The 57671-nt window shown below is 71.3% G+C and carries 51 protein-coding genes, 2 tRNA genes and 2 pseudogenes (1 of these 55 running past the window's edge); 34 read left to right on the plus strand and 21 right to left on the minus strand.

What is annotated here, in order from left to right; all coding sequences use genetic code 11:
• Both FNH09_RS04520 and FNH09_RS04525 read right to left on the minus strand, forming a co-directional pair.
• Positions 1–1059 (minus strand): serine/threonine-protein kinase (locus FNH09_RS04520; protein ID WP_238426454.1); only part of this gene is annotated, 1059 nt, incomplete at its 3' end.
• Positions 1060–1237: 178 nt separating this feature from the next.
• Positions 1238–1789 carry a helix-turn-helix domain-containing protein gene (locus FNH09_RS04525; protein WP_152885425.1) on the minus strand — a complete coding sequence of 184 codons (552 nt, stop codon included), beginning with the start codon at positions 1787–1789 and terminating at the stop codon, positions 1238–1240.
• 183 nt (positions 1790–1972) lie between these two features.
• On the opposite strand from FNH09_RS04525, the gene FNH09_RS04530 reads away from it, so the two are divergent.
• A tRNA-Ala gene (locus FNH09_RS04530) sits at positions 1973–2045 on the plus strand.
• Positions 2046–2440: 395 nt separating this feature from the next.
• Here FNH09_RS04530 and FNH09_RS04535 read toward each other — a convergent pair.
• Positions 2441–3139, minus strand: coding sequence for a DUF5324 family protein (locus FNH09_RS04535; RefSeq protein ID WP_162468103.1), 699 nt, complete (start codon positions 3137–3139; stop codon positions 2441–2443).
• 362 nt (positions 3140–3501) lie between these two features.
• Here FNH09_RS04535 and FNH09_RS04540 point away from each other — a divergent pair, with 362 nt between their 5' ends.
• Positions 3502–4035, plus strand: coding sequence for a peptidylprolyl isomerase (locus FNH09_RS04540; RefSeq protein ID WP_162468104.1), 534 nt, complete (start codon positions 3502–3504; stop codon positions 4033–4035).
• 83 nt (positions 4036–4118) lie between these two features.
• A complete protein-coding gene (locus FNH09_RS04545; protein ID WP_152885426.1) occupies positions 4119–5000 on the plus strand; it encodes a rhomboid family intramembrane serine protease in 882 nt (293 codons plus the stop codon).
• Between the two features lie 245 nt (positions 5001–5245).
• Here the strand turns inward: FNH09_RS04545 and crgA are convergent, their stop codons facing one another.
• On the minus strand, positions 5246–5500 hold the full coding sequence (crgA, locus tag FNH09_RS04550; RefSeq protein ID WP_162468105.1) for a cell division protein CrgA: 255 nt from the start codon (positions 5498–5500) through the stop codon (positions 5246–5248).
• Between the two features lie 141 nt (positions 5501–5641).
• On the opposite strand from crgA, the gene FNH09_RS04555 reads away from it, so the two are divergent.
• The 6 genes and pseudogenes from FNH09_RS04555 to FNH09_RS04580 all read left to right on the plus strand — a co-directional run bounded on the left by FNH09_RS04555 (position 5642) and on the right by FNH09_RS04580 (position 9752).
• A complete protein-coding gene (locus FNH09_RS04555) occupies positions 5642–6424 on the plus strand; it encodes a DUF881 domain-containing protein (RefSeq protein ID WP_152885427.1) in 783 nt (260 codons plus the stop codon).
• Between the two features lie 41 nt (positions 6425–6465).
• Positions 6466–7155 (plus strand): class E sortase, encoded by a 690-nt coding sequence (locus FNH09_RS04560; protein ID WP_162468106.1) that lies wholly within the window; start codon positions 6466–6468, stop codon positions 7153–7155.
• Positions 7156–7159: 4 nt separating this feature from the next.
• A pseudogene (locus FNH09_RS47530) lies at positions 7160–7370 on the plus strand (hypothetical protein).
• On the plus strand, positions 7367–8005 hold the full coding sequence (locus FNH09_RS04570; RefSeq protein WP_162468107.1) for an aminodeoxychorismate/anthranilate synthase component II: 639 nt from the start codon (positions 7367–7369) through the stop codon (positions 8003–8005). Before FNH09_RS47530 ends, FNH09_RS04570 begins: the two are co-directional and overlap by 4 nt.
• A complete protein-coding gene (locus FNH09_RS04575) occupies positions 7936–8985 on the plus strand; it encodes a class E sortase (RefSeq protein ID WP_420802736.1) in 1050 nt (349 codons plus the stop codon). Before FNH09_RS04570 ends, FNH09_RS04575 begins: the two co-directional genes overlap by 70 nt.
• Positions 8986–8999: 14 nt before the next feature.
• A complete protein-coding gene (locus FNH09_RS04580) occupies positions 9000–9752 on the plus strand; it encodes a class E sortase (RefSeq protein ID WP_162468108.1) in 753 nt (250 codons plus the stop codon).
• A 138-nt stretch (positions 9753–9890) separates the two neighbouring features.
• On the opposite strand, the gene pknB is transcribed toward FNH09_RS04580, so the two are convergent.
• The 6 genes from pknB to FNH09_RS04610 form a co-directional block, all read right to left on the minus strand.
• On the minus strand, positions 9891–11855 hold the full coding sequence (pknB, locus tag FNH09_RS04585) for a Stk1 family PASTA domain-containing Ser/Thr kinase (RefSeq protein WP_152885431.1): 1965 nt from the start codon (positions 11853–11855) through the stop codon (positions 9891–9893).
• 169 nt (positions 11856–12024) lie between these two features.
• Positions 12025–13491, minus strand: coding sequence for a penicillin-binding transpeptidase domain-containing protein (locus tag FNH09_RS04590; RefSeq protein ID WP_162468109.1), 1467 nt, complete (start codon positions 13489–13491; stop codon positions 12025–12027).
• Positions 13488–14924: an FtsW/RodA/SpoVE family cell cycle protein gene (locus FNH09_RS04595; RefSeq protein ID WP_152885432.1), complete on the minus strand. Its 1437-nt coding sequence runs from the start codon at positions 14922–14924 to the stop codon at positions 13488–13490. The genes FNH09_RS04590 and FNH09_RS04595 overlap by 4 nt, the downstream gene beginning before the upstream one ends.
• Before the next feature lie 27 nt (positions 14925–14951).
• A complete protein-coding gene (locus FNH09_RS04600) occupies positions 14952–16487 on the minus strand; it encodes a Stp1/IreP family PP2C-type Ser/Thr phosphatase (RefSeq protein WP_238426455.1) in 1536 nt (511 codons plus the stop codon).
• Positions 16488–16615: 128 nt separating this feature from the next.
• A complete protein-coding gene (locus FNH09_RS04605; protein WP_152885433.1) occupies positions 16616–17134 on the minus strand; it encodes an FHA domain-containing protein FhaB/FipA in 519 nt (172 codons plus the stop codon).
• A gap of 10 nt (positions 17135–17144) precedes the next feature.
• Positions 17145–17993, minus strand: coding sequence for an FhaA domain-containing protein (locus FNH09_RS04610; RefSeq protein ID WP_152885434.1), 849 nt, complete (start codon positions 17991–17993; stop codon positions 17145–17147).
• Positions 17994–18452: 459 nt separating this feature from the next.
• Here FNH09_RS04610 and FNH09_RS04615 point away from each other — a divergent pair.
• The 5 genes from FNH09_RS04615 to FNH09_RS04635 all read left to right on the plus strand — a co-directional run bounded on the left by FNH09_RS04615 (position 18453) and on the right by FNH09_RS04635 (position 23219).
• Positions 18453–18539, plus strand: a tRNA-Leu gene (locus FNH09_RS04615).
• A 534-nt stretch (positions 18540–19073) separates the two neighbouring features.
• Complete coding sequence (locus FNH09_RS04620) at positions 19074–20042, plus strand: NAD-dependent epimerase/dehydratase family protein (protein ID WP_162468111.1); 969 nt, start codon at positions 19074–19076, stop codon at positions 20040–20042.
• Between the two features lie 194 nt (positions 20043–20236).
• A complete protein-coding gene (locus FNH09_RS04625; RefSeq protein ID WP_238426456.1) occupies positions 20237–21799 on the plus strand; it encodes a DUF2252 domain-containing protein in 1563 nt (520 codons plus the stop codon).
• Positions 21800–22032: 233 nt separating this feature from the next.
• Positions 22033–22830 carry a hypothetical protein gene (locus FNH09_RS04630; protein WP_162468112.1) on the plus strand — a complete coding sequence of 266 codons (798 nt, stop codon included), beginning with the start codon at positions 22033–22035 and terminating at the stop codon, positions 22828–22830.
• 59 nt (positions 22831–22889) lie between these two features.
• Positions 22890–23219 (plus strand): rhodanese-like domain-containing protein, encoded by a 330-nt coding sequence (locus tag FNH09_RS04635; protein WP_162468123.1) that lies wholly within the window; start codon positions 22890–22892, stop codon positions 23217–23219.
• 44 nt (positions 23220–23263) lie between these two features.
• Here FNH09_RS04635 and FNH09_RS04640 read toward each other — a convergent pair whose 3' ends face one another.
• The gene (locus FNH09_RS04640) at positions 23264–24472 is read right to left on the minus strand and encodes an acyl-CoA dehydrogenase family protein (protein WP_162468113.1); all 1209 of its coding nucleotides are present in this window, start codon (positions 24470–24472) and stop codon (positions 23264–23266) included.
• A 408-nt stretch (positions 24473–24880) separates the two neighbouring features.
• Between FNH09_RS04640 and FNH09_RS04645 the strand changes: the two genes are divergently transcribed.
• Genes FNH09_RS04645 through FNH09_RS04655 form a run of 3 tightly spaced genes read left to right on the plus strand, consistent with a single transcriptional unit; the run spans position 24881 to position 27895 of the window.
• The gene (locus tag FNH09_RS04645; RefSeq protein WP_238426457.1) at positions 24881–25798 is read left to right on the plus strand and encodes a DUF5819 family protein; all 918 of its coding nucleotides are present in this window, start codon (positions 24881–24883) and stop codon (positions 25796–25798) included.
• Entirely contained in the window at positions 25795–27087 is a 1293-nt protein-coding gene (locus FNH09_RS04650; protein WP_162468114.1) for an HTTM domain-containing protein, read from the plus strand. Before FNH09_RS04645 ends, FNH09_RS04650 begins: the two co-directional genes overlap by 4 nt.
• 10 nt (positions 27088–27097) lie before the next feature.
• Positions 27098–27895, plus strand: coding sequence for a TrmH family RNA methyltransferase (locus tag FNH09_RS04655; protein WP_152885438.1), 798 nt, complete (start codon positions 27098–27100; stop codon positions 27893–27895).
• Between the two features lie 51 nt (positions 27896–27946).
• Here FNH09_RS04655 and paaN read toward each other — a convergent pair whose 3' ends face one another.
• Positions 27947–29638 carry a phenylacetic acid degradation protein PaaN gene (gene paaN, locus FNH09_RS04660; RefSeq protein WP_152885439.1) on the minus strand — a complete coding sequence of 564 codons (1692 nt, stop codon included), beginning with the start codon at positions 29636–29638 and terminating at the stop codon, positions 27947–27949.
• A 160-nt stretch (positions 29639–29798) separates the two neighbouring features.
• Between paaN and FNH09_RS04665 the strand changes: the two genes are divergently transcribed.
• Both FNH09_RS04665 and FNH09_RS04670 read left to right on the plus strand, forming a co-directional pair.
• Positions 29799–31313: a 3-hydroxyacyl-CoA dehydrogenase gene (locus tag FNH09_RS04665; RefSeq protein ID WP_152885440.1), complete on the plus strand. Its 1515-nt coding sequence runs from the start codon at positions 29799–29801 to the stop codon at positions 31311–31313.
• Complete coding sequence (locus tag FNH09_RS04670) at positions 31310–31900, plus strand: TetR-type transcription factor C-terminal domain-containing protein (protein ID WP_162468115.1); 591 nt, start codon at positions 31310–31312, stop codon at positions 31898–31900. The genes FNH09_RS04665 and FNH09_RS04670 overlap by 4 nt, the downstream gene beginning before the upstream one ends.
• A gap of 106 nt (positions 31901–32006) precedes the next feature.
• On the opposite strand, the gene FNH09_RS04675 is transcribed toward FNH09_RS04670, so the two are convergent.
• Entirely contained in the window at positions 32007–32507 is a 501-nt protein-coding gene (locus FNH09_RS04675; RefSeq protein WP_420802737.1) for an Lrp/AsnC family transcriptional regulator, read from the minus strand.
• A gap of 175 nt (positions 32508–32682) precedes the next feature.
• On the opposite strand from FNH09_RS04675, the gene pdhA (FNH09_RS04680) reads away from it, so the two are divergent.
• From pdhA (FNH09_RS04680) to FNH09_RS04700, 5 genes are read left to right on the plus strand one after another with little or no spacing between them, the layout of a single operon-like run.
• Complete coding sequence (pdhA, locus tag FNH09_RS04680) at positions 32683–33828, plus strand: pyruvate dehydrogenase (acetyl-transferring) E1 component subunit alpha (RefSeq protein WP_152885441.1); 1146 nt, start codon at positions 32683–32685, stop codon at positions 33826–33828.
• Positions 33825–34829, plus strand: coding sequence for an alpha-ketoacid dehydrogenase subunit beta (locus tag FNH09_RS04685; RefSeq protein ID WP_152885442.1), 1005 nt, complete (start codon positions 33825–33827; stop codon positions 34827–34829). Before pdhA (FNH09_RS04680) ends, FNH09_RS04685 begins: the two co-directional genes overlap by 4 nt.
• On the plus strand, positions 34829–36271 hold the full coding sequence (locus FNH09_RS04690) for a dihydrolipoamide acetyltransferase family protein (protein ID WP_152885443.1): 1443 nt from the start codon (positions 34829–34831) through the stop codon (positions 36269–36271). Before FNH09_RS04685 ends, FNH09_RS04690 begins: the two co-directional genes overlap by 1 nt.
• Before the next feature lie 25 nt (positions 36272–36296).
• Positions 36297–37286, plus strand: coding sequence for an NTP transferase domain-containing protein (locus tag FNH09_RS49725; protein ID WP_338017467.1), 990 nt, complete (start codon positions 36297–36299; stop codon positions 37284–37286).
• Complete coding sequence (locus FNH09_RS04700) at positions 37283–38680, plus strand: molybdopterin molybdotransferase MoeA (protein ID WP_338017468.1); 1398 nt, start codon at positions 37283–37285, stop codon at positions 38678–38680. Before FNH09_RS49725 ends, FNH09_RS04700 begins: the two co-directional genes overlap by 4 nt.
• Before the next feature lie 22 nt (positions 38681–38702).
• Here FNH09_RS04700 and FNH09_RS04705 read toward each other — a convergent pair whose 3' ends face one another.
• A complete protein-coding gene (locus FNH09_RS04705; protein WP_202919591.1) occupies positions 38703–39818 on the minus strand; it encodes a potassium channel family protein in 1116 nt (371 codons plus the stop codon).
• Between the two features lie 56 nt (positions 39819–39874).
• Between FNH09_RS04705 and FNH09_RS04710 the strand changes: the two are divergent.
• Positions 39875–40633: pseudogene (locus tag FNH09_RS04710) on the plus strand (potassium channel family protein); the annotation flags it as partial.
• Positions 40634–40699: 66 nt separating this feature from the next.
• Positions 40700–41692 carry an NAD(P)H-quinone oxidoreductase gene (locus tag FNH09_RS04715; protein WP_152885446.1) on the plus strand — a complete coding sequence of 331 codons (993 nt, stop codon included), beginning with the start codon at positions 40700–40702 and terminating at the stop codon, positions 41690–41692.
• A gap of 29 nt (positions 41693–41721) precedes the next feature.
• On the opposite strand, the gene FNH09_RS04720 is transcribed toward FNH09_RS04715, so the two are convergent.
• On the minus strand, positions 41722–42018 hold the full coding sequence (locus tag FNH09_RS04720; protein ID WP_152885447.1) for a hypothetical protein: 297 nt from the start codon (positions 42016–42018) through the stop codon (positions 41722–41724).
• Between the two features lie 4 nt (positions 42019–42022).
• Between FNH09_RS04720 and FNH09_RS46600 the strand changes: the two genes are divergently transcribed.
• Together FNH09_RS46600 and FNH09_RS04725 are read left to right on the plus strand one after the other, a co-directional pair.
• Positions 42023–42172, plus strand: a complete 150-nt coding sequence (locus FNH09_RS46600; protein WP_156110799.1) for a hypothetical protein — start codon at positions 42023–42025, stop codon at positions 42170–42172.
• A gap of 416 nt (positions 42173–42588) precedes the next feature.
• A complete protein-coding gene (locus tag FNH09_RS04725) occupies positions 42589–43134 on the plus strand; it encodes a bacterial proteasome activator family protein (RefSeq protein ID WP_152885448.1) in 546 nt (181 codons plus the stop codon).
• A gap of 90 nt (positions 43135–43224) precedes the next feature.
• Here FNH09_RS04725 and FNH09_RS04730 read toward each other — a convergent pair whose 3' ends face one another.
• Positions 43225–44922: a protein kinase domain-containing protein gene (locus FNH09_RS04730; RefSeq protein ID WP_152885483.1), complete on the minus strand. Its 1698-nt coding sequence runs from the start codon at positions 44920–44922 to the stop codon at positions 43225–43227.
• 332 nt (positions 44923–45254) lie between these two features.
• Here FNH09_RS04730 and FNH09_RS04735 point away from each other — a divergent pair, with 332 nt between their 5' ends.
• Positions 45255–46826, plus strand: a complete 1572-nt coding sequence (locus tag FNH09_RS04735) for a protein kinase domain-containing protein (protein WP_152885449.1) — start codon at positions 45255–45257, stop codon at positions 46824–46826.
• Positions 46827–46961: 135 nt separating this feature from the next.
• Here the strand turns inward: FNH09_RS04735 and FNH09_RS04740 are convergent, their stop codons facing one another.
• Together FNH09_RS04740 and FNH09_RS04745 are read right to left on the minus strand one after the other, a co-directional pair.
• Positions 46962–47960 (minus strand): phosphotransferase, encoded by a 999-nt coding sequence (locus FNH09_RS04740; protein ID WP_152885450.1) that lies wholly within the window; start codon positions 47958–47960, stop codon positions 46962–46964.
• A 210-nt stretch (positions 47961–48170) separates the two neighbouring features.
• Positions 48171–48830 carry a response regulator gene (locus FNH09_RS04745; RefSeq protein WP_162468116.1) on the minus strand — a complete coding sequence of 220 codons (660 nt, stop codon included), beginning with the start codon at positions 48828–48830 and terminating at the stop codon, positions 48171–48173.
• Between the two features lie 355 nt (positions 48831–49185).
• Here FNH09_RS04745 and pdhA (FNH09_RS04750) point away from each other — a divergent pair, with 355 nt between their 5' ends.
• From pdhA (FNH09_RS04750) to FNH09_RS04760, 3 genes are read left to right on the plus strand one after another with little or no spacing between them, the layout of a single operon-like run.
• Positions 49186–50358 carry a pyruvate dehydrogenase (acetyl-transferring) E1 component subunit alpha gene (gene pdhA / locus FNH09_RS04750; protein WP_162468117.1) on the plus strand — a complete coding sequence of 391 codons (1173 nt, stop codon included), beginning with the start codon at positions 49186–49188 and terminating at the stop codon, positions 50356–50358.
• Between the two features lie 2 nt (positions 50359–50360).
• Positions 50361–51341, plus strand: coding sequence for an alpha-ketoacid dehydrogenase subunit beta (locus FNH09_RS04755; protein WP_152885452.1), 981 nt, complete (start codon positions 50361–50363; stop codon positions 51339–51341).
• Between the two features lie 10 nt (positions 51342–51351).
• Positions 51352–52806, plus strand: coding sequence for a 2-oxo acid dehydrogenase subunit E2 (locus FNH09_RS04760; RefSeq protein ID WP_162468118.1), 1455 nt, complete (start codon positions 51352–51354; stop codon positions 52804–52806).
• 91 nt (positions 52807–52897) lie between these two features.
• Here FNH09_RS04760 and FNH09_RS04765 read toward each other — a convergent pair whose 3' ends face one another.
• Positions 52898–53917, minus strand: coding sequence for a BRO-N domain-containing protein (locus FNH09_RS04765; RefSeq protein ID WP_152885453.1), 1020 nt, complete (start codon positions 53915–53917; stop codon positions 52898–52900).
• Positions 53918–54065: 148 nt separating this feature from the next.
• Positions 54066–54968, minus strand: a complete 903-nt coding sequence (locus tag FNH09_RS04770) for a D-alanyl-D-alanine carboxypeptidase family protein (RefSeq protein ID WP_152885454.1) — start codon at positions 54966–54968, stop codon at positions 54066–54068.
• A gap of 221 nt (positions 54969–55189) precedes the next feature.
• On the opposite strand from FNH09_RS04770, the gene FNH09_RS04775 reads away from it, so the two are divergent.
• Positions 55190–55840 carry a GntR family transcriptional regulator gene (locus FNH09_RS04775; RefSeq protein WP_152885455.1) on the plus strand — a complete coding sequence of 217 codons (651 nt, stop codon included), beginning with the start codon at positions 55190–55192 and terminating at the stop codon, positions 55838–55840.
• Positions 55837–57147 carry an MFS transporter gene (locus FNH09_RS04780; RefSeq protein ID WP_152885456.1) on the plus strand — a complete coding sequence of 437 codons (1311 nt, stop codon included), beginning with the start codon at positions 55837–55839 and terminating at the stop codon, positions 57145–57147. The genes FNH09_RS04775 and FNH09_RS04780 overlap by 4 nt, the downstream gene beginning before the upstream one ends.
• 129 nt (positions 57148–57276) lie before the next feature.
• On the opposite strand, the gene FNH09_RS04785 is transcribed toward FNH09_RS04780, so the two are convergent.
• Positions 57277–57671, minus strand: partial view of a maleylpyruvate isomerase family mycothiol-dependent enzyme gene (locus tag FNH09_RS04785; protein ID WP_162468119.1) — the 3' portion only. The gene runs 430 nt beyond the window's last position; the window shows 395 of its 825 coding nt (coding positions 431–825); its start codon lies beyond the right edge, outside the window; it ends in the stop codon at positions 57277–57279.

Raw genomic sequence — 57671 nt, forward strand, 5'->3', positions numbered from 1 at the left:
GTCCGGGGCGGCCGCGCGGACCGTGGTGCCGGTGCTGTGCGCCTCGTCCGGCGTGCCGCCCGCCGGACCGGTGGCGGTGCTCCGGTCCGGAGCAGTGCCCGGGTCGGGGGCGGTGCCCGCCTCCGCCAGGGCGGCGGAGGCGGGCCGTGGCGGCCGGGGTCTCGGGGACGGCGGTGGCCCGTGGGGTCCGTCGGGTCCGAACCCCGCGGGGAGCGGACCGAGTTGGTCGAAGATCTCGATCAGGTCGTCGTCGAGGCCGGGCTCCGGCAGCAGCTCGGCGGCCGCGCCGAGCGCCTTGCGGGCTCCCGTGGCCGTACGGAACCGGGCCTGCGGGTCCGGCTGCAACAGCATCGCCACGACCTGCCAGAGCGGCTCGGGAACGCCCACCGGCGCTCCCGGCGTCCCGTGCGCCGCGAAGTACTGCACCAGCGCCTTGGCGTCGGGCTTGGCGCCCTCCAGCAGATACAGCGTGACCAGCCCCACGGCGAAGAGGTCGGCCGTGAAGTCCGGGTCCGCGCCCATCAGCTGCTCGGGCGCGAGGTAACCGGGCGTCCCCACCACGAGGTTGGTCTCCGTCAAACGGGGTTCGCCGAGCCGCATCGCGATGCCGAAGTCGGACAGCCGCAGCCGGGGCCGGGCCGTTCCGGTGGCTTCGAGCAGCACGTTGGCGGGTTTGATGTCGCGGTGCACGACGCCTTCCGCGTGCACCGCGGCCAGTCCGGCCAGGAGCTGGTCGATCAGGACGCAGACGAACGACGGCGGCAGCGGGCCGTAGTCGCCGATCAGATGGACCAGCGAACCACCCGCGACCAGGTCCATGGTGAACAGGACCTTGTCGTCGTCGGCGGCCCAGCTGGCGGGTGCGAGCACATGGGGATGGTCGATGCGCATCGCCTGCTCACGCACGAAGCGCAGCAGCGAGTGCGCGTCGCTCTGCTGGAGGACCTTGGCGGCCACGTAGCGGCGTCGGCGGTGGTCCCAGGCGCGCCAGACGGCGCCGACCCCGCCGCGTCCGATCGGGTCGACCAGTTCGTACCGGCCGGCGAAGACCTCACCCATGGCTGTGCGCTGCTCCTCCCCCTGAGGCGTTCCCTCTTGCCCTCCCCCGCGGCAGGGGCGACGACTCCTCCCACGGTGGGTGCGACGGCTTCCGCGTGCCCCTTCAGGCGGTTTCCGCGTGCCCCCTCAGGGCGTCGGCCCGGTCCCCGAACCCCCTTCGGTCACCGGGCCGTCGGCGTCAGCTCTGGTGGGACTGGTAGTGCGTCACCGCGTCCGAGGTGCGGCCGGCGCCGTAGACCCGGAGGAACTCTGCCAGCTCCGGGTGGGTCGGGGCGAGGGTGTCCGCGGCCTCGATGATGTCGCCGGCGGCGGCCACCGACCGCAGCAGCGACTGGATCTCCCGGACCACCCGCTTGACCGTGGGCGCACCCGAACTGCCGGTCGTCTGTGTGTGGTTGTTGCTGAGCACCGAGCCCCCCTGTGACCTCTTGATCTCGTCCATCCGCTCGGTGGCCTCGGCGGCGCTGACGCTGCCGTCGGCGACCTGCCCCGCAAGTTCCTGGAGCAGTTGGACCCGCTGCACCACGGCCGGATTGCCGATCTTCGCCCGCTGACCGCTCATCAGCTGGGACAGCATCGGCGCGGACAGGCCCAGCACCCCCGCCAGACGGGCCTGGTTGAGGCCCAGGTCTTCTATGAGCTTACGGAAGAGTGCCCCCAGCGGCTCCCCGTACCAGTTCCGCTGAAGTTCCCGCGCTCTCGCGGTCGCTTCCTGCTGTGCGGCGTCCATTGCGTCTCCCCATCGCTTCCCCAAAAAACGGCGGTTCGCTGTAGCGAACCACGTCGAGCATCTTACGGAGAGTGGTCGCCCACGGGGACCCCCCAACTTTTTGCGAGATACCCGGGATGAACCGGTAGTCTGGTCTGCGGCGCCCACCGGGATGTGGTTTCTCCGGTCGGACGCCTTGCTTCCGGGGCCTTAGCTCAGTTGGTAGAGCGCTGTCTTTGCATGGCAGATGTCAGGGGTTCGACTCCCCTAGGCTCCACAGAACGGACCGGCCGGACACCTCACAGGTGTCCGGCCGGTCTTTTGCGTGTTCCGTGACGTGTGTCACTCGGGCGATCCGGAAACGGGCCTGGGGCGTTGCAGTTCTTTGCGCAAATATGCGCGGAGAGTGGCGTCGGCCGACCGTCCCGGCGGATGCGGCCGGGGAGCCTCGGTGAACCCGCTCCGAGGCGGCGGCCTTGCGTGAAACGGCATCCGCGCGGCCGCGTGACCGGACGGGTGCGTTGCGTCAAGGAAACGTGTGGGGATTGTGGAGAGTCGGTGCGTTGCAAACGTCACCGCAAAACACGCTTCCGCGGTTCCACGTGAAACATCGCCGAGGGGCGGAGAGCCACCAGGTTCTCCGCCCCTCGGCGATACTCGGCCCGGCCGGCGTCAGCCGCGGTCCTCGCGGTCCGCCGCCTCTTCCTCGGCCTCCTTGGCCTGTACTTCGGGATCGAGCGCTGACTGGCTGCCGTCCACCGACGTCAGCCGATTCGACTCGGGTGCGTCCGTCGCGGCCGGCGGCTCGACGAGCCACTCCGGGTTGGCCTGCCGGTCCCACCACTTCCACGCGGCGAAGGCGCAGGCCGCCAGGACGGTCAGACCGGCCATCACCTTCAGGGCCCGCCCGGCCTTCGCCCGCCGCTTGTGCTTGCGGGCCAGCTGCTGGATCTCTTTCGGGGTCACCTGGCCGCGCAGTGCGGCCAGCGCGGCGAGGCTGCGTGCGGCCGCCTCGTCCTTGACGGGGCCGGCCGCCGCCACGGCCTGCTCGATCTTCGGGCGGGAGTAGTCGGCGGCCTGCCGGGCGGCCTCGCGAGTGCGGATCGCCGCCTCCTGGGCGGCCTGGTCGACCTTGGGCGGCACATGGGCGCGGGCCTGTTCCAGCCGGGGTGCCAGGTGGGCGTCGTACTGGACGCGGGCCTGCTCCGCGGCCTGCGACACCTTGGGCGCGAGCCGTACGCGGGCCTCGGATGCGTAGTACGCGGCCTTCTCCTTGGCCGTGTCGGCGTAGGGCGCCACAACTTCCGCGGCGTGCAGCACGCTGTCCTTCGCCGTCTCGGTCGCGGCGCGCACGCTGTCGATGCGGGTCACGGGTTCCTCCTCCTCGGTGGCGTACGGTAATTCGGCTTTCCACCCTTTTACGGATCATGCCTGCCGACAGGCGCCGGGGCATGCGCGGACGGGCATCCGGGTCATACCGTCCGACCTGGGATCACTTCCGATCAAGAACGCCTTGGTTGTTGATCTAGTGCAATAGCGGATGAATGCGAAGAACATGAGCTTGTCGTCGACAATGCCACGGATCGTTGTCGAGTGCCCGTGTCGTGGAAGTACTGGTCCCGTTTTCCGTAAGCAAGTACCCGGATGTCCGCCCGGAAGGCGTCGTCGGGCGTCGCGCCGCCCGGGCCGTGCGAGGATTCGGACAGTCACAGGAAGACAACGGAAGGCAGACCGTGGCCGAGCAGCTCTACGCCACCCTGAAGACCAACCATGGCGACATCGAGGTTCGGCTCTTCCCGCACCACACGCCCAAGACGGTCAAGAACTTCGTCGAGCTCGCCCGGGGCGAGCGTGAGTGGACCAACCCCGAGACGGGTGAGAAGTCCACGGCCAGGCTCTACGACGGCACGGTCTTCCACCGGGTGATCAGTGGATTCATGATCCAGGGCGGTGACCCGCTGGGCAACGGCACCGGCGGCCCCGGTTACCAGTTCGAGGACGAGTTCCACCCGGAGCTCCAGTTCTCGAAGCCCTACCTGCTGGCCATGGCCAACGCCGGCCCGGGCACCAACGGCTCGCAGTTCTTCATCACCGTCTCGCCGACGGCCTGGCTGAACCGCAAGCACACCATCTTCGGTGAGATCACCGACGCGGCGAGCCAGAAGGTCGTCGACTCCATCGCCTCCACCCAGACGAACCCGCGCACCGACCGCCCGGTCAACGAGGTCGTCATCGAGTCGGTCGTCGTCGAGACCCGCCAGGGCTGACGTCGAGGCAGGGAACCTTATGCCCCGCTCGTCCGTAAGGATGAGCGGGGCAAGGCATTGCATACGACGACCTAGGGGATGTCATGGACCAGGCTCGCGGCAGTCGGCAGGACGCCCAGAGTCTGCCCGGTTGCTACCGGCACCCGGACCGTGAGACCGGAATCAGCTGTACCCGCTGCGAGCGCCCGATCTGCCCCGAGTGCATGGTCAACGCCTCGGTCGGCTTCCAGTGCCCCGACTGCGCCCGCGAATCCGGCGCCGGCGCGGCCGCGGCCCGGCCCCGCACCGTCGCGGGCGGCGCCGTCGCAGCCGATCCGCGGCTCGCCACCAAGGTGCTGATCGGCGTCAACCTGGCTCTCTTCCTGCTCCAGCAGGTCCTCGGTGACCGCTTCAGCGAACGGTTCGAGCTCCTCGGCCAGGCCTACGTCCCGCTGCTGCACTCCGTCGAGGGCATCGCCCAGGGCCAGTGGTACCGGCTGCTCACCTCGATGTTCCTGCACGGCAGCTATATCCACATCCTGTTCAACATGCTCAGCCTGTGGTGGATCGGCGGCCCCCTGGAGGCGGCCCTCGGCCGGGTCCGCTACCTCGCGCTCTACTTCGTCTCCGGACTGGCCGGCAGCGCGCTCTGCTATCTGATCGCTGCGCCGAACCAGCCTTCGCTCGGCGCCTCCGGCGCGATCTACGGCCTCTTCGGCGCGATGGCGGTGCTCATGCGCCGGCTCAACTACGACATGCGCCCCATGATCGCCCTGCTGGTGATCAACCTTCTCTTCACCTTCGGCCCGGGCATGAACATCGCCTGGCAGGCGCACCTCGGCGGCCTCGTCGCCGGTGTCGCCATCGGCTATGCCATGGTCCACGCGCCGCGCCGGCACCGTGCGCTGGTGCAGTACGGCAGCTGTGCGCTGGCGCTGGCCGTCGTTGTGGGCGTGACGCTGTTGAGGACGTTCCAGCTCACCTGAGCGGATGGTTGTCCACAGCGTGTGGCGGATCTTGTGCACATGGTGCGGGAACAGCTGTGCCCCCTGTCACTGACCCGTGTTCTCGCAGGTCAAGCAGGGGGCGAACAAGCTTTCGACGATGAGTGTTTCCGTCACACCGGCGTCAACCCTCGATGAGTTATCCACAGATCGTCGTTCTTTTCCCCACTGTGGAAAACAGCTGTGGATAACTCAGCGGATAGCCGTGGGCAGAGCCCCGGACGGCCCTACTTCCACTGGGTGGAGACGCCGAATCCCGCCGCGATAAAGCCGAAACCAACCACGATGTTCCAGTTGTCCAGCTTGTCGATGGGCAGGGAGCCGTCGGACACATAGAAGACGACGATCCAGGCGAGGCCGATGAGGAACATGGCCAGCATGACCGGCGCGACCCAGGCACGGCTGTTGAGCTTGATGGCGGTCGCCTGCTTCGCCGGGGGCGGCGTGTAGTCGGCCTTCTTGCGGATACGTGACTTCGGCACGAGGGTCTCTCCTGTCGATGCGCTGCGTGGCCGCGCAGGGAACTGGGGCTGGCTCGGGGCAGCGTACAAGGGGACTCTTAGCGCTCCCCCGGGCGTCCGTTAGCGTAGTGCTTCCGTGGCGTCGAAGGAGATAAGGGTACGTTGAGCAATTCTGCCGACTCTCCCGGGACCGAATCCAGTCCTGACCACCGCCGGGGCGGACTCCGACCCGTGCGGGTGCTCACGGTGGCCGTTTTCGCGCTGGCCGGGCTGCTCTTCTTCACCAGTTTCAACACGGCCAAGGGCACCAACATCCGCACGGACACCTCGCTGCTGAAGCTGTCCGACCTCATCCAGGAGCGCAGCCGCAAGAACGGTCAGCTGGACGAGTCCAACGCGACCCTGCGCAACGACGTCGAGTCCCTCGCCGCGGGCGACGACGGCAGCACCGCCACGGAGGACGCGAAGGTCACGGCCCTGGAGAAGCGGGCCGGGACCCGGAAGCTCAAGGGGGAGGCGATCACGGTCACCCTCAACGACGCCCCGCCGGACGCGACGGCCAAGCTCCCCGGCTACCCCGAGCCGCAGCCCGACTATCTGGTCATCCACCAGCAGGACCTCCAGGCCGTGGTGAACGCCCTGTGGGCGGGCGGCGCCAAGGGCATCAAGGTCATGGACCAGCGGCTGATCTCCACCAGTGCCGTGCGCTGCGTCGGCAACACCCTGATCCTCCAGGGCCGGGTCTACTCGCCGCCGTACAAGATCACGGCCGTCGGTGACCCGGAGAAGCTCCAGAAGGCCCTGGCCGAGGCACCGGCGATCCAGAACTACATGGTGTACGTCAACGTCTACGGGCTCGGCTGGAAAGTCACCGAGAACGGCACGGTGACTCTGCCCGGCTACTCGGGCACAGTGGATCTGCACTACGCGAAGCCTGTGGGGTAGAAGCACCTGGAGTAGAGCGGCCGCCGGGGGGCCCTGTGTCGGTGCGTGTGATCGTCAGGATCGTGAGCGAGCTCTGCATCACCGTGGGCACGGTGATCGTGCTCTTCGTCGTCTACGTGCTGTTCTGGACCGGGGTGAAGGCCGACCGGGTCATGGACCACCAGATCGACCAGTTGCGGCAGGAGTGGGCGCACGGGAACGTCCGGCCGTCGGCGGCTCCCGGTGCCGCCGCCTCCCCCGCCCCGACGCCGACGGCGTACCGCAGCGGCAGACCCTTCGCGATCATGTACATACCCCGGCTCGGTTTCACGTGGAACAAGCCGGTCCTGGAGGGCACCGCCACCGCCACCCTGAAGAAGGGGCTGGGCCACTACGCGGGCACCGCGCGGCTGGGGCAGACGGGCAACTTCTCCGTGGCCGGTCACCGGCGTACCTACGGTGATCCGTTCAAGGACTTTCCGCGGCTGCGCCCGGGGGACGCGGTGGTGCTGACGGACGGAACCACCTGGTTCACGTATCGGATCGACAAAGGGCCCTACAAAACCGTGCCCACGGACGTTGAGGTGATCGCCCCTGTGCCACGTAAGTCCGGGTATACGCGTGCGGGCCGCTATCTGACGTTGACCACGTGCGATCCCGAGTGGGGGCACAGTCACCGGCTGATCGTGTGGGCGCACCTGGACTCCACACAGCCCGTGGAGGCAGGCGAACCCGAGGCGCTGCGCCGTTAGTCTGGTGCCGTGCGGCGTGAGTCTGGTGCCGTGGTACGAGGGGAAGGGACGGCATGTACGGCTGGATCTGGCGGCAGCTGCCGGGAAACGCCTGGGTCAAGGCGCTGATCTCGATCGTGCTGGTTCTGGCCGTGGTCTACGTCCTCTTCCAGTACGTCTTCCCGTGGGCCGAACCGCTGCTGCCCTTCAACGATGTGACGGTGGACAACCAGTGAGCGCGCGCATTCTCGTCGTCGACAACTACGACAGCTTCGTCTTCAACCTGGTCCAGTACCTGTACCAGCTGGGCGCCGAGTGCGAGGTCCTGCGCAACGACGAGGTGTCGACCGCGCACGCACAGGACGGCTTCGACGGGGTGCTGCTGTCCCCCGGCCCGGGCACGCCCGAGGAGGCCGGGGTCTGCATCGAGATGGTGCGCCACTGCGCCGCCACCGGTGTCCCGGTCTTCGGGGTCTGTCTGGGCATGCAGTCCATGCAGGTGGCGTACGGCGGCGTGGTCGACCGCGCGCCGGAACTGCTGCACGGCAAGACCTCGCCGGTGGAGCACGGCGGCAAGGGCGTCTTCGCCGGCCTGCCGTCCCCCTTCACGGCGACCCGGTACCACTCGCTGGCCGCGGAGCCGGCCACGGTGCCGGCCGAGCTGGAGGTCACGGCCCGCACCCGCGACGGCATCATCATGGGGCTGCGCCACCGGGAACTCCCGGTCGAGGGCGTGCAGTTCCACCCCGAGTCGGTGCTGACCGAGCACGGCCACCGGATGCTGGCCAACTGGCTGGTCGAGTGCGGCTACGCGGGTGCCGTGGCGAGGTCGGCGGGGCTCGCCCCGGTGGTGGGCAGGGCCACGGCGTGACCGCGCTCGGGGACCGGTACGACGGCGCGTCGTACGGACGCCCCCTCGACGACGAGACCGTCGCGTTGCGGCTGCCCGATCCGTCACTCATGGGGGCCGGTGGGTCTGTATCGGCTTCTGCGGCCTCAGTAGCCTCGTCCGCCACACCAGCCACCCCGGGCGGCCGCGCGGCCCGCAGAAAGGCCGCCAAGCGCCGTGGTGGGCGTCATGGCGGCGGCGCACCCGAGGCCGGTACACCGTCGAGTGCGTCCGGACCCCGTGCACCGCTGTCCCGGGTCGAGGCACGCAAGCAGGCGCGGGCGCGCAAGTCCAGCCCGGCCGTGGTCGCCAGCCGGGCCATCGGCGAGGTGTTCATCACGACCGGTGTGCTGATGCTGCTGTTCGTCACCTATCAGCTGTGGTGGACGAACGTGCGGGCCCACGCCCAGGCGGGCCAGGAGGCCAGCAGCCTCCAGCAGGACTGGGCGAGCGGGAAGCGGGCGCCGGGCACGTTCTCGCCGGGTCAGGGCTTCGCCATCCTGCACATCCCCAAGCTGGACGTCGTCGTGCCGATCGCGGAGGGCGTCAGCAACAAGAAGGTGCTCGACAAGGGCATGGTCGGGCACTACGGCGAGAGCCCGCTCAAGACGGCGATGCCCGACGCGAAGACGGGCAACTTCGCGCTCGCCGGCCACCGCAACACGCACGGTGAGCCGTTCCGGTACATCAACCGGCTCCAGGCGGGCGACGAGGTCGTGGTCGAGACCCAGGACACGTACTACGTCTACAAGATGACCTCGATGCTGCCGGTGACGTCGCCGAGCAACACCACCGTCATCAACCCCGTTCCCGCCGGGTCGGGTTTCACCGGGCCCGGCCGCTACATCACCCTGACGACCTGCACGCCGGAGTTCACCAGCAAGTACCGGTTGATCGTCTGGGGCAAGATGGTCGAGGTACGGCCGCGCAGCAAGGGCAAGCCGGATGCGCTCGTCAGTTAAGGGCAGAGGAAACAGTGGCAGCGACCGCCGATGAGACCGAAGAGCACACCGCCGTGCCCGAGTCGGGGCCGACGCCGCAGAACCGGGGCCGGGGCCGGATCGCCCTGGCCGTCAGCGTCTTCGGTGAACTGCTCATCACGGCGGGCCTGGTGCTCGGTCTGTTCGTCGTCTACTCGCTGTGGTGGACGAACGTCGTCGCCGACCGGGCGGCGCACAAGGAGGGCGACAAGGTCCGCGACGGCTGGGCCGCCGGGCAGGACACCGGCCCCGGTGCGCTCGACACCCGCGACGGCATCGGCTTCCTGCACGTGCCCTCGATGAGGAACGGCGAGGTCCTGGTCGAGAAGGGCACGTCGACGAAGGTCCTCAACGACGGTGTCGCCGGCTACTACGTCGATCCGGTCAAGGCCACGCTGCCCACGTCCGGCAAGGCCGGCAACTTCGCGCTGGCCGCCCACCGCGACGGCCACGGGGCGAAGTTCCACAACATCGACAAGGTCAGGGAAGGCGACCCGATCGTCTTCGAGACCAAGGACAAATGGTACGTCTACAAGGTCTACGCGATTCTCCCCGAGACCTCGAAGTACAACGTCAAGGTCCTCGGGTCCGTCCCCCGGGAGTCGGGGAAGAAGAAGGCGGGCCACTACATCACGCTGACGACCTGCACGCCGGTCTACACGAGCCGCTACCGGTACGTGGTGTGGGGCGAGCTGGTGCGGGTGGACGCCGTGGACGGCAAGCGCACCCCGCCGAAGGAACTGAGCTGACGCGGATCCGGGCGCAGGGGCGGCGCTGACGCAGCCCCTGGCGCGACGGCAGTACGGGCAAGGCGACGGCCCCCGACCGAGTGATCTCGGTCGGGGGCCGTCGCCGTGGTGCGGTTGCCGTTCGCGGCGGTCCTGCCGTCAGCCGTTGCCGCCACCGAGGAAGCCGCCGTTGTTGCCCTGCTTCACGGCGATCAGGTTGACCGTCGTGCCGGTCTGGACCGTGTTGCCCTGGCCGGGGTCGGAGCTGAAGACGATGGCGTCGTCGTCCCGGGATCCCTGGATGTTGCCGACGTTGAGGCCCACCTGCGCGAGCATCTGCTTGGCGTCCTTCAGCTTCTGGCCCTGGATGTTCGGGACCACGACCTGCTGCTGCTGCTTGGCCTTGCCGATCTGGATCTGGACCGTGGAGCCCTTGTCGACCTGGGTGCCGCGCTCCGGGGTGGTCGAGATGACCTTGCCGACCTGGTTCTGGTCGTCGACCTCCACCTCGGTGCAGTTGCCGGTGAGGTCGCTGGCCTGCATCTGGGCCACTGCGTCGTCACAGCCCTTGCCCAGGACGTCCGGGACGGTGGACCGCTCCTCGGCCTTGGCGACCGTCAGCGTGATCGTGGAGCCCTTCTCGACCTCCTTGCCGAGCTCCGGATCCTGCTCCAGGACGGTGCCCGCCTCAAGGGAGGACACCTTCTCCTTGGTCTTGACGTTGAACTGGTACTTGTCGGACTCGAGGGTGCTCTTGGCGTCGTCGAGCTTCTGTCCGACGACGTTCGGCACCGCCACCTTCGGCGCCCCGGTCGAGACGACCAGGTTGACGGTGGACTGCTTCTTGACCTCGGTGCCCGCCGTCGGGTCCTGCGAGCAGACCTTGCCGGTCTCGGTGTTCTCGCAGGCCTTCTTGGTGATGGCGATCTTCAGGTCGGCGTTGTCCGCCATCTGTTGCGCCTGGGCGACCGTCTGGTCGACGAAGCTGGGCATGCTGAGGGTGTCGTTGCCCGCGCCACCGCCGCCGAACGCCCACTTGCCGATCAGGATGGCGCCCACGAGGACCAGGACGGCCGCGACCGCCAGCAGGACCGTCGAGGTGTTGTTCTTCTTCTGACGGCGCCGGTCGGGGCGGTCGTCGTAGTCGTAGCCGCCGCCGTTGCCCGGGCTCATGGGCGGCATCATCGTGGTGGCGCCGCCGTCGGCGCGCAGGGCGGTCGTCGCCTGGTCGTCGCCGTAGCCGCCGTAGCCGACCGAGCCCATCGCCGCGGTGGCCGCCACCGGCTGGCCGTCGAGGCAGGCCTCGATGTCGGCGCGCATCTCGTCGGCGGACTGGTAGCGGTAGTTGGGGTCCTTGACCAGTGCCTTGAGGACGATCGCGTCCATCTCCGGCGTGATCTCGGGGTCGAAGACGCTCGGGGACTGCGGCTCCTCCCGGACGTGCTGGTAGGCGACCGCGACCGGGGAGTCGCCCACGAAGGGCGGCCGGACGGTCAGCAGCTCGTACAGCAGGCAGCCGGTGGAGTACAGGTCGGATCGGGCGTCGACCTGCTCGCCCTTGGCCTGTTCCGGCGAGAGGTACTGGGCCGTGCCGATGACGGCCGCGGTCTGGGTCATCGTCATGCCGGAGTCGCCCATGGCGCGGGCGATACCGAAGTCCATGACCTTGACCTGGCCGTTGCGCGTCAGCATGACGTTGGCCGGCTTGATGTCACGGTGCACGATGCCGCTGCGGTGGGCGTACTCCAGGCCCTGGAGGATGCCGATGGTCATCTCCAGCGTGCGCTCGGGCAGCAGCTTGCGGCCGCTGTGCAGGAGCTCGCGCAGAGTGGAGCCGTCGACGTACTCCATGACGATGTACGGGATCGAGACCCCGTCGATGTAGTCCTCGCCCGTGTCGTAGACCGCGACGATCGCGGGATGGTTGAGCGAGGCGGCCGACTGGGCCTCCCGGCGGAACCGGGCCTGGAAGGACGGATCACGCGCGAGATCTGCGCGCAGCGTCTTCACCGCCACCGTGCGTCCGAGCCGGGTGTCATGCGCGAAGTAGACCTCCGCCATGCCACCACGGCCGAGCACATGGCCCAGCTCGTACCGGCCGCCTAGGCGACGCGGCTCTTCCATAGCTACCTACCAGCCCTCTCCGTCGGTCCCGACCCGCACGTCTGTGCGGTCGGAGGCTGTCGTCCGGGCATACCGTACCCGGATCGGTCTGTGTGACCTGGCCTAGCCCGTCACCCGATACAGGACCGGTATCGCAACGTGCACCGATGTGAGGGGGACGTGAGCGGGGTCACTTCTTGCTGTCGATGACTGCCTTCATCACGTCCCTTGCGATCGGACCTGCGAGACCACCACCGGTGATGTCACCGCGGTTGGCGGCGCCGTCCTCGACGACGACGGCGACGGCGACCGGAGTGCTGCCGTCCGACAGTTTGGCGTACGAGATGAACCAGGCATACGGCTTCTCGCTGTTGTTGAGGCCGTGCTGGGCGGTACCCGTCTTGCCGCCGACGGTGGCGCCGTCGATCTGGGCCTTGGTTCCGGTGCCGGTCTTGACGACCGTCTCCATCATCTGCTGGAGCTTCTGGGCGGTCTCGGAGGAGATGGCCTGGGAGAGCTCCTTGGGCTCGTTCGTCTCGAGGACGTCGAGGTTGGAGGCGCGCAGCTGGTCGACCATGTACGGCTGCATCAGCTTGCCGTTGTTGGCGACGGCCGAGGCGACCATGGCCATCTGGAGCGGGGTGGCCCGGTTGGAGCCCTGGCCGATGCCGTCGAGGGCGTTCTGCGGGCGGTTGTCCTCGGGGTAGATGCTCTCGGCGGCGCGCACCGGGGTGTCGAGCTTGGCGTTGTTGAAGCCGAACTTCTCGGCCTGCTCGATCATCTTCTGGTTGCCGACGTTGTCGGCCATCTTCGCGAAGACGGTGTTGCAGGAGACGCGCAGTGCCTCGCGCAGGCTGGCGTTCTCGCAGCCGCCGTGCTCGTTGGTGAGGTTGGTGCTGGTCTGCGGGAGCTTGAACGGGTCCGGCGTCTTGGTGGGGTCGTCGATGCCGGAGACCACGCCGTTCTCCAGCGCCGCGGCGGCGGTGACGACCTTGAAGGTGGAGCCCGGCGGGTAGGTCTCGCGCAGCGCCCGGTTGAGCATCGGGTCGTCGGCGTTGTTCTTCTTCTGGACCTTGTTCCAGGCCTTCTCGTCGCTGCCCGAGGTGCCGGCGAAGGCCGACGGGTCGTACGAAGGCGTGGAGACCAGGGCGAGGATCTTGCCGGTGGCCGGGTCGATCGCGGCGACGGCGCCCTTCTTGTTGCCCAGGCCCTGGTAGGCGGCCTTCTGGGCGGCGGCGTTGAGGGTGGTGACGACGCTGCCACCCTCCTTCTTCTTGCCCGTGATCATGTCGAGGGTGTTGCGGAAGAAGAGCCGGTTGTCGGTGCCGCTGAGGATGCCGTCCTCCAGCTTCTCCAGCTGGGTGGCGCCGAAGGCCTGGGAGGAGTACCCGGTGACCGGCGCCCACATGGCGCCGTCCTTCCAGGTGCGCTTGTACTTGAAGTCGTTGTCGCCGGACTCGACGGAGCCGGTGATGGCCTTGCCGCCGACGATGATGTCGCCGCGCGGGCTGGCGTAACGCGTGATGTTGACGCGACGGTTGTCCGTGTCGGAGGCCAGGGTGTCGGCCTTCACGTACTGGAGCCAGTTGTCGCGCAGGAGCAGGGTGAGGACCAGGAGGCCGCAGAAGATCGCGATCCGGCGCAGGGGCTTGTTCACGGGCGGACCACCTGGGTCATCTCGGCGTCGGGGTTGGAGGCGGGGGCGGGAGCCGGACGGCGCGCGGTGTCGCTGATGCGGATCAGGATGCCGATCAGGGCCCAGTTGGCGATGACGGAGGAACCGCCGTACGCCAGGAACGGCATGGTCATACCGGTCAGCGGGATGAGACCCATCACACCGCCGGCGACGACGAACACCTGGAGCGCGAAGGCGCCGGAGAGGCCGATGGCGAGCAGCTTGCCGAACGGGTCGCGGGCGGCGAGGGCGGTGCGCACGCCGCGTTCCACGATCAGGCCGTAGATCAGCAGCAGCGCCATGATGCCGGCCAGGCCGAGTTCCTCGCCGAAGGTGGCGAGGATGAAGTCGGAGTTGGCGGCGAACCGGATGAGCTCGGAGTGGCCCTGGCCGAGGCCGGTGCCGAGAGTGCCGCCGGAGCCGAACGCCCACAGGGCCTGCATCGCCTGCTCGGAGTGGCCCGGGATGCCCTTACGGCTTTGGGCGAACTCCTTCATCGGGTCGAGCCAGGCCTGGACTCGCTGCTGGACGTGCGGCTCGAAGCTCGCCACGCCGACCGCGCCGCCCGCCGACATCAGCAGACCGAAGACGATCCAGCTGGTCCGCTCGGTGGCGACGTACAGCATGATGACGAACATTCCGAAGAACAGCAGCGAGGTGCCGAGGTCGGTCTCGAAGACCAGGATCAGGATCGAGATGAACCAGACGACCAGGATCGGGCCGAGGTCGCGGCCGCGCGGCAGGTACAGGCCCATGAAGCGGCGGCTGGCCAGGGCGAGCGCGTCGCGCTTGACCATCAGATAGCCGGCGAAGAAGATCGCCAGAACGATCTTGGCGAACTCTCCGGGCTGGATGGAGAAGCCGGCGACGGAGATCCAGATCTTGGCGCCGTAGATGTTCTGGCCGAGGCCGGGTACGAGCGGCAGCAGCAGCAGGAACAGGGCGCCGACCATGGAGATGTACGTGTAGCGCTGGAGCGCGCGGTGGTCCTTGAGGAAGACCAGGACCACGATGAACAGCGCGATGCCCATGGCGGTGTACAGCAGCTGCCGGGGCGCGGCGGTGCCTGCCTGCTTGATCGACTGGAGCAGCTTGGACTGGTCCAGCCGCCAGATGACGACGAGTCCGAGCCCGTTCAGCAGCGTGGCCAGCGGCAGCAGCAGCGGGTCCGCGTACGGGGCGAACTTGCGTACGGCGAGGTGGGCGACGCCGGCCAGCAGGCCGAGGCCGAGGCCGTAGCTCAGCAGGCCGGACGGCACCTTGTCGTCGATGGCCAGGCCCACGTTGGCGTAGGCGAACACCGGGATGACGACGGCGAACACCAGGAGCGCGAGCTCGGTGTTGCGTCGGCTCGGGGTGCCGATCGAGCCGATCGTGGACGTGTGGTGCGTCGGCGAGTTGGTAGTACTGCTCATCGTGTGACGGGGCCTCTCACGGCTTGCCTACTGCTTACCGCACAGCGAGACGACCTTCTGCTCCTCCTCCGAGAGGCTGGGGCCGGGGCTGGGAGTGGCGGTCGCGGACTTGGACGGGGTCGGGGACGTCGATGCCGACGCGTTCGGCGACGGCGATGCCTTGGACGTGCGGGAGGTGCTGGTGGTTCCCGTGGTGCCGCCGGCCTCGCCCTGGCCCGTCTTGGCGCTGTTCTCGCTTTCGGCGGTGCGGCGCTGTGCTTCCTTCTTGCACGCGGAGGCCTGGACCGACAGTTCGTCGATCTTCTTCTGGGCGGTGCCCAGGTTGCCTTCGGCGATCGTGGCCTGGACCAGCTTCTGCTGGTAGGGCGGCAGGTACTTGAGTTCGATGTCGGGGTGGTCCTTCTCCACCTTCGACAGCGAGACCCACGCCAGGTCCTGGCTGATACCGCGGTACAGGGCCACGTGCTCGCCCTTGGTGCCGACGTAGTACTGCGTCTGCGTCCAGCGGTAGCCGCCGTACAGGCCGCCGCCGATCACGGCGAGAGCCAGCACGCTGTAGAAGGATCTCTTCAGCCACCTGCGGCTCTTGCCGGGCTTGACGAAGTCGTCGTCCGTGTAGTCGTCGAAGCTGCCGGCCGGGACGTAGCCGGTGGTGTCGCCCGAGCCGGGCGGGCCGAACTCGCCGCCGCCGCCCTGTCCGGGCACCTGGCGGCCGAGGCCGGAGGCGCGTCCGGCGGGCGTCTGCATGATGCCGTTGTCGTGCAGCTGGTTCTGGTTCTCGGCGACCGCGCCGACCACGACCGGGGTGTCGGAGAGCTGCCCGGCGAGGGTGTCACCGGTGTCCAGGTCGAGGACGTCGGCGACGATGACGGTGATGTTGTCGGGGCCGCCGCCGCGCAGCGCGAGCTGGATCAGCTCCTGCACGGTCTCCTGCGGGCCCTGGTAGCTGGCGAGGGTGTCCTCCATCGTCTGGTGGGAGACGACGCCGGACAGCCCGTCGGAGCAGATCAGGTAGCGGTCGCCGGCCCGGACCTCGCGGATCGACAGGTCGGGCTCGACGTGCTCGCCGCTGCCGAGCGCGCGCATGAGGAGCGAGCGCTGCGGGTGCGTGGTCGCCTCCTCCTCGGTGATGCGGCCCTCGTCGACCAGGCGCTGCACCCAGGTGTGGTCCTGGGTGATCTGGGTGAGGACGCCGTCCCGCAGCAGGTACGCGCGCGAGTCGCCCACGTGGACCAGGCCCAGTCGCTGGCCGGTCCACAGCAGGGCGGTGAGCGTGGTGCCCATGCCTTCGAGCTGGGGGTCCTCCTCGACCATGGCGCGCAGCTGGTCGTTGGCCCGCTGGACGGCGGTGCCGAGCGAGGTCAGGACGTCGGAGCCGGGGATGTCCTCGTCGAGAGCGACGATGGTGGAGATCGCCTCGGAGGAGGCGACCTCACCGGCGGCGGCGCCGCCCATTCCGTCGGCGATGGCGAGCAGGCGGGGACCGGCGTAGCCGGAGTCCTCGTTGCCCTCTCGGATCATGCCTTTGTGCGATCCGGCGGCGAAGCGCAGTGAGAGACTCATGCGCACCTCGCCCGTCGGCTCCGGATACATCCGCACGGTGCCCACCCTCCGGTCGGGAGCGCGCCGGGGTCCGGGGTGTGGACCGCGCCTGCGTGCTCGCTCCGCTCGCGCCTATTCATGATGTAGCACTACTTCCGCAGCTCGATGACGGTCTTGCCGATGCGGATCGGCGCACCCGGCGCAATCGGCGTGGGAGTCGTCAGCCGGCTCCGGTCGAGGTACGTGCCGTTGGTGGAGCCCAGGTCCTCGACGATCCACTGACCGTCCCGGTCCGGGTAGATCCTGGCATGGCGGCTGGAGGCGTAGTCGTCGTCCAGCACGATCGTGCTGTCGTGCGCCCGGCCCAGGGTGATGGTCTGGCCCTGCAACGCGACGGTGGTACCGGTGAGGGTGCCCTCGGTCACCACCAGCTTGGTGGGGGCGTTGCGGCGCTGGCGGCCGGCGGCGGCCTGCTGGCGCTGCTGCGGAGGCGCCGCCGCCTGCCGGGCGGTCTGCGCCTGAGGCCGGGCGGCCTCCCGCCGCGCTCCGCGCTGGGTGACACGCGTACCGAAGAGGTCGCTGCGGATGACCTGCACGGCCACGATCACGAACAGCCACAGTACGGCCAGGAAACCCAGCCGCATGACCGTGAGGGTCAGCTCTGACATTGCCCCCGCTTCACCCTTCGGCTTGCCGGTAAATGATGGTGGTGCTGCCCACGACGATCCGCGAGCCGTCGCGGAGCGTAGCGCGGGTGGTGTGCTGCCCGTCCACCACGATGCCGTTGGTGGACCCGAGATCCTGGATCGTCGAGGGCGTTCCGGTCCGGATCTCACAGTGCCGGCGGGATACGCCGGGGTCGTCGATCCGCACGTCGGCCTCGGTGCTGCGGCCCAGCACCAGGGTCGGGCGGGAAATCTGGTGACGCGCGCCGTTGACCTCGACCCAGTAGCGGGTGCGCGCGCCGTGGGCCGCGCCGCCGGGCTGGCCCGCCTGCGGGTAGCCGTAGCCACCGGGGCGCGGACCCGCGCCGGGCGGCGGTGCGGCCGGCATGGGGGGCGCGGCGCCCGCGCCGGGCTGCGGGTACCCCTGGCCGCCCGGACGCCGGCCGCTCGCGGACGGGTCGGGGCCCTGGGGTGCCTGCTGGCTGCTGGACGAGGCGAGCGTACGGCTGCGCACCCGGTACAGGCCGGTGTCCAGGTCCGCGGCCTTCTCCAGGTTGACCTTGATCGGCCCCATGAAGGTGTAGCGCTGCTGCTTGGCGTAGTCGCGCACCATGCCGGCGAGCTCGTCGCCGAGCTGGCCGGAGTAGGGGCTGAGGCGCTCGAAGTCGGGCGTGCTCAGCTCCACGATGAAGTCGTTGGGGACGACCGTGCGGTCGCGGTTCCAGATCGTGGCGTTGTTGTCGCACTCGCGCTGGAGCGCGCCGGCGATCTCCACGGGCTGGACCTCGGACTTGAAGACCTTGGCGAAGGTGCCGTTGACCAGACCTTCGAGGCGCTGCTCGAACTTCTTCAGGACTCCCATGGGGCACCTCCTCCGTCGTTGCCGCTGTGCCTGTGCCTGTGCCTTGTCCGGTGCTTGTACTGCTCGTACTGCTTACTGATCGTATCCACGCGCTGCTCGATCGGCTGGTTCCCCCTGTCGGCTCGGTCGACGGGTGTCGACGCCTGCGAGCTTCCCTGCGGAACTCCCCTTCGAACTCCTCTTGCCCAGGATCGTAGAGGGGGCCGCAGACCAGTGTCCCGCACCCGACTGTGCACCCTGACCGGCTCCCGGTCAGACGCCCGGTACCGGTACGAGGTTGATACGTGAACCGATACGTGTCGAGACGTAGCCGCGGCGGCCCCGTCGTACCCGGTTGTGCCGCTGCTCACCGCCTGCCCAGGGGAAAGGGATGTGAACGCACCCCCGACCGCGTGCTAATGTTCTGCATGTCGGAAGGCGCCGCACCGAAAAGGAACGGAACCGGAAGACGCACCCAATGCGCGGGTGGCGGAATAGGCAGACGCGCTGGATTCAGGTTCCAGTGCCCGCAAGGGCGTGGGGGTTCAACTCCCCCCTCGCGCACCAGACGAAACGGTCGGTACCGATTAAGGTACCGGCCGTTTCGCGTATGTGGGCAGAAACACGGGGGCCGTTGCCGGGCCGGAGTATTCGACCGGGGCCGGCGGCAGGAGAGTGCGGGTTCCGAACCGTGGGCTCGGGGTCGCCGGTCGTCCGATCCCCGGTGTGGATCTTCACTCGTTCCGTTCTCGCGGACCGCGGGCGGATTGTGAGGAAGGTCTCAGTGCCCGGAAGGGTTGCTTCTTGCGGACGGGGACCCTTGACCGGGCCTCATGACGCCGATGGGTGCGTTCCGTGTCCGGGTCGCGTCCCGGAGTGACCGTGACGGGGTGTCCGTGGGGCGGGACTTGGCCGGTCCGGGGGCGCTTCGGCCGGGCCGACCGTCGACGGGGAGGGCCGTGGACGGTGTGAAGTGCTCCTGGGGCCTGGAGAGTTGAAGATCCTGCCGTCCCGGCCCGGTGCCCGGCGGAGGGCATTCTGTGTTCCGCAGTGTTCCGCAGTGTTCCGCAGGGGAGTTCTACGTCTCTTCCGGGGAGTTCCGTGTCACCCACCGTCCTGATCACCGGAGCGGCCGGGTTCGTCGGCCATCACGTGGCCGACGAGGCCCGCCGCCTGGGCGTGGACCTGCGGCTGATGCTGCATCGCAGGCCGCTGCCCGGCCCCGTCGGACAGCCGCCGCCCGGCGCGCGGGCGCCCATGACCTTCGAGGCCGACCTCGCCGAGCCCGGCTCGCTGCGCGGAGTGTGTGCCGGGGTGGACGTGCTGCTGCACTGCGCGGCGCGGATCGGCGGCAGTCCGCAGGACAACGAGCGCGTCAACGCCCGCGGTACGCGGGCCCTGGTCGACGAAGCCCGCCGGGCCGGGGTGTCCCGCATCGTCCAGGTCAGCACCGCGTCCGTCTACGGGCGGGGCACCTACCGCCGGGCCCGGCCGCAGGACCTGGCCCGCAACCCGCAGTCGCCGACCTCGGCTACCCGGGCCGTCGCCGAGGACGCCGTGCTCGCCGCGGACGGGATCGTGCTCCGCCCGCATCTCGTCCACGGTCCGGGCGACACCTGGTTCGTCCCCGGCCTCAGCGGCCTGCTGCGCGCCCTGCCCGGCACGGTCGAGGGCTGGCCCGCGCGGCTGTCCGCGGTCTCCGTGCACGACCTGGCCCGTCTGACGGTCCTGACGGGCCTCGCCCCGCGACGGAACCTGACCGCGTCCGTCTACCACGTCGCCCCCGTGGAGCCGGTGACCGTCCGGGACCTGCTGCGGGCGGTGGCCGACTGTGCCGGACTGCCCTGGCCCGAGCGGGATCTGACCGTCCACCAGGCCCGGAACCTGCTGCACGGCGAACCGCGTCTGCGGCACGCGCTCGACATGCTCGTCACCGACCACTGGTTCGACGGCGGGCCGCTTCGGTCCGACCTGGCCGCCGCGCCCGGACCGGACTTCGCCGAGTCCTTCTCCCGGTACGCCCCCTGGTACCGGACGGTGCTGGGCGGCGCTCGGAGCCGAGGCGCCTGAGCCGGGCCGAGCCGGCTGAGGCGGCCGGAGCGCCGGAGGCGAGGGGAGCCGAGGGCCGGCCCGCCCGGCGCCCGGAGTGGGTGTTCTGCGGGTGGTTGTCCACAGGGTCTGACGCGTTTCGGCCACCGGCGGTACGGTCAGCACGCATTGATGTTCATGGAAATTCGTGCGCGGGTGCGGGGGAGGCGGTCGTCATGACCGAGGTCGGTGCGGAGTTGGCGGAGCCGGTGGGGTCCGCCGGGTCGGCGGAGGCCGTCGGGGCCGCGGAGTCCGGCGTGGAACCGGTGGTGCCGGGGCAGTCGGCGCGTTCGGCGGTGTCGGACCGGGCGGTGGCGCAGGAACCGCCGACGGAGCAGGTGGCGCCGGTGGTGGCCCGGCGGCTGTCCACCGTGCGCGGCTTCGCCGCGTGGCCCGTCGAGGGGTCGCCCAAGGAGGAGGGGAAGGCGCTGCGGCGCCGGGTGCCCCGCGCGGCCCACGCCGAGCTGGACCTCGACGCGTCACGGCCCGACGCGGTCGCCGCGGTGGAGGAGTCCAACCAGGGCCGTATCGCGGAACTCACACCGATCCGGGTGGGCAGGATGGCGGCCACCCCGTTCGCGTTCCTGCGGGGTTCGGCGGGTCTCATGGCGTACGACCTGGCCCGTACGCCCATGACCGGGATCCGCGCGCAGATCTGTGGCGACGCGCACGCCGCGAACTTCGGTCTGTACGGCGACGCCCGCGGCGGCCTGGTCATCGACCTCAACGACTTCGACGAGACCGTGCACGGCCCCTGGGAGTGGGACCTCAAACGGCTCGCCGCCTCGCTGGTGCTCGCGGGCCGGGAGGCCGGCGCCGACGAGGACACCTGCCGCAAGGCGGCACGGGATGCGGTGGGCGCCTATCGCCGCACGATGCGCCTGCTGGCCAAGCTTCCGGTGCTGGACGCGTGGAACGCCATAGCGGACGAGGAACTGGTCTCCCACACCGACGCCCATGACCTGCTCGGCACCCTGGAGCGGGTCTCCGAGAAGGCGCGGGCCAACACCAGCGGGCGCTTCGCGGCCAAGTCGACCGAACCGACCGCGGACGGCGGCCGCCGCTTCGTCGACGCGCCCCCGGTGCTGCGGGGCGTCCCGGACGCCGAGGCCGCGGCGGTCGCCGCGGCTCTGGAGCCGTACCTGGGCACGCTCTCCGAGGACCGCCTCCCGCTGCTGGCCCGGCACGCGGTGCACGACGTCGCCTTCCGTATCGTCGGCACCGGCAGTGTGGGCACCCGGTCGTACGTGGTGCTGCTGCTGGACCATCGGGGCGAGCCCCTGGTCCTCCAGGTGAAGGAGGCGCGGGCGTCGGCCCTGGTGCCGCACCTGGTGAGCGCAGGGTTCGAGGTGCCCCGGGTCGAGCACGAGGGCCGGCGGGTCGTCCTCGGCCAGAAGCGGATGCAGGTCGTCAGCGACATCCTGCTGGGCTGGACGACGGTCGAGGGCCGACCCTTCCAGGTCCGGCAGTTCCGCAACCGCAAGGGAAGCGTCGACCCGGCCGCGCTCGCCGCCGACCAGGTCGACGACTACGGCCGGATGACCGGCGCCCTGCTGGCCCGCGCCCACTCGCACAGCGCCGACCCGCGCCTGATCGCGGGCTACTGCGGCAAGAACGAGGAGCTGGACGAAGCGATCGGCACCTTCGCCGTCGCCTACGCCGACCGCACGGAGGCGGACCACGCCCGGCTGGTGGCGGCGGTACGGACGGGCCGCATCCCGGCGGAGACGGGCGTGTGAGGCCGGGCGGGCGGGGACGCACGCGAGGCCGCCCGGCGGGCGGGTGAGGCCCGGCGGCGGCCGTGTGTGAGGGCCGGCGGGCGTGTGAAGCCCGGCGGCGGTCGTGTGTGAGGCCGTCCGCCGTTCCGGAACGCTCCGCGTGGGCCGCCGGGCCCCTGCCGGGAACCGGGTGCGGGCGGCCTGTCGCGGCCCTGTGGAACCGGACCGGCCCGACCGTGGCCTACGCTGTTCGGGTGACGACCCCGGAAGCTGAGCAGGCACGGCCCGAGGAGCGGCTGGAGCGGGCCGTACGGGCCGCCGAGCAGGCGCTGATCGAGTACGAGATCGCGGTGGAGACCTTCCGTGTGGAGGTCGAGAATTTCTCGCGCCTCCATCACCAGAAGCTCGGCCCGATGTACGCCCGGCTCGACGAGCTGGAAGCGCAGATCGCGGAGGCCAAGGCCGCCCGCACCGGCGACCCCGAGGATCTGCGCAAGGCGCAGGACGCCCGGGCGCGGGTGCTGCCGATGCCGGGGGTCGAGGAGCTGTTCCACGGCTGGATGGACGGCGACGGTCTGTTCCCCGAGGCCGTGGCGATGCTCACGGACCAGCCGGTGCGGCCCCCGCAGCGGGTGCGCCCCAGCGACGAGGTCCGCAAGCTCTACCGCGAGCTGGCCCGCAAGGCCCACCCGGACCTGGCCCAGGAGGAGGACGAGCGCCGACGGCGCGAGGAGTTCATCACCCGGGTCAACGCCGCCTACGCCCGTGGCGACGAGAACCTGCTGCGGGAGCTGGCCGAGGAGTGGGCGGCCGGTCCGGCGCCCGCAGAGCGGGCCCCCAGCCCCAGCGAGGAGCTCTACGCCCGCCTGGAGTGGCTGGCCGAGCGCAAGGAGATGCTCACGCACCTCGCGCGGGAGCTGGAGATCAGCGCGATCGGAGAGATGCTGCGGCTCGCTCCGGACGACCCCGACGCCCTGCTGGACGAGATCGCCGAGAAGCTCCTGGCCGATGTCGCCGCACGTGAGGCGGAGCTCGCCGAGCTGCTCGGGTAGCCCCGGTCGGGACTCGAGGCGCTTCGGGTAGCGTCGGTGGCATGAGTTTCGGAGCTGGTGTGCCCACGGTCGAGGTCACGGACCTCAAGGACGGCGACTTCCTGCTGGACGTCCGCGAGGACGACGAGTGGCTGGCGGGCCACGCCGAAGGAGCGCTGCACCTGCCCATGAGCGAGTTCGTGGCCCGCTACGGCGAGCTGACCGAGGCGGCGCCCCAGGACGGCCGCGTCCATGTCGTCTGCCGTTCCGGCGGGCGGTCGGCCCAGGTCACGATGTACCTGGTCCAGCAGGGCATCGACGCCGTGAACGTCGACGGCGGCATGCAGGTCTGGGCGGCCGCGGGCCGACCCGTCGTGACGGACGAGGGCCGGCCCGGACACGTCCTGTAGCGGTCCGGGGGTCTCGCGGTCCCGGAAGGCCCGCGGACCCGGGGTCAGCCGAGCGGGTGGGCGGCCAGCAGGTCGCCCAGTGCCTCCTCGTGGGCCGCCGCCGGACCGAGCGACAGCTCCAGATGCTTGGCCCAGGCGTGGTACCGGTGCAGCGGGTATTCGACGTCGGCGCCGAACCCGCCGTGCAGGTGCTGTGCCGTCTGCACGATCCTGCGCACCCCTTCCGAGGCCCAGATCTTGGCGACCGCGATGTCACCGGCCGTCGGCAGCGCGCCCTGCGTACCCGACGCGATCCGCCACGCGGCCTGCCACAGCGTGGCCTCCATCGCCCGCAGGTCGATGTAACGGTCGGCGGCCTGCACGGCGACGGCCTGGAAGGTGGCCACGGGGAAGCCGAACTGCTCACGTCTGCCGGTGTACTCGGCGGTCATCCGCAGCACGTTCTCGCCCAGCCCGAGCGCCAGCGCGCAGGTGCCCGTGGTCAGCAGCCCGCGCAGCCACTCCCAGGCGCCGTCGGCGTCGATGACGTCGGCCGACGCGATCCGCGCGGACTCCAGACGCACCTCGGCGAGCCGCTCGCCCGTGGTGGACACCTGCTCGGCGTGTACGACCCCCTCGTGACCGCGCGGGACCAGGGCGAGGATCGTGCGGCCGGGCTCGGCGTGGTCGGGGTCCACGCGGTCGGCTCCGGAGCGCGCGGCCAGGTGGGCGGGCACATGGGCGGGTACGACCGTGTAGTCCGCGCCGTGCGCCCACGGCACGGCCGTCTGGACCCCGTCGAGGATCCAGGTGTCACCGTCCCGGCGGGCGGTCACGGCGAGCTCGGCCGGATCGTGGCCGGTGCGGCCGTGCGAGGCGACGGTCAGGACGATCTCGCCGCGCCCCGCCGCCGTGAGCAGCGCGGTCTTCGGCGCCGCCGCACTGCCGGACGCCGGCCCGCCGTAGGCCTGTACGACCGCGGCGGCCGCGCAGCTCTCCAGCAGCGGTACCCGGGCCAGCGCCTTCGCCGATTCGCGCAGCACCAGGCACAGCGCGACGGCGTCCAGCCCGGCCCCGCCGTACGCGGGGTCCAGCAGCAGACTCAGCAGGTCCGCGTCGGCGAGCCTGGCCCACAGCGCCCGGTCGAAGTCGTCGGCGACGGCGGCCCCCCGGGTGAGTGCGGGGCTGGGCACCCCGTCGGGCGCGACCCCGGCGAACACCCCCTGTGCCGCCTCGGCCGCCGCCTGCTGCTCCTCGGTGAAGGTGAAGTCCACGGTCCCTGTCCTCCCACGCGCACCCCGGCCATGACGGGCCGGGCCGACGGCCTGATCTGACGGACCGTCAAGATAGAACAGGTTCTAGGAGAAGGGAACGGCGGGAGAGCGCCGCGTAGGGTGTCGGCCGCCGGGACGGCCGGTGAGTGCCCGCGCGAAGGGCGCGGTGGTGTCCATGGTGAGATGGGCGCCGACCCTCGGCGTCGCCGACCGGCCCGACCACCCGTCTGTTCGACCGACCGACGGTGCGCGGGCGTACGGAGCCCGCGACGGGTCGTACGGGGCTGTGCGGTGCGGGCGGGCCTGAGTAACGTTCGCGTGCGACCGCCGTGGGGCGGTGCGCGCGGGCGGTACGGTGCCCTGCGGCCGGGAGCCGGAACACGGACGGGGATCGGGGAACGGGGCGGAATGGATGCGTACGGCGCAAGGGACGCGGCCGGCGGTGGCGGGAGCGCCTCGCCCGAGCCGGGCACCCCACCTGCGCAGGGGACCGGGGTGACCGTGCGCGGGACCGAGGAGACGGATGCGGCGACGGCCGCCGGGCGCGAGCCGACGGAACCGGAGCACGCCGACCCCGCCGAGCCGACGGAACCGGAGCACGCCGACCCCGTCGAGCCGACGGAACCGGAGCGCGTGACGGAACCGGGCGACGTGACGATCGGGCCGCCGCCCGAGCCGCGTACCGATGTCGCCGCGCTCTCGCCCCGCTACCAGATAGCCGCCGCCCTGGCGCTCGCCGTCGTCGCGGTCACCGTCTGCGTGCACCTCGGCATGGTGTTCATGCACGTCGCCCCGTCGAACACGGTCACCAAGAAGCACGGCAAGGCGATCGAGGAGTGGATCTACCCGGAGTTCGAGCAGAACTGGAAGCTGTTCGCGCCCAATCCGCTCCAGCAGAACATCGCGGTCCAGGCCCGCGCCCGGGTCCGTACGGCGGCCGGTGAGATCCGCACCACCGACTGGTACGACCTGTCCGCCGAGGACGGGCGGGCCATCGACGGCAATCCGCTCCCGAGCCATGTCGACCAGAACGAGCTCCGCCGGGCCTGGGACTTCTTCACGGCGACGCACGACGCCGACAACCGGCCGGTGGGACTTCGCGGCAGCCTCTCCGAGTCGTATCTGCGCCGTATCGTCGAGCTGCGGCTGGACCGGGACGGCGCGGCCGGACAGGGCGGCACGGTCGACAGCGTCCAGGTCCGCTCCGCCACCACCAATGTGCGCCCGCCCGCGTGGAGCGGCGAGCGGATCTCGCTGAAGCCGATGTACCGGGTGCTGTCCTGGTGGTCGGTCCCGGCCGACGAGGCCGAGGGGGCCACGAAGTGAACCGCATCGCCCTGTCGGTGTCCGGCGGCATCGCCCGCGTCACCGGGTCGGCCCTCGGCCCGTACCAGACCGCCGTGATCCGCATCGGTTTCAGCGCGACCTGGCTGCTGTTCCTGCTGCGCGAGTTCCCGCACCGCCACGAGATGTACGGTCCCGACGCCCCGTGGGACTTCGGCCTCGCCCAGCAGCTGATCGGGCTCAACGGCGCCTTCACGGCGCTGATGTGGACGGACAGCCGGGTCTGGTTCGAGATCGTCTACGCGCTCGCCGTGCTGGCCGCCGCGCTGCTGCTGCTGGGCTGGCGCACGCGCGCGATGTCCGTGGTCTTCATGGTGGGCGTGCTGTCGCTCCAGAACCGCAGTGTCTTCATGGGGGACGGCGGCGACAACGTCCTGCACCTGATGTCGATCTACCTGGTGTTCACGCGCTGCGGCCAGGTGTGGTCGCTGGACGCGCGGCGGGCCCGGCTCGACCGGGAGGCACGCGCGCGCGGTGAGCGGGTGGTGGACCGGACCGGGCCGCTGTTGTGGGCGGCGCTCGGGGCGGTGCTGGTGGGGGTGACCGCCGCGGGGCGGCTGGGCGGCGATCCGACCGTGCCGGTGCTGCTGTGGACGGTGTGGACGGCGTCGGCTCTGTGGTGGGCCGTCACGCGCCGCGCGAAGTCGGCCGAGCCCCGGATGCTCCTCGACGTCGTTGCCAACATCGTGCACAACGGCGCGCTGCTCGTGATCATGGCCGAGGCCTGTCTCATCTACGCGACGGCCGGCTGGTACAAGATCCAGGGCTCGCGCTGGCAGGACGGCACCGCGGTCTACTACCCGCTGCACCTGGACTACTTCTCGCCCTGGCCGGCGCTGGCCGACCTGATGTCCGTCAGCGGCACGATCGTGATGCTCGTGACGTACGGGACCGTCATCGTGCAGGTCGCCTTCCCGTTCACGCTGTTCAACCGGCGGGTCAAGAACGTCCTGCTGGTGGTGATGATGACCGAGCACGCGGTGATCGCCACGGTGCTCGGACTGCCGTTCTTCTCGCTGGCGATGATCGCCGCGGACGCGGTCTTCCTGCCGACGTCGTTCCTGCGCCGGCTGGGCGACCGGACGGCACGCGCGTGGGGGCGGCGGCTGCCGCGCGGCGGGCCCGTCCTGCCGGCGCAGCGGGACCGGCACAGCGCCGACGCGGACGAGAAGAGCAGGGACGGCGGGGCCGGCAAGGACCCCGAGGACGGCAGGGACGGCGGGCAGGCCGAGGGGATCGAGGGCGCCGAGGCCGCCGGGGCCCCCGCGTAGGCTTCACGGCATGACCGATCCCGTCAGCGCCCGTCCGGAACCCGCGAGCGCCCGGCCCGGACCGGTGTCCGTCTGGCACCGGCTCGCCGACACCGCCGTGCTGCTCGACGGCTTCCACGCGCTCAAGCACGCGCTGCGCTTCGGGGCACGGGTGCCGGTGGCGGTCACCGCCGACCGGCGGGCGGCGCTGGCACTGGCGGCCGAGCTGGCCCCCGACGTACGGGACGCCCTGGACGCGCTGCTGACGGAGGTCCCGCAGGCGACGTACGCCTCGCTCGTCCCCCGCCCGCATCCCACCGCCGTGGCCGCCCTGGCCGTACGGCCCGCCCGTGAGGCGAACCTGGGCGCGTTGCGGCGGACGCCGCGTACCGCTCCCGTGGTGGTTCTCGACGATCCGCGCAACCTCGGCAACGCGGGAGCGGTGATCCGCCTCGCCGCCGGTTTCGGGGCGACCGGTGTGGTCACCACCGGCACGCTCGACCCCTGGCATCCCACGGTGGTGCGCGGCGGGGCGGGGCTGCACTTCGCGACCGCGGTGGAGCGGCTGACCGTGCCCGAGCTGCCGCCGGGGCCGCTGTTCGCCCTCGACCCGGAGGGCGAGGACATCCGTGGGCTGAAGCTGCCGGACGACGCGGTGCTGGCCTTCGGCTCGGAGCGCAGCGGCCTCTCCGCCGACCTGCGCGCGCGGGCCGACCACCTGCTGTCGCTGCCGATGCGCCCCCAGGTCTCCAGCTACAACCTCGCGACCAGTGTGGCCATGACGCTGTACCACTGGAGTCTCACCGGGGGCGCGCCCGGCACCCGCTGAGCGCGCCGCCCCGCGCCGGCGCACCCCATGGGCGCGCCGGCCCGCACAGGTCTAGGCCTGGCGCCGCACCTCCACCGTCCGGAACCGGTTGGCGACGAAAGCGCCGTCGGTGAGCGCCGCGTTGGCCGCCGGGTTGCCGCCGGAGCCGTGGAAGTCGGAGAAGGCGGCCGTCTGGTTGACGTACACCCCGCCGGTGAGGTTCAGCGAGAGCTGCGCGGCCTCCTCCAGGCAGACCTCCTGCACGGCCGACTCGACCTCGGTGTCCGTGGTGTAGGCACCGACGGTCATCGCGCCCTTCTCGCGGATCGTCCGGCGCAGCAGCTCCACCGCGTCCGCCGCCGAGTCCATGGCGACGGCGAAGGAGACGGGCCCGAAGCACTCGTTCATGTACGCGGCCTCGTCGTCCGGCTTGGCGCCGTCGAGCTTCACGATCACGGGCGTACGGACGACCGCGTCGGGGAAGTCCGGGTTGTCGATCTGCCGGGACGCGAGGGCGACCTCGCCGAGCCCCGCGGCCGCCTCCAGGCGGGCCTTCACGTCCGGGTTGACGATGGCGCCGAGCAGGGCGTTCGCGCGCGCGTCGTCACCGAGGAGACCGTCCACGGACCGGGCGAGGTCGGCGACGACCTCGTCGAAGGTCCGGTGGCCGTCCTCGGTGCGGATGCCGTCGCGGGGGATGAGCAGGTTCTGCGGGGTCGTGCACATCTGGCCGCTGTACAGCGACAGCGAGAAGGCCAGGTTGGAGAGCATGCCCTTGTAGTCGTCGGTGGACTCGACGAGCACCGTGTTGACGCCGGCCTTCTCCGTGTAGACCTGCGCCTGGCGGGCGTTGGTCTCCAGCCAGTCGCCGAACGCGGTGGAGCCGGTGTAGTCGATGATGCGGATCTCGGGGCGGGTGGCCAGGGTCTTGGCGATGCCCTCGCCGGGCCGCTCGGCGGCCAGGGCGACCAGGTTCGGGTCGAAGCCCGCCTCGGTGAGCACCTCGCGCGCGATCTGCACGGTGAGCGCGAGCGGCAGCACCGCGCGCGGGTGCGGCTTGACCAGCACCGCGTTGCCGGTGGCGAGGGAGGCGAACAGGCCCGGGTAGCCGTTCCAGGTCGGGAAGGTGTTGCAGCCGATCATCAGGGCGATGCCGCGCGGGACCGCGGTGAACTGCTTGCTGAGCGCGAGCGGGTCGCGCTTGCCCTGGGGCTTGGTCCACTCCGCGGTGTCCGGGGTGCGGACCTGCTCCACGTACGCGTAGGCCACCGCCTCCAGGCCGCGGTCCTGCGCGTGCGGGCCGCCCGCCTGGAGCGCCATCATGAAGGCCTGGCCGCTGGTGTGCATGACCGCGTGCGCGAACTCGTGCGTCCGGTCGCTGATCCGCTTGAGGATCTCCAGGCAGACCGCGGCGCGCAGCTCCGCGCCCGCGTCCCGCCAGGCTCCCTGGCCGGCCTTCATGGCGGGCAGCAGGACGTCCACGTCCGCGTGCGGGTAGGTGACGCCCAGCTCGACGCCGTACGGGGAGATCTCCCCGCCGACCCAGTCGTCGGTGCCGGGCTGGCCGAGGTCGAGGCGGGTGTTCAGGACGGCGTCGAAGGCGGCCTTGCCCGCCGCGGCGTCCAGACTGCCGTTCTCGCCGTAGGCCTTGGGGTGTTCGGGGTGCGGGGACCAGTACGCGCGGGTGCGGATGGCCTCCAGCGCCTGGTCGAGGGTGGGCCGGTGCTTGGCGATCAGCTCGTGGGCGGTCGATTCGGCGGCCATGCGGGACCAACTCCTCGTCTCAAGAACTCTTCGTCGAGCTCATGACCTGGGCAGAAACATGGGCAGGAACAGCTAGTCAGAGTTAGAGTAACCGAACGATCGGTCGGGACAAGGGGGTCCGCCGCATCTGTGGAAAACCCCGTGCGGGAGGATCGCGCACATGACAGCAATCGACCTGAACAGCCCCGTGGCCGTCGTCGGCACCGGCACCATGGGCCAGGGCATCGCCCAGGTCGCGCTGGTCGCGGGCCACACCGTACGGCTGTACGACGCCGTCCCCGGACGCGCGTCGGCGGCCGCCGAAGCGATCGGTGCCCGACTCGACCGGCTGGTGGAGAAGGACCGGCTGGGCGCCGCCGACCGGGACGCGGCGCGGGCCCGGCTGCGGCCCGCGGAGGAGCTCGCCGACCTGGCGGACTGCGCGCTGGTCGTCGAGGCGGTCCTGGAGCGGCTGGACGCCAAACAGGAGCTGATGCGCGACCTGGAGGCGGTTGTCGGCGACGACTGTCTGCTCGCCACCAACACCTCGTCCCTGTCGGTGACCGCGATCGGCGGCGCCCTGCGCAATCCCGGGCGTTTCGTGGGCCTGCACTTCTTCAACCCGGCGCCGCTGCTGCCGCTGGTCGAGGTGGTCTCCGGGTTCGCCACCGACGTCACCTCGGCCACGCGCGCGTACGAGACGGCCCGCGCCTGGGGGAAGACCCCGGTCGCCTGCGCGGACACCCCCGGCTTCATCGTCAACCGCATCGCCCGGCCGTTCTACGCCGAGGCGTTCGCGGTCTACGAGGCGCAGGGCGCCGATCCGGCCACCATCGACGCGGTCCTGCGCGAGTCGGGCGGCTTCCGGATGGGCGCGTTCGAGCTGACCGACCTGATCGGGCAGGACGTCAACGAATCCGTCACGCACTCCGTGTGGCAGGCCTTCTTCCAGGACGCGCGGTTCACCCCCTCGCTGGCCCAGCGCAGGCTGGTCGAGTCGGGCCGGCTCGGTCACAAGACCGGACAGGGCTGGTACGACCACCGGGACGGCGCGGAGCGCGCCGAGCCGCACACCGCGGAGAAGGCGCAGCCGCCCGCGTACGTGGTCGTCGAGGGCGACCTGGGCCCCGCCGCGGAGCTGGTCGCGCTGATCCGCGAGGCGGGCATCCAGGTCCGCGAGGAGGACGAGGACCACGGCACGCGACTGGTGCTGCCCAGCGGCGGCCAGCTGGCCCTCGCCGACGGACAGACGTCGGTCGAGTTCCGCGACGTCGTCTACTTCGACCTCGCCCTCGACTACCGCAGGGCCACCCGGATCGCCCTGTCGGCCTCGCAGGACACCGCCCCGGCGACGCTGGCCGAGGCCACCGGCCTGTTCCAGGCGCTCGGCAAGGACGTCAGCGTCATCGGCGACGTGCCCGGCATGATCGTCGCCCGTACGGTGGCCCGGATCGTCGACCTGGCGCACGACGCCGTGAGCAAGGGCGTGGCCACCGAGGAGGACGTCGACACCGCGATGCGCCTGGGGGTCAACTACCCGCTCGGCCCGTTCGAATGGAGCCGCAGGCTCGGCCGCAACTGGGCGTACGCCCTCCTCGACGACCTGCACCTGCGCGACCCCTGCGGCCGCTACGCGCCCTCCCTCGCGCTGTACCGCCACGCGTACGCCACCGACAAGCGGGAGGGGACCCCGTGACCACCGCCAAGCGCGACACGTACACCCCGGAGACGCTGCTGTCCGTCGCCGTCCAGGTGTTCAACGAGCGCGGTTACGACGGCACGTCCATGGAGCACCTGTCCAGGGCGGCCGGCATTTCCAAGTCGTCGATCTACCACCACGTCACCGGCAAGGAGGAGCTGCTGCGGCGGGCCGTCAGCAGGGCGCTGGACGAATTGTTCGGGATCCTCGACGAGGAGCACGCGCGCGTGGGGCGGGCCGTCGAGCGCCTGGAGTACGTCGTGCGTCGCATGGTCGAGGTGCTGATATCCGACCTGCCCTATGTGACGCTGCTGCTGCGGGTGCGCGGCAACACCGGCACCGAGCGGTGGGCCCTGGAGCGCCGCCGCGACTTCGACCACCGGGTCGCCGACCTGCTGAAGGCGGCGGCCGCCGAGGGGGACGTGCGCGTCGACATGGAGGGGCGGCTCGCGACGCGGCTCGTCTTCGGAATGATCAACTCGATCGTCGAGTGGTACCGGCCGGGCGGCGGCGGGACGACCGCGGGCGACGTGGCCGACGCGGTGGTGCGGCTGGTCTTCGGGGGACTGCGCAAGGCCGAGTGACGCGGCGGACGGCTCCGGGCCGGGCGGCGCGCCGGCTCGTCCCCGGGGCTCCGGGCGCCGGGCTCCGGCGACGCGGTGGGGCATCGTCGCGAGCCGCCCCGGCGACTCACCCCTGGGGCTCCAGGTCCTCCTCCTCGAACACGAGCAGCGTGCGGGTGCTGAGCACCTCGGGGATCGCCTGGAGCCGGGTGAGGACCACCTCGCGCAGCGCCCGGTTGTCGGGGGTGTGCACCAGCAGCAGCACGTCGAAGTCGCCGCCCACCAGCGCGATGTGGGACGCCCCGGGCAGCAGTCTGAGCTGCTCGCGCACCGTCCGCCAGGAGTTCTGCACGATCTTCAGCGTGATGTACGCGGATGTGCCCTGGCCCGCCCGCTCATGGTCCACGCGGGCCCCGAAGCCCCGTATGACGCCGTCCTCGACCAGGCGGTTGATCCGCGCGTAGGCGTTCGCGCGCGAGACGTGCACCCGCTCGGCGACCGACCGGATCGACGCGCGGCCGTCGGTCTGGAGCATCTGGAGGATGTCCTGGTCGATGGCGTCCAGCGGACGCGGGGGCGGCAGGGCGGTGCGGTCCTCCGGGCGCTCGGCCATTTGTTCAGGTGACATGTCCCCCCGCCTCTCCCTCATGGACGTACTGCGTCCATCTCAGGTTGTGGAGAACCGTTTGTCCACAGCCTGGGGGCGCATGTAGCCAAAATGTGCCGACGACCGAACAATCGGTAGGTGGGGCGGGTCACAGCCGACACGCCTCCCGTAGCCACTCCCACGAGGAGGTGCCGTCATGACGGTGATGGAGCAGCGGGGCGGGTACCGCCCGACACCGCCGCCCGCCTGGCAGCCCAGGACCGATCCCGCGCCGCTGCTGCCCGACGCGGAGCCCTACCGCGTCCTCGGCACGCCGGCCGCCGCCAAGGCCGACCCGGAGCTGCTGCGGCGGCTGTACGCGCACGTGGTGCGCGGCCGCCGGTACAACGCGCAGGCCACCGCCCTCACCAAGCAGGGCCGACTCGCCGTCTACCCCTCCACCACCGGGCAGGAGGCGAGCGAGGTCGCCGCCGCGCTCGCCCTTCAGGAGCGGGACTGGCTCTTCCCCAGCTACCGCGACACCCTGGCCGCCGTCGTGCGCGGGGTGGACCCGGTGCAGGCGCTCACCCTGCTGCGCGGTGACCGGCACACCGGCTACGACCCCTACGAGCACCGGGTCGCGCCCCTGTGCACCCCGCTCGCCACCCAGCTCCCGCACGCCGTCGGTCTGGCCCACGCGGCCCGCCTCAAGGGCGACGACGTGGTCGCGCTCGCCATGGTCGGCGACGGCGGCACCAGCGAGGGCGACTTCCACGAGGCCCTGAACTTCGCCGCCGTCTGGCAGGCCCCGGTCGTCTTCCTCGTCCAGAACAACGGCTTCGCGATCTCCGTCCCGCTGGCCAAGCAGACCGCCGCGCCCTCCCTGGCCCACAAGGCCGTCGGGTACGGCATGCCGGGCCGCCTGGTGGACGGCAACGACGCGGCCGCGGTGCACGAGGTCCTCGGCGAGGCCGTGGACCGTGCGCGCCAGGGCGGCGGCCCCACCCTCATCGAGGCGATCACGTACCGCATCGACGCCCACACCAACGCCGACGACGCGACCCGCTACCGCGCCGCCGACGAGGTCGAGACCTGGCGGGCGCACGACCCGGTCGTGCTGCTGGAGCGCGAGCTGACCGAGCGCGGCCTGCTCGACGAGGACGGCATCCGCGCGGTCCGCGACGACGCCGAGGCGATGGCCGCCGACCTGCGCGAACGCATGAACCAGGACCCGGTGCTCGACCCCATGGACCTGTTCGCCCACGTGTACGCCGAACCCACCCCGCAACTGCGCGAGCAGCGCGACCTGTTGCGGGCGGAACTGGCGGCCGAGCACGACGACCGGGAAGGTACCCACCGATGACCACGGTCGCCGTCAAGCCGGCCACCATGGCGCAGGCCCTCACGCGGGCCCTGCGCGACGCCATGGCCGCCGACCCCGCGGTGCACGTCCTGGGTGAGGACGTCGGCACCCTCGGCGGTGTCTTCCGCGTCACCGACGGTCTCGCCAAGGAGTTCGGCGAGGACCGCTGCACGGACACCCCGCTGGCCGAGGCCGGCATCCTCGGCACGGCCGTCGGCATGGCGATGTACGGGCTGCGCCCGGTCGTCGAGATGCAGTTCGACGCGTTCGCCTACCCGGCGTTCGAGCAGCTCATCAGCCATGTCGCCCGGATGCGCAACCGCACCGGCGGCAGGATGCCGCTGCCGATCACCATCCGGGTCCCCTACGGCGGCGGCATCGGCGGTGTCGAGCACCACAGCGACTCCTCCGAGGCGTACTACATGGCGACCCCGGGGCTTCACGTCGTCACGCCCGCGACGGTCGCCGACGCCTACGGGCTGCTGCGCGCGTCCATCGCCTCCGACGATCCGGTCGTCTTCCTCGAACCCAAGCGCCTGTACTGGTCGAAGGACACCTGGAACCCGGAGGACCCGGGGACGGTCGAGCCGATCGGCCGCGCCGTGGTGCGGCGCACGGGCCGCAGTGCCACGCTCATCACCTACGGTCCGTCGGTGCCCGTCTGCCTCGAAGCCGCCGAGGCGGCCCGGGCGGAGGGCTGGGACCTCGAAGTCGTCGACCTGCGCTCCCTGGTGCCGTTCGACGACGAGACGGTCTGCGCCTCGGTGCGACGCACCGGACGGGCGGTCGTCGTGCACGAGTCGGGCGGCTTCGGCGGCCCCGGCGGGGAGATCGCCGCCCGGGTCACGGAACGCTGCTTCCACCACCTGGAGGCACCGGTGCTGCGCGTCGCGGGATTCGACATCCCGTACCCGCCGCCGATGCTGGAGCGTCACCACCTGCCCGGCGTGGACCGGATCCTGGACGCCGTGGCGCGTCTGCAATGGGAGGCGGACAACTGATGGCACAGGTGCTGGAGTTCAAGCTCCCCGACCTCGGCGAGGGGCTCACCGAGGCGGAGATCGTGCGCTGGCTGGTGCAGGTCGGCGACGTCGTCGCCATCGACCAGCCGGTCGTCGAGGTCGAGACGGCCAAGGCGATGGTCGAGGTGCCCTGCCCCTACGGCGGTGTGGTCACCGCCCGCTTCGGCGACGAGGGCACCGAACTGCCAGTCGGGGCACCCCTGCTGACGGTCGCGGTCGGTGGACCGGCCGTCGCCGACGAGGACACGGGCTCCGGCAACGTCCTGGTCGGATATGGGACGGGAGCGGCTCCGGCGCGACGCAGGCGGGTGCGTCCCGCGGACCGGCCGGTGTCTTCCGCAGGTCCCCTGACCTCCGCCGGGCAGCCTGCCTCCGCAGGGGCCGTGGCCTCCGCCGGGCGGCTCGCTTCCGCCGAGGCCGTGGCCGCGGGGCGCGAGTCCGTGGCGGGTTCGTCCGCGACCGGTTCGTCCGTGGCCGGGTCGCTCTCCGACGGGCCCGTGCCCGTGATCTCGCCCCTCGTGCGCAGGCTCGCGCGGGAGAACGGGCTGGATCTGCGTGAGCTGACCGGCTCCGGGCCGGACGGGCTGATCCTGCGGGCGGACGTCGAGTACGCGCTGAAGGCGGCCACCGCCCCGCAGCGGCCGGCCGAACCCTCCGCCGCGGCGCACCTGCGGGTGCCGTCGACGGCCGCGCAGCCGTCCCTCGCCGCGACCGCCGCGACCCCCGGGTCCGGCGAGACCCGCGTCCCTCTCAAGGGCATCCGGGGCGCCGTCGCCGACAAGCTGTCCCGCAGCCGGCGCGAGATCCCGGACGCGACCTGCTGGGTGGACGCCGACGCGACGGAGCTGATGCGGGCCCGGGCCGCCATGAACGCGGCCGGAGGACCGAAGATCTCCCTCATCGCGCTGCTGGCCCGGATCTGCACCGCGGCCCTGGCCCGGTATCCGGAGCTCAACTCCACCGTCGACCTGGACGCCAGGGAGATCGTCCGGCTCGACCGGGTGCACCTGGGCTTCGCCGCGCAGACCGAGCGCGGGCTGGTCGTCCCCGTGGTCCGGGACGCGCACGCACAGGACGCGGAGGGACTCACCGAGCAGTTCGCCCGGCTGACCGAGGCGGCCCGCACCGGCACGCTGACCCCCGGTGACCTGACCGGCGGGACCTTCACCCTCAACAACTACGGGGTGTTCGGGGTCGACGGTTCCACGCCGATCATCAACCATCCCGAGGCGGCCATGCTCGGTGTCGGCCGTATCGTCCCCAGGCCCTGGGTGCACGAGGGCGAACTCGCGGTCCGGCAGGTCGTCCAGCTCTCGCTCACCTTCGACCACCGGGTGTGCGACGGCGGGACGGCGGGCGGGTTCCTGCGCCATGTGGCGGACTGCGTGGAACAGCCGGCGGTACTGCTCCGTTCCTTGTGATCGCCGCGGCGCGCATACTCGGTGCGTGACCGACTACGAGCCCCTCGGCGCCCCGGCAGACCCGGGTGACCCCGGCGACGGCGCGGCGTACGACGCCGTGGTGCTCGCCGGGGGCGGCGCCCGGCGGCTCGGCGGCGCGGACAAGCCCGGCGTGCGGGTGGGCGGGCGGACGCTGCTCGACCGCGTGCTCGGCGCCTGTGCCGACGCGCGGACGACCGTCGTCGTGGCCGACCCCAGGCCCACCGTCCGGCCCGTGCGGTGGGCGCGCGAGGACCCGCCCGGCGCGGGACCCGTCGCCGCGCTCGACGCCGGGCTCGGGCACACCACGGCGGAACACGTCCTGGTGCTCTCCGCCGACCTGCCGTTCCTCGCGCCGGGAACGGTACGGCTGCTGCTGCGCGCCCTGCGGTCCTCGGGTGCGGACGGCGCGCTGCTCACCGATGCCGACGGCCGCGAGCAGCCGCTGGTGGCCGCCTACCGCGTCCAGGCGCTGCGCGACGGTCTGCGCGCGCTCGCCGACGGCCACGGGGGCCACGACGGCCGCAGCGACCGCGACGGCCGGGGCGGTCTCGTCGGGCTGCCGCTGCGTCGGCTGACCGCCGGTCTCGACCTCACCCGTGTCCCGGACCCGGTCGCCTCTTTCGACTGCGACACCTGGGACGACATCGCCACCGCCAGGTCACGCATCAGGGAGCATGGGCACGTGTTGGATGAATGGATTTCCGCGGTCAAGGACGAACTGGGCATCGAGCTGGACGTCGACACCGGCGTTCTGCTCGACCTCGCCAGGGACGCCGCCCATGGTGTCGCACGGCCCGCGGCGCCGCTGACCACCTTCCTGGTCGGCTACGCGGCCGCACGGGCCGAGGGCGGCCCCGAGGCGGTCGCGGAGGCCGCCCGCAAGGCGGCCGCACTGGCGCTGCGCTGGGCGCAGGAGGACCCCGCCGGGGGCAAGCCCGCCGACCCGGCTCCGGACCCCGCCGCCGCTTCGGACGCCCGCCCGGACGCCGGGTGACCGCCCGTCGGACCCCGGCCGGGCCGGGCGCCGAGAGTGTCCGGGACCCGGAGGATCTCGACGTCGAGGAGGTGCTCGCGCTCGTGAACGAGAACAGGGGCCCCGCCCCGGCCGCCCCGCGTCCCGTGACCGCCCCGAAGGCGACCGGCGAGCGCGGGGAGGCCGTCCACGCATCGCAGGACCGCCACCACAAGGCCACCCCCTGGCCGGAGGCACGCGCGATCGCCGAGCGCGCCGCCCGGCGCGCTGCCGCTCGCCGCACCCCCGTCTCCGTCCTGCTCGACGGCGCCCTCGGCCTCGTCCTGGCCGCACCGCTCGCGGCCCTCACCGACCTCCCCTCCTTCGACACCTCGGCCATGGACGGCTGGGCGGTCGCAGGGCCCGGCCCCTGGGACGTACGGGACGAAGGGATACTGGCGGGACAGGCGGACCCCGGGACCCTGGGTGACGGCCAGGCCGTCCGGATCGCCACCGGCGCCCGCGTCCCGTCGGACACGACCGCGGTACTGCGCAGCGAGCACGGCCGCACGGACGACAAGGCCCGGCTCTACGCCACCCGTGAGCTCCCGCACGGGCAGGACATCCGCCCGCGCGGTCAGGAGTGCCGCAGCGGCGACCAGTTGCTCCCCACCGGCACCCTGGTGACCCCGGCCGTGCTCGGCCTCGCCGCGGCGGCCGGGTACGACACCCTCAGCGTGGTCCCCCGCCCCCGCGTCGACGTCCTCGTCCTCGGCGACGAACTGCTCACCGAGGGCCGGCCGCACGACGGTCTGATCAGGGACGCACTGGGCCCGATGCTGCCGCCCTGGCTGCGCGCCCTGGGCGCCGAGGTCGGCGCCGTCCGCCATCTGGGAGACGACCCGAAGGCTTTGGGCAAGACCCTCGCGACCTCCGACGCGGACGTGATCGTGACCACCGGCGGCACCGCCGCGGGTCCCGTCGACCACCTCCACCCCACGCTCGACCGGCTCGGTGCCGAGCTCCTGGTCGACGGCGTCGAGGTGCGTCCGGGCCATCCCATGCTGCTGGCCCGGATGCAGAGCGACCAGCACCTCGTCGGCCTGCCCGGCAACCCGCTCGCGGCCGTCTCCGGCCTGCTCACCCTTGCCGAGCCGCTGCTGCGGGTGCTGGCCGCGCGTCCCGCTCCGGAGCCGTATGCGATGCCCCTCCAGGAGGAGGCGCACGGGCATCCGCACGACACCCGGCTCGTCCCCGTCGTGCTGCGCGGCGACCGTGCCCTGCCGTTGCACTACAACGGCCCGGCGATGCTGCGGGGCATCGCGGCGGCCGACGCCCTCGCGGTCGTACCGCCGGGCGGTGTCCGGCGGGATCAGGAGGCGGACCTGCTCGACCTGCCGTGGGCTAGCGCCGGCGTTGCCGCCTGTTTCACGTGAAACGTCCCCACCCGCGGCGCCGTCAGAGCGCAGGGGTGGGGACGGCCCGGCTCACGACGATGACGTGGTCGCCCGCGCGCATGTCCGTCAGCCGGGCGTCGCTGTAGTCCAGCAGCTGCCCGCCGCGTACGACGGCGACGACCAGGTCCGCGCTGTCGCGGGGGGCACGGCCCACCTCGTCGTCCAGGACGGGACGCTCGATCAGGTCCAGGCCGCTGCCGAGAGTCATCAGGTCCTCCAGGGTCCGGGCCACCGACGGGCTCACCATGGACACCCCGAGCAGCCTGCCCGCCGAGCTGGAGCTGGTGATGACGGTGTCCGCACCGCTCTGCTTGAGCAGGGGCGCGTTCTCGTCCTCCCGGACGGCGGCGACGATCGTGGCGCGCCGGTTCAGCTGCCGGGCGGTCAGGGCGACCAGGGCGGCCGTGTCGTCGCGCTGCGGGGCCACGATCACCCGTGCGGCGTTCTGGACCTCGGCCTTGAGCAGGGTCTCGGAGCGGGTGGCGTCCCCCGTCACGGACACCAGTCCGTCCTCCCCGGCGAGGTCGGCGACCTTGTGCTGGGCGTCCACGACGACGATCCGGTCCTTGGCGATGCCCTGTCCGACCAGTGTCTGAACGGCGTGACGGCCCTTGGTCCCGTAACCGATGACCACGACGTGGTCGCGGGTCCGGGCCCGCCAGCGGTGGATGCGGACCTGCTGGCGGGTGCGCTCGGTCAGGACCTCCAGGGTGGTGCCGACCAGGATGATCAGGAACAGCACGCGCAGGGGCGTGACGACGAGGATGTTGGTGAGCCGGGCGGAGTCGCTGACCGGGGTGATGTCGCCGTAGCCGGTGGTGGAGAGGGTGACTGTGGCGTAGTACGCGGAGTCCAGGAAGTCGACCGATTCGTCGGCGCTGTCGTGGTAGCCGGCCCGGTCGACGTAGACCACCAGCGTGGTGACGGCCAGCACCAGCAGGGCCAGGGCCAGGCGGCGCAGCACCTGCTGCAAGGGAGGTGTGGCGCTCTGGGTCGGCATGGAGATGGACCGGCCCGCCTCGGCGTCGTCACGCGCCTCGGTGCTGGTCCGGTACCAGACGGAACGCAGAAGGGAGAGCCTTTTCGTCCGGTATGGCGGTTGTCGCTGGTCGTTCATCGCGTGCCCCCTGTGGCGGTGATCCGGAAAGTCGGCACCATGGTGGCCGACACGGGCGTACACGTCACGAGCAACACGTCCGCCGCGGCGCGCCCGTCGCGGTGCATCACCATCGGAGGCCCACCTTGCGCGACCATATTGTCGTCGTCGGCTTCGGCACGAAGGGCCGGTCCGCGATCCGGTCCGCCTGTGCGTCCGGCCTGAAGCAGAGCCAGGTCGTGGTGATCGACCCCAGCGCGACGGTGATCGCCGCCGCGACGGCCGAGGGCTATGAGGGGATCGTCGGGGACGCGACCCGCAGCGATGTGCTGCGGCGGGCCGAGGTGCACCGGGCGGGCCGGATCATCATCGCCACGCAGCGCGACGACACGGCCGTCCTGGTGGTCCTGACGGCTCGGCAGCTCAACCGTACGGCGAAGATCGTGGCCGCCGTGCGCGAGGAGGAGAACGCCCCGCTGCTGAAGCAGTCCGGTGCCGACGAGGTCATCACCAGCGCCGGTGCGGCCGGCCGGCTGCTGGGCCTGTCCGTGCTCAGCCCCTCCGCCGGGCGGGTCATGGAGGACCTCATCCAGCAGGGCGCCGGACTCGATCTCGTCGAACGGCCCGTCACCAAGGCCGAGGCGGGGCGCGGCCCGCGCGAGACCGACGACCTGGTGGTCAGCGTCGTACGGGGACACCGCCTCCTCGGTTACGACGACCCCGCGGTCGGCCTGCTGGAGCCGACGGACCGGCTGATCACGATCGTCCGGGTGCCGCCGGACGGCCCCCGGGGCGCCTCCGGCACGCCGAGCGTCCCGCCGCTCCCACCGGCCTGAGCGGCGCCGCTCCGAGGCCCGTGGGGCGGCGCGATCGGGAGACGCGGCGGGAGTAGCGTCCCTTCCATGCATGCGATCACGATTCCCGAAGCAGGCGGACCCGAGGCACTGGTGTGGGCCGAGGTCCCCGATCCCGTACCGGGCGAGGGCGAGGTGCTGGTCGAGGTGGTGGCCAGCGCCGTCAACCGCGCCGACATCATGCAGCGGCAGGGCCTCTACAACCCCCCGACGGGGGCGTCGCCGTACCCGGGCCTGGAGTGCTCCGGCCGGGTGGCCGCGATGGGCACCGGCGTCTCCGGCTGGAACATCGGCGACGAGGTCTGCGCACTGCTCGCGGGCGGCGGCTACGCCGAGAAGGTCGTCGTCCCGGCCGGCCAGCTGCTGCCCGTGCCCGAGGGGGTCGATCTGCGCCGGGCCGCGGCGCTGCCCGAGGTGGTCTGCACGGTCTGGTCGAACGTCTTCATGATCGCCCACCTCCGTCCGGGCGAGACGCTGCTCGTGCACGGCGGTTCCAGCGGCATCGGCACGATGGCGATCCAGCTCGCCAAGGCCGTCGGGGCCAGGGTCGCGGTCACCGCGGGCAGCAAGGAGAAGCTGGACAGCTGCGCGGAACTCGGCGCGGACATCCTGATCAACTACCGGGAGCAGGACTTCGTCGCCGAGATCGAACGGGCCACGGGCGGCGCCGGCGCGGACGTCATCCTCGACAACATGGGCGCCAAGTACCTGGACCGCAACGTCCAGGCGCTCGCCGTCAACGGCCGCCTGGCGATCATCGGCATGCAGGGTGGCATCAAGGGCGAACTGAACATCGCCACCCTCCTCAACAAGCGTGCCGCGATCGCCGCGACCTCACTGCGGGCCCGCCCGCTGTCCGAGAAGACGGCGATCGTCGCGGCCGTGCGCGAACACGTCTGGCCGCTGATCTCGGCCGGCCGGGTGCGACCGGTCGTGGACCGCGAGATCCCCATGGACGAGGCACCCGCCGCTCACCGGGTCGTGGAGGAGAGCGGCCACATCGGAAAGGTGCTGCTGGTTCCGCCGCACCACGTGGTCTGACCGCTCCGCCGGACGTCCGGGCGGCGCGCTCAGCCGCGCCGCAGACGCAGGGCCACGAACGCGAGGCCGAAGCCGAGCCCGATCAGCATCAGGCCGCTGCCGAGCGGCAGGATCTGAAGAACGGGTTCGGGGGCGCTCCCGGTGCGCGCGACGGTCTGGTGCGCGGGATCTCCGGAGGGTGTGGCGGGTGTCAGACCGGCTTCCTGGGGCGCCCCGGTGGGCCGGCCGGCCGCCGAGGCGTCCGGGGCGGCGGAGGCACCGTCGTCGGCGTCCTCGTCCGAGCCGTCCGGATACAGCGCGTCCTGGTCGTCGCCCTCGATCCGCACCGCCGTGTCGTCCCGGCCTCCGGGCCGTTGCCGCCCCTCACCGGCCCGGCTGCCGGCCCGCTCGGGTTCCGAGGCGGACGCGGAGGCGGAGGCCGAAGCGGAGCCGGAGCTCGACGCGGAGGCCGACGGGGACGCGGACGCGGACGCGGAGTGATGCGCGGAGGTGTGCGCGGAGCCGTGCGAAGACGTGTGCGAGTACGTATGCGAGTACGTATGAGAGGACGTCGGTGCGGCGGGTGCGACCGGTGCCTCGGGTATCGGCGCCTCGGGTATCGGCGCCGCGGGTATGGGTGGGGCCGGAGCCGGCGAGGCCGCGCTGGGACGGACGCAGTCCGTCGCGTACGCCGGTCCGCCGCCGACCAGCCCACAGGCCAGTCCCCACAGTCCGCACACGCCCACCGTGCGCCATATGTACCGCCTTGGAGTCACGTCGGTGACCCCCTCCCGGTGCCCAGTCGTCGGATTGTCAAGATCGAGGCAATCAGCGTCACACGGCGGGATGATCCGGGCATTCCGGGTTCGGCCGAGGGAGGGACGTGACGGGGTGTGGCGGTGCGAGAGAATGACGGCATGGAGATGCCGAGCAACGAAAGGTCGCCGGAGAACGCCCAGAAGATCCTGGTCGTGGGTCAGGATGGCATGGCACTCGGTGGCACGGACGCGGATGACGACTCCCGCGAGATCCCGGTGACGGAGATGGTGGAGCAGCCCGCGAAGGTCATGCGGATCGGCAGCATGATCAAGCAGCTGCTCGAGGAGGTGCGTGCGGCTCCGCTGGACGAGGCGAGCCGGGTCCGGCTCAAGGAGATCCACGCGAGCTCCGTGAAGGAGCTGGAGGACGGACTGGCTCCGGAGCTCGTCGAGGAACTGGAGCGGCTGTCCCTGCCGTTCGCGGACGAGGTGACCCCGAGCGACGCGGAACTGCGCATCGCGCAGGCTCAGTTGGTGGGCTGGCTGGAGGGCCTCTTCCACGGGATCCAGACCACGTTGTTCGCCCAGCAGATGGCGGCCCGCGCCCAGTTGGAGCAGATGCGCCGCGCCCTTCCGCCGGGCGCGAGCCACGAGGGCATCGAGGACCCGCGCACGGTCGGCCGCACCGGCGGGCCGTATCTCTAGATCACCGGACGTGCAAGCACGCCGCGGCCCTGTTCCGGACCCGATGGTCCCGGAACAGGGCCGGTTGCTTCTCCCGGGTTGGGACGCGGGTCAGGACGGGGGGTTGCCCGTCGAGACGGTGAGCGTGATCTCGGGTACCGCCTTGGGGTCGACGTCCGTGCCGGCCGGCGGGAACTGGTCCCGGACCGAGCCCTCGCCGTAGGTGTTCTCGTCGACTTCCGTGATCTTCCACTTCCAGCCGGCCGCCTGGAAGCACTCCTTGACCGACTTGATGTACTTGAACTGGAAGTTGGGGAGCCGGACCTTGTCCGGGTCGTTGTACGACTCCTGCGGCTCGCTGCACTCCGTCGGGTCGATCGTCTTCGAGGTGTCCGGGCCGCGATAGCCCGCCACCTTGCCGTCCGAGGTCGACGCCGAGGACGAGGACGAGGACGAGGCGCTCGTGCTGCTCCCGCCCTGTCCTCCGTTGTCGTCGCCGTTGCCGTTCATGTTGAGGACCACGAGCAGACCGCCCACCGCGACGAGCGAGACGAGGATCGCCCCGACGACGACCGACCGGTTGCCGCCGCCGGAGGGCGCCTTGGCGGTCACGGTCTGCGGGGTGAGGTTGTACGGGGCCGGCGTGGACGGCCCGTGCTGTGCGCCGTACCCGGGCACCGGCGTCCCGTAGCCGCCCTGGTGCCCCTGGGGGGTCGGGTGCGTCTGCTGCGGGTAGCCGTAAGCCGGAGCCGGACCTGGCGGCGTCGGCGCCGGGGTGCCGTACGGGCCGGGCGGGGTCGGCTGGTACGGCGTCTGCACCGGGCCGGACGGCGCCGGAGCCGCCTGGTCGACCGGCGGGAACACCGCGGCACTGACACCCGCCCCGTTCGACGTCTGCGCCCCGGGGACGATGCTCGGCGCGGCCGCCTGGAGGGAGGCCGCCACCCGCAGGCACTCGTCGCGCATGGCGACGGCGGTCGGGAAGCGCTCGTTCGGGTTCTTCTTCAGCGCGCGGGCGATCAGCGCGTCCACCGCGGGCGGCAGCGCGCGGTTGATCGAGGAGGGAGCCACCGGCTCCTCCTGGACATGCGCGTACGCGATCGCGAGCGGCGAGTCCGCCTCGAACGGCAGCCGCCCGGTGACCAGCTGGAACAGCATGATGCCGACCGAGTACAGGTCGCTGCGCGCGTCCACGCCCCGGCCGAGGGCCTGCTCGGGGGAGAGGTACTGCGGGGTGCCGACGACCATGCCGGTCTGCGTCATGGAGGTGACACCGGACTGCATGGCGCGGGCGATGCCGAAGTCCATCACCTTGACGACGCCGCGCTTGGTCACCATCACGTTGCCGGGCTTGATGTCACGGTGGACCAGCCCCATCTCGTGGCTGATCTCCAGCGCCGCGAGCACGTCCGCGGTGACCTTCAGGGCCTTGTCGGCGGGCATCGCGCCGAGCGTGCGGACGTCCTCGTCCAGGACCGACCCGAGCGGGCGGCCCTCGACGTACTCCATGACGATGTACGGGGTCGTCGTCCCGTCGACGTCGTCCTCGCCGGTGTCGAAGACGGAGACGATGTTGGTGTGGGTGAGCTTGGCCACGGCCTGGGCCTCGCGGCGGAAGCGCTCGCGGAAGGCCTGCTCCCGGCCCAGCTCGGTGTGCAGGGTCTTCACCGCGACCTGACGGTCGAGCACGGCGTCGTAGGCGAGGTGCACGGAGGCCATGCCGCCTTCGCCGAGCAAGTCGCGCAGCTGATAGCGGCCGCCGGCGAGGGCCCGCCCCGCATACCGGCCGTTCGCCCCGTCCTGGCTCATCTCCGCTTTTCCCCCATAGCCGTCGGCGCCGTGACCGTCGTTGATCGAATGACCCATTCTCGGCCAAGTCTGCCCCAGGGCACGGACACGTCAAGCTCGGTGCCCGTTCCGTGACCGTACGCGAAAGAAGCGTCGCGCAAGCGTTACAGGTGTCGAACCGGCTGCGCACAGGATTTGCGCGACAGCGCGTGCTACGGCTTTGATGGCCGATCCGTCCTCGGCCGATCGAGGGGGTCGCCCCGGACCGGAGGCTTGCGCCGAGGCTGTAGCGTGGCCGACGGAGACCGTGACAACACCGCGCGCACCGCGGGCAGAAACGACGGCGAGGACCGATGGCACAGCAGCAGCGCGCCCAGGGCCCGTCCGACCCCGAGGCGACTGGCGGCGGAATGTCAGATGCGCCGGAGTTGTGGGGAAACGGCGGACTGGTGGGGGACGGTCGGTACCGGCTCACCCACAGACTGGGCCGGGGCGGAATGGCCGAGGTGTTCGCGGCCGAGGACGTACGGCTCGGGCGCACCGTCGCCGTCAAGCTGCTGCGCGCCGACCTCGCCGAGGACCCGACCTCCAAGGCCCGCTTCACGCGTGAGGCGCAGTCGGTGGCCGGCCTGAACCACCACGCGATCGTCGCCGTGTACGACTCCGGCGAGGACATCGTGGGCGGCCAGTCGGTGCCGTACATCGTGATGGAGCTGGTCGAGGGCCGCACCATCCGCGATCTGCTGATCGACGCCGAGGCGCCGGGGCCCGAGCAGGCGCTGATCATCGTCTCCGGGGTGCTGGAGGCGCTCGCCTACTCGCACCAGCACGGCATCGTGCACCGTGACATCAAGCCGGCGAACGTCATCATCACCGACAACGGCGCCGTGAAGGTGATGGACTTCGGCATCGCCCGCGCCCTGCACGGGGCGTCGACGACGATGACGCAGACCGGCATGGTCATGGGCACCCCGCAGTACCTCTCCCCCGAGCAGGCGCTGGGCAAGGCCGTCGACTACCGCTCCGACCTGTACGCGACGGGCTGCCTGCTGTACGAACTCCTCGCGCTGCGTCCGCCGTTCATCGGCGAGACCCCGCTGTCGGTGGTCTACCAGCACGTCCAGGACATCCCTACGCCGCCGTCCGAGCACGCCGACGCCGCGCCGCCGGAGCTCGACGGGCTCGTCATGCGCTCGCTCGCCAAGGACCCCGACGACCGGTTCCAGACGGCGGAGGAGATGCGCGGCCTGGTCCAGTACGGCCTCCAGATGCTGTACGACCAGGGCAGCCACACCGGCACCTGGAACACCGGCCCGGTACAGGCGCACGACGGCCGGCACGTCCCGTCGGCCGGATACGCGAACACGACCGTGCTGCCGCACGGCGGCGACGGCTCCGGCACCACGATGATCCCGCAGCCGATCCTGCCGCCCGGGTACGGCAGCGGTGACGACGGCGGTTTCGAGGGGCACGGCAACCGGGGCAGCGGCCGCGGCAAGCTGTGGATCCTCGCCGTCCTCGCGGTGATCGCCGTCGCGGCGGGCGTCGCACTGGCGCAGTACTCCGGTGGCGGCACCGGAACCGGCTCCGGCACCACGCCGCCGCCGACCGTCTCGCACTCCGCCGTGGACGACAAGGCCAGCGAGACCCCGAGCGACGACACCGCCGACGACTCCTCGGACAACTCGTCGAACGACGACCAGGGCAACGGCTCGCACTACAAGCCGTCGTACACGCCGTCGTGGTCGCCGTCCGCGACCGCCTCCAGCGAGCCGTCGTACGAGCCGACCGACGACCCGACCACCGGCGACGACCCGACGGGCGACCCGACGCAGTCGGCATCGAACCCGTCCACCCCCGCGGTCCCGACCGACGGCGGCACGGACGCCGGCGGCGCCACGGACGGGGCGGCGGGCGGCTTCTGACCCGCTTCCGGCCTGCCTGACGGCAACCGGCTACGCGCGCGTGGACCCGAGGACCGGGTGCACGCGCGCGTCGCGTCGGGCCCGCGTGCGGACCGGTCCGCACGCGCCGGGGCCCGCGGTCGGGCCGTCCGGCACTCACCCCGCGAACGCCTCGCACACCGCGTCGTACTCCCGGGTCCACCACATCACGAGCGCCGAGGCCGCCGGGAACTGCGGATCCGCGCGGGTGTCGCCCCGCTCGTAGTGCCAGCGCAGCATCCAGAAGTCGTTCAGACGCTCCCACCACACCCGGTGGACGGCCGCGGCGAGCTCCGAGGGGGTGGCGCCCGCCGAGCGGCGGTAGGCGCGCGCGTAGGCCCGCGCCTTCGGCAGGTCCAGGGCGCCCACCGGACGGACGAAGAAGATCGCGGCGGCGCGTACGGCCTCCTCGGCGCGGGGCTGCACGCCCAGGCGGTCCCAGTCGACGATCGCGGCCGGGGCGTCGCCCTTGTAGAGCAGGTTGAACGGATGGAAGTCGCCGTGCACCCAGCCCACCGAGGCCCCGCGCGGCGGCCGCCGGTCCGCGTGCCGTTCCAGCAGGGCGCGCCGTTCCAGCAACCGATGCCGGGCCAGTTCGTCGAAGGAGTCGGCGGGGCGGTGCCGACTCACCCGGGTGAGCAGATCGTCGATCAGGGCGAACGTGGAGTCCGGGTCGGCGCTCTCCACGGGATGGGGACTCGTCGCGGGGCGGGTGCGCCCCTTCGGCGGCATCACATGCTCCAGACAGGCGTGTACGGCCCCCAGGAGCCCGCCGAGACGTGCGCACTGGCCGGTGGTCAGCTGGCCGCCGTGGCGGTGGCGGCCGTCGATCCAGGGGTGCAGGGCGTAGGCGTGGCCGCCGACCACGGCGACGGTGCGCCCGTCGCGGCCGGTCAGCGGCGGGGCCACCGGGACGCCCAGGTCCGCCAGGCGCTGGGTGGCCCGGTGCCGGCGCTCGATCGCGGCCGGGTCGGCGGTGTCGGGGTCGAAGTGATGCTTGAGGAAGTAGCGGCCGCGGGTGGTGCACAGGCGGTAGCCGCGGTTCAGCAGCCCTTGGTCGACGGGCTGGCAGGCGAGGGCGGACCCGGCGGCGTACTGGCGCAGAAGGGCGCTCAACGGTGGCGACGGGGGCGCGTGAGGTGCGGGGGGTGGTACGGAAGGGCGCGGCACGCGGCAGATGCTAGGGCACCGAGCAAGGCTGTGAGCTGGGCGTTGTCACAGTAAGTCGCGGTCAGTCGCTTGTGGTCACATAGTGTGCTCGAACCGGTCCCGGCGGTCGTCGAGGGAGGCCGGGACGGGGTCGGGACGATCACCGCGCACGCGTGTTCACTCTTTCCCGGCCTGGGTCCGGGCCACGAAGGCGGCGGCCTGGGAGCGCCGCTGCATCTCGAGTTTCGCCAGCAGACCCGAGACGTAGTTCTTGATCGTCTTTTCGGCGAGATGCAGCCGCTCGCCGATCTGGCGATTGGTGAGTCCCTCGCCGATCAGGTCGAGAATCCTGCGCTCCTGCTCGGTCAGCCGCGCGAGCCGGTCGTCGGCCTCGGCCTGTCCGCCCTCGCGCAGACGCTCGCGCACGCGCGCGGCGGCCTGCGGATCGATCAGCGACCTCCCGGCGGCGACCTCACGGACGGCGGTCAGCAGCTCGTTGCCCCGGATGGCCTTCAGCACATAGCCGGAGGCACCCGCCATGATCGCGTCCAGCAGGGCCTCGTCGTCCGCGAACGAGGTCAGCATCAGGCAGCCGACGGAGTCGTCCCCGGACCGGACCTCCCGGCACACCTCCACCCCACTGCCGTCCGGCAGCCGCACGTCGAGGACCGCCACGTCCGGCCGGGTGGCCGGAATTCGCGCCAGGGCCTCGGCGGCCGTACCGGCCTCGCCGACCACCTCGATGTCGTCCTCGACCGAGAGCATCTCGTGCACCCCACGGCGCACCACCTCGTGGTCATCGAGGAGGAAGACCCTGATTTTTCCCTTTTCGTGCACCCGGTCAGTTTCCCACGTCAGCTCTTCCCGTGACGTGGGTGACCGGGATAACGTGCCGTTGCTCCGGCCTCCTGCAAGGCTGTGACCAGCGACCTTCCCGTCCATCCCGATTTACTTGGAAATCCAAGCAAAATCGCAGGTCAGGAGGGGTTTCACAGAAATGTGGAGCACTGGGTAACGTGACTGTTGCAGGGCGCTCGCCGGGGCACCTGTCACGCCTGTTCCCGGCCGAGTGGCACCCACCCCGTGCACGGGTGCCGGAACAGGTGAGCCGCTCCCTCCGGCTCCAAAAAGGAGCAGGGGGGAACCCAGCCTGCCGGCAACCCCGGGGGCCGGACCGACGGAGGAGCTACACGTGACCGTGGAGAGCACTGCCGCGCGCAAGCCGCGACGCAGCGCCGGTACCAAGCGCACGAGCGCCGGCAGCACGCCGGACACAGCGGGCGCGGGACCGGAACTGGTCCAGCTGCTGACGCCCGAGGGCAAGCGCGTCAAGAACGCCGACTACGACAAGTACGTCGCCGACGTGACACCCGACGAGCTCCGTGGTCTGTACCGCGACATGGTGCTCACCCGACGCTTCGACGCCGAGGCCACGTCCTTGCAGCGCCAGGGCGAGCTGGGCCTGTGGGCCTCGCTGCTCGGCCAGGAGGCCGCCCAGATCGGCTCCGGCCGCGCCCTGCGCGACGACGACTACGTCTTCCCGACCTACCGCGAGCACGGCGTCGCCTGGTGCCGCGGGGTCGACCCGACCAACCTGCTCGGCATGTTCCGCGGCGTGAACAACGGCGGCTGGGACCCCAACAGCAACAACTTCCACCTGTACACGATCGTCCTCGGCTCGCAGACCCTGCACGCCACCGGCTACGCGATGGGCGTCTCCAAGGACGGCGCGGACTCCGCCGTGCTCGCGTACTTCGGCGACGGCGCCTCCAGCCAGGGCGACGTCAACGAGTCGTTCGTCTTCTCGGCGGTCTACAACGCTCCGGTCGTGTTCTTCTGCCAGAACAACCAGTGGGCGATCTCCGAGCCCATCGAGAAGCAGACCCGCGTCCCGCTCTACCAGCGCGCCCGCGGCTTCGGTTTCCCCGGCGTCCGGGTCGACGGCAACGACGTCCTGGCCTGCCTCGCGGTGACCCGCGCGGCCCTGGAGCGCGCCCGGCACGGCGAGGGACCGACGCTGGTGGAGGCGTTCACGTACCGCATGGCCGCCCACACCACCTCCGACGACCCGACCCGCTACCGCCGCGACGCGGAGCGCGAGGAGTGGGAGGCCAAGGACCCGATCCTGCGCCTGCGGGCCTACCTGGAGAACGAGGGCCACGCCGACGCGGCCTTCTTCGAGGAGCTCGAGACGGAGAGCGAGGCGCTCGGCAAGCACGTCCGCGAGGTCGTCCGGGCCATGCCCGTACCGGAGCACATGGCGATCTTCGACAACGTGTACGCGGACGGGCACGCGCTCGTCGACGAGGAGCGCGCGCAGTTCGCCGCCTACCAGGCGTCCTTCACGGGCGGAGAGGCCGAGTAATCATGGCTGTTCAGACGCTTCCCCTCGCGAAGGCGCTCAACGAGTCGCTGCGCAAGGCCCTGGAGACCGACCCCAAGGTCGTCATCATGGGCCTGGACGTCGGCAAGCTGGGCGGAGTCTTCCGGATCACCGACGGCCTCCAGAAGGACTTCGGCGAGGACCGGGTCATCGACACTCCGCTCGCCGAGTCCGGCATCGTCGGCACCGCGATCGGCTTGGCGCTGCGCGGCTACCGGCCGGTCGTGGAGATCCAGTTCGACGGCTTCGTCTTCCCGGCGTACGACCAGATCGTCACCCAGCTCGCGAAGATGCGGGCCCGGTCGCTCGGCGCCGTGAAGGTGCCGGTCGTCATCCGCATCCCGTACGGCGGCGGCATCGGCGCCGTCGAGCACCACTCCGAGTCCCCCGAGTCGCTCTTCGCGCACGTCGCGGGCCTCAAGGTCGTCACCCCGGCGACCCCCTCCGACGCCTACTGGATGCTCCAGCAGGCGATCCAGAGCGACGACCCGGTCATCTTCTTCGAGCCCAAGCGCCGCTACTGGGACAAGGGCGAGGTCGACACCGACGCCATCCCGGGCGAGCTGCACAAGGCCCGCGTCGCCCGCGAGGGCACGGACCTCACGCTGGTCGCGTACGGCCCGATGGTCAAGACGTGCCTGGAGGTCGCCGCCGCGGCCGCCGAGGAGGGCAAGTCCCTGGAGGTCGTGGACCTGCGCTCGATCAGCCCGCTGGACTTCGACACCATCCAGGCCTCGGTCGAGAAGACCCGCCGCCTGGTCGTGGTCCACGAGGCGCCCGTGTTCTTCGGCTCCGGCGCGGAGATCGCCGCCCGGATCACGGAGCGCTGCTTCTACCACCTGGAGGCTCCGGTGCTCAGGGTCGGCGGCTACCACGCCCCGTACCCGCCGGCCCGCCTGGAGGAGGAGTACCTGCCGGGCCTGGACCGGGTGCTCGACGCCGTCGACCGTGCCCTGGCGTACTGAGGAGAGGGTCGTGACGACGATGACCGAAGGGTCCGTACGCGAGTTCAAGATGCCCGACGTGGGCGAGGGACTCACCGAGGCCGAGATCCTCAAGTGGTATGTCCAGCCCGGCGACACGGTGACGGACGGCCAGGTGGTGTGCGAGGTCGAGACCGCCAAGGCGGCCGTCGAACTCCCCATCCCCTACGACGGAGTGGTCCGCGAACTGCGGTTCCCCGAGGGAACCACGGTGGACGTGGGCACGGCGATCATCGCGGTGGACGTGGCGGGCGGGGCTGCCCCCGTCGAGATCCCGGCGCCCGCCGCCGCGCAGCAGGAGGAGTCCCCGGCACCCGAGGAGCCGGCGGCGCCGGCCCGCACGCCGGTCCTCGTGGGCTACGGCGTGGCCACCTCCTCCACCCGGCGGCGCCCCCGCAAGGGCACGCAGGCCCCGGGCCAGGAGACCCGGACCGCTCAGCCGGTTCCGGCGGCTGCCGCGGCGATCCAGGGCGAGCTGAACGGCGCGGGCGGCCCGGCCGCCACCGCCGGGCAGCGTCCGCTGGCCAAGCCCCCGGTGCGCAAGCTGGCCAAGGACCTGGGCGTGGACCTGGCGCAGGTGGTTCCGTCCGGTCCGGACGGCATCGTCACGCGCGAGGACGTGCACGCGGCGGCCGCCGCCGCGCAGGCCCCGGCCGTCGCCGCTCCGGTGGCCCCGGCGGCTCCCGTTCCGGCCGCCGCCCCGGCGCCGGTGCAGGCCCCGGCGCCGGTCGCGGCGTACGACACCGCCCGCGAGACCCGGATCCCGGTCAAGGGGGTCCGCAAGGCGATCGCGCAGGCCATGGTCGGTTCCGCGTTCACCGCGCCGCACGTCACGGAGTTCGTGACGGTCGACGTGACCCGCACGCTGAAGCTCGTCGAGGAGCTGAAGCAGGACAAGGAGATGCAGGGCCTGCGGGTGAACCCGCTGCTGCTGATCGCCAAGGCCCTGCTGGTCGCGATCAAGCGCAACCCGGACGTCAACGCGTCCTGGGACGAGGCCAACCAGGAGATCGTGCTCAAGCACTACGTCAACCTGGGCATCGCGGCGGCCACCCCGCGCGGTCTGATCGTGCCGAACATCAAGGACGCGCAGACGAAGACGCTGCCGCAGCTGGCCGAGGCACTGGGCGAGCTGGTGTCGACGGCGCGCGAGGGCAAGACCTCGCCGACGGCGATGCAGGGCGGGACGGTGACGATCACCAACGTCGGCGTCTTCGGCGTCGACACCGGTACGCCGATCCTCAATCCGGGTGAGTCCGCGATCCTCGCGGTCGGTGCGATCAAGCTCCAGCCGTGGGTCCACAAGGGCAAGGTGAAGCCTCGCCAGGTCACCACGCTGGCCTTGAGCTTCGACCACCGACTGGTCGACGGCGAACTGGGATCGAAGGTGCTCGCGGATGTCGCGGCGATCCTGGAAGAACCGAAAAAGCTGATCACCTGGGCATGACGGTCGCCTCGACCGGATAGGCTCGACGCAGAGAGGGGCCGGCCGCAACTTTGGTTTGCGACCGTCCCCTCTCTGCTGTTCCGGGTCCGGGTCAGGGACGGTTCAGCACGTAGATCGGCGCCCCGTCCTCGCTTGCGCCCCGCGAGTGGATGCAGGCGTGCTTGCGCAGCATCCGCAGGCTGTCGTTCACCCGGTGCACCGAGAGCCCCGTACGGGCCGCGATGGACTCCAGCGGTTGACGCAGCTCACCCGTCTCGACCAGGACCGGGACGATCGCCACCGCCACCGCCCACACGTCCGACGTCACGGACAGCCGCTGCCGCCAGTCGGCCAGCACGGACTCGGTGGTCGGGTTCACCGGGACGGTCGCAGCGGGCGCCGGACGGTCGAGGGCCAGGGCGTCGAGCCGGTTCGCGATGCGTTCCATGGCCAGCGCCACGGCCTGCTGCGCCGCGAGGGCCTCGCGCTGCATCTCCACCAGGGTGCGCTGCATCTCCATCATGTTCGTCTGGAGGTCCACCGCGGTGTGCTGGAGATCCACCGTGGTGCGTTGCAGGGCGAGCGACTCCTGCCGGGCGACGGCGAGTTGCTCGTCCGCCTGGATGTTGCGCTCCTCCAGCCGGACGATGGCATCGGCGATCTGCTCCGGCATGGCGTACGCGATGGGGGCGCCGGGTGCGGAGGGCTGCACCTCGGCCTCCTCCAGCGTGTAGGAACCATCGCGCTGGACGGTCTCGATCACCTCGGCGCACCACTGCTTGAAGGGTTCGCAGGCGGGCTTGGTGCAGCCGTTGACGAGGAGGATCAGGCCTTGGAGATCGATGAGCTGCAAGTCTCGGCGCCAGCCCCTGCCTGGGGGAATGCTGAGACCGTAACTTCCAGTGACGGTCTCGAGATTGTCTCGATGTTCTTCGGGTACATGATCGGAAAGAGCCTTCCGCGAGTTGGCGTACCCCAACTCCTTGCACACGTCGACCGCAGGGAACCAGTGCGCTCCGCCGGGCAGGGTCAGCCGGCGGACCCGGGCGCCCGTGGCCGCGTAGACGAAGTCGCCGACGTCGATCGCGTCGTGCCGCTTGCCCGCGTCGGGCCTCTTGCCGGGTTCATTCATGTGAACCACCTCCGCTGCGGAACGTAGAGCGGAGCAAATCGAATATGCCAGCCAGCGCAATGATGTTCACCGGTGCGGGTGAAATCGGGCGGGAAACACCGAGGGGGTCCTTCCGCCGCCGCGGAAGGACCCCCTCGATCTGTGTGCGTCAGGCCAGCTTCGCGAAGCCGTAGTTGAGGAGCTTCGTGGCGTCCGTGGCACGCTGCGTGGCGTTGGTGTCGGCGAGGATCGTGCCGATGACGGTCTTGCCGTTCCGGGTCGCGGCGAAGACGAGGCAGTACTTCGCCTCGACGCCGGAGCCGGTCTTCACACCGATGGCACCGCTGTAGCTGCTGAGCAGCGTGTTCGTGTTCGTCCACGCGGCCATGGTGCGGGTGCTGCCGGTCTTGGTGATCGTCTTGGCCGTGTACGACTTGGTCTTGACGATCGCGCGGAAGTTGGCGCTCTTCATCGCGTTGCTGGCGAGCTTCGTCAGGTCCTTCGCCGTCGAGTAGTTGCCACCGTTGCCGATGCCGTCGAACGAGTCGAAGTGGCTGTTCGTCATGCCGAGGCTCTTGGCGGTGGAGTTCATCTTGGCGAGGAACGACTTCACCCGCAGGGCCCTGGTCGAACCGGTGCCGTACTTGTCGGCCAGCGCGTACGCGGCGTCGCAGCCGGACGGCAGCATCAGACCGTAGAGCAGCTGGCGGACGGTGACCTTGTCACCGACGATCAGGTGGGCGGACGACGCGCCCTTGGCGACGATGTAGTCGCTGTACGCCTTCTGGATGGTGACCTTGGCGTCCAGGTTGAGGTTGGACTGCGAGAGCACGACCTTCGCGGTCATGATCTTCGTGGTGGAACCGGTGGACAGCTTGGTGTCCATGCCCTTGTTGTAGAGCGTCGCACCGTTCGCGTTGTTCATCACATAGCCGGTCTTGCCCATGATCGTCGGCGTGGTGACGGCCTGCGCGGGTGCGGCGGCGAAGGCTCCGGTGGCCAGCACGGCGCCCGCGGTGACGGCTACGGCGGCGACACGGCGGCGACGGATGCCCTTAATGCCCTTTATCAAGTGAGTTACCCCGAATAAGTTGAATGCCCCTGTTGTGCGGCCGAGTTGGCTTGCTACAGCGAGAGGGCCGCAAGTGTGTGACACGTAAGTAGCACAGAAGGTTGTGCGGTTGCTGGGGCCGAATTCCCCGAACGGGTGAAGGGGGAGAGGCCCGTCCGGTCCGGGGTCCGGATGCTGGAACGGGCGCCACCATGCGTACGTGATGTATCTATCCTGTGGGCATGAGCCTGGCCGTCAAACAAGCACCCGCCGCCGACCGCGTCTACAGCCATGTCAAGCAAGCCGTCCTGGAGCGCCGTTACGAGGGCGGCACCCTGCTCACCGAGGGCGAGCTCGCCGAGGCCGTCGGGGTGTCGCGCACCCCCGTGCGTGAGGCGCTGCTGCGACTGGAGGCCGAGGGGCTGCTCAAGCTCTACCCGAAGAAGGGCGCCCTGGTCCTGCCGGTCTCCGCGCAGGAGATCGCCGACGTCGTGGAGACCAGACTGCTGGTCGAGGAGCACGCGGCGCGCAAGGCCGTGCCCGCCCCCGCCGGTCTCGTCGAACGGCTGGAGGGGCTGCTGGCCCGGCAGAAGGCCCAGGCCGCCGCCGGGGACCTGGCGGGCGCCGCCGTCACCGACCGCTGCTTCCACGCGGAGATCGTCCGCAGCGGCGGCAACGAGATCCTCTCCCGCCTCTACGACCAGCTCCGCGACCGCCAGCTGCGGATGGGCGTGGCGGTGATGCACTCCCACCCCGACCGGATCGCCAAGACCCTCACCGAGCACGAGGAGATCCTCGGCGCGCTGCGCGCGGGGGACGCGGAGGCGGCCGTCTCCCTGGTCCACCGGCACATCGGCTGGTTCTCCCATCTGGCCCGGGGCGAGGTCCGATGAGCGGCGGATCCAGGCCGGCGGCCGTGCTCCCCTCGGACCCGCCGGGCGGCCGCCGCGCCGTGGCCGTCTGGTCCATCGGCGTCGCCGTCTACTTCGTCGCCGTCATCTTCCGAACGTCCCTGGGAGTGGCCGGACTCGACGCCGCCGACCGCTTCCACGTGGGCGCCTCCGCGCTGTCCACGTTCTCCATCCTCCAACTGCTGGTGTACGCGGGCATGCAGATACCCGTGGGGCTCCTGGTGGACCGGCTCGGTACCAGGAAGGTGCTGACCATCGGCGTCGTGCTGTTCACGGCCGGGCAGCTGGGCTTCGCGTTCTCACCGTCGTACGGCACGGCGCTCGCGTCGCGGGCGCTGCTCGGGTGCGGTGACGCGATGACGTTCATCAGCGTGCTGCGGCTCGGCTCGCGCTGGTTCCCGGCGCGGCGCGGACCGCTGGTCGCGCAGCTCGCGGGTCTGGCCGGCATGGCCGGCAACCTGGTGTCGACGCTGGTGCTGGCCCGGCTGCTGCACGGCATCGGATGGACGGCGGCGTTCGCGGGCAGCGCGCTCGCCGGAGTCGTGGTGCTCGTCCTGCTGCTGCTGTTCCTGGAGGACCACCCCGAGGGGTTCGAGCCGGAGCCGTTCCCGCACCGGGGCGCCGCCTATGTCCGCCGTCAGATCCTCGCGTCCTGGCGGGAGCCGGGGACGCGGCTCGGGCTGTGGGTGCACTTCACCACCCAGTTCCCCGCGATGGTGTTCCTGCTGCTGTGGGGGATGCCGTTCCTGGTCGAGGCACAAGGGCTCAGCCGGGCCACCGCCGGTGAACTCCTCACGCTGGTCGTGCTCTCCAACATGCTGATCGGCCTGGTGTACGGCCAGATCGTGGCCCGGCACCACGAGGCCCGGCTGCCGTTGGCGCTGGGGACGGTGGGGGCCACGGCCGTGGTCTGGGCGGTGACGCTGGCCTGGCCCGGCGCGCACGCGCCGATGTGGCTGCTGATCGTGCTGTGCGCGGTGCTCGGGGCGTGCGGACCGGCGTCGATGCTCGGCTTCGACTTCGCGCGGCCGGCGAATCCGCCGGAGCGGCAGGGAACCGCGTCCGGCATCACGAACATGGGCGGGTTCGTCGCCTCGATGACGACGCTGTTCGCGGTGGGGGTGCTGCTGGACGCCACCGGCGACGACTTCACCGTCGCCTTCTGCGCGGTGTTCGTCCTCCAGGCGCTCGGCGTCTCCCAGATCCTGCGGCTGCGCAGCAGGGCGGCCCGGCGGGAGCGGGAGCGGCTGGTGGCGTCCCGGGTGGAGACGGTGCACGTACCGGTGTGAGCGGGCGGACGGGCGGGTGTCCCCCGCCCGTGGCCGGCCCCACCGGGCCGGCACGCCTCCGCCTCACCGCGTCACCCCGTCATCGCCTCACCGGGGCACCCAGGGTCACTGGATCAGCGAGTCACCGCGTCAGCGGGTGACCGCGAAGTTCCGCAGGATCGCCTCGGTGAGTTCCGGGTCGCCCTCCGTCTTGATCCGGTCTGCCATCGCGTCCGCGGACACCCGGCCGCAGGCCAGCCGCACGAAGGTCTCCCAGTCGAGGCCGATGGTGGCGGCGGGGCCGAGGGCGGGTGCCGTCTCCAGGGTGCCGCGGCCCTGGATGTCGACGCGGATCGTGCGCAGGAACTCGACGGGGCCGTGCACGTCGAGGACGACCGCCGAACTGCGCGGAGCCTGCGCCTTGTCGGCCACGACCTGGGGGAGTCCGGCGAGCAGCACGTCGCGGGCGATGTGCGCGCCGGGGGAGTCGAGGTTGCCCGGACGGCCGAGGGCGGCCCGGAGGTCCTGCTCGTGCACCCAGACGT

This window comes from Streptomyces adustus (assembly GCF_009377175.1).
Lineage (GTDB): Bacteria > Actinomycetota > Actinomycetes > Streptomycetales > Streptomycetaceae > Streptomyces > Streptomyces adustus.

Excerpts from the sequence above, each read along its gene's own strand:
- FNH09_RS04525 (WP_152885425.1), bottom strand. The coding sequence starts at position 1,789 with ATGGACGCCGCACAGCAGGAAGCGACCGCGAGAGCGCGGGAACTTCAG.
- FNH09_RS04545 (WP_152885426.1), top strand. The coding sequence starts at position 4,119 with ATGGACCAGGCTCGCGGCAGTCGGCAGGACGCCCAGAGTCTGCCCGGT.
- pknB (WP_152885431.1), bottom strand. The coding sequence starts at position 11,855 with ATGGAAGAGCCGCGTCGCCTAGGCGGCCGGTACGAGCTGGGCCATGTG.
- FNH09_RS04595 (WP_152885432.1), bottom strand. The coding sequence starts at position 14,924 with ATGAGCAGTACTACCAACTCGCCGACGCACCACACGTCCACGATCGGC.
- FNH09_RS04600 (WP_238426455.1), bottom strand. The coding sequence starts at position 16,487 with ATGAGTCTCTCACTGCGCTTCGCCGCCGGATCGCACAAAGGCATGATC.
- FNH09_RS04605 (WP_152885433.1), bottom strand. The coding sequence starts at position 17,134 with ATGTCAGAGCTGACCCTCACGGTCATGCGGCTGGGTTTCCTGGCCGTA.
- FNH09_RS04610 (WP_152885434.1), bottom strand. The coding sequence starts at position 17,993 with ATGGGAGTCCTGAAGAAGTTCGAGCAGCGCCTCGAAGGTCTGGTCAAC.
- FNH09_RS04625 (WP_238426456.1), top strand. The coding sequence starts at position 20,237 with ATGACCGAGGTCGGTGCGGAGTTGGCGGAGCCGGTGGGGTCCGCCGGG.
- FNH09_RS04645 (WP_238426457.1), top strand. The coding sequence starts at position 24,881 with ATGGATGCGTACGGCGCAAGGGACGCGGCCGGCGGTGGCGGGAGCGCC.
- FNH09_RS04655 (WP_152885438.1), top strand. The coding sequence starts at position 27,098 with ATGACCGATCCCGTCAGCGCCCGTCCGGAACCCGCGAGCGCCCGGCCC.
- paaN (WP_152885439.1), bottom strand. The coding sequence starts at position 29,638 with ATGGCCGCCGAATCGACCGCCCACGAGCTGATCGCCAAGCACCGGCCC.
- FNH09_RS04665 (WP_152885440.1), top strand. The coding sequence starts at position 29,799 with ATGACAGCAATCGACCTGAACAGCCCCGTGGCCGTCGTCGGCACCGGC.
- FNH09_RS04675 (WP_420802737.1), bottom strand. The coding sequence starts at position 32,507 with ATGTCACCTGAACAAATGGCCGAGCGCCCGGAGGACCGCACCGCCCTG.
- pdhA (WP_152885441.1), top strand. The coding sequence starts at position 32,683 with ATGACGGTGATGGAGCAGCGGGGCGGGTACCGCCCGACACCGCCGCCC.
- FNH09_RS04685 (WP_152885442.1), top strand. The coding sequence starts at position 33,825 with ATGACCACGGTCGCCGTCAAGCCGGCCACCATGGCGCAGGCCCTCACG.
- FNH09_RS04690 (WP_152885443.1), top strand. The coding sequence starts at position 34,829 with ATGGCACAGGTGCTGGAGTTCAAGCTCCCCGACCTCGGCGAGGGGCTC.
- FNH09_RS04705 (WP_202919591.1), bottom strand. The coding sequence starts at position 39,818 with ATGAACGACCAGCGACAACCGCCATACCGGACGAAAAGGCTCTCCCTT.
- FNH09_RS04715 (WP_152885446.1), top strand. The coding sequence starts at position 40,700 with ATGCATGCGATCACGATTCCCGAAGCAGGCGGACCCGAGGCACTGGTG.
- FNH09_RS04725 (WP_152885448.1), top strand. The coding sequence starts at position 42,589 with ATGGAGATGCCGAGCAACGAAAGGTCGCCGGAGAACGCCCAGAAGATC.
- FNH09_RS04730 (WP_152885483.1), bottom strand. The coding sequence starts at position 44,922 with ATGAGCCAGGACGGGGCGAACGGCCGGTATGCGGGGCGGGCCCTCGCC.
- FNH09_RS04735 (WP_152885449.1), top strand. The coding sequence starts at position 45,255 with ATGGCACAGCAGCAGCGCGCCCAGGGCCCGTCCGACCCCGAGGCGACT.
- FNH09_RS04755 (WP_152885452.1), top strand. The coding sequence starts at position 50,361 with ATGGCTGTTCAGACGCTTCCCCTCGCGAAGGCGCTCAACGAGTCGCTG.
- FNH09_RS04765 (WP_152885453.1), bottom strand. The coding sequence starts at position 53,917 with ATGAATGAACCCGGCAAGAGGCCCGACGCGGGCAAGCGGCACGACGCG.
- FNH09_RS04775 (WP_152885455.1), top strand. The coding sequence starts at position 55,190 with ATGAGCCTGGCCGTCAAACAAGCACCCGCCGCCGACCGCGTCTACAGC.
- FNH09_RS04780 (WP_152885456.1), top strand. The coding sequence starts at position 55,837 with ATGAGCGGCGGATCCAGGCCGGCGGCCGTGCTCCCCTCGGACCCGCCG.